At 65.1% G+C, this 57207-nt stretch carries 53 protein-coding genes; 22 read left to right on the forward strand and 31 right to left on the reverse strand.

The features are described 5' to 3' along the window. Positions 1-65 precede the first annotated feature (65 nt). Together VIM61_06825 and VIM61_06830 are read left to right on the forward strand one after the other, a co-directional pair. A complete protein-coding gene (locus tag VIM61_06825; GenBank protein ID HEY8900106.1) occupies positions 66-326 on the forward strand; it encodes an AbrB/MazE/SpoVT family DNA-binding domain-containing protein in 261 nt (86 codons plus the stop codon). Further along, positions 323-739 carry a PIN domain-containing protein gene (locus VIM61_06830; GenBank protein ID HEY8900107.1) on the forward strand — a complete coding sequence of 139 codons (417 nt, stop codon included), beginning with the start codon at positions 323-325 and terminating at the stop codon, positions 737-739. The genes VIM61_06825 and VIM61_06830 overlap by 4 nt, the downstream gene beginning before the upstream one ends. 16 nt (positions 740-755) lie before the next feature. Here the strand turns inward: VIM61_06830 and VIM61_06835 are convergent, their stop codons facing one another. Beyond that, complete coding sequence (locus VIM61_06835; GenBank protein ID HEY8900108.1) at positions 756-2096, reverse strand: Ig-like domain-containing protein; 1341 nt, start codon at positions 2094-2096, stop codon at positions 756-758. Positions 2097-2386: 290 nt separating this feature from the next. On the opposite strand from VIM61_06835, the gene VIM61_06840 reads away from it, so the two are divergent. The 10 genes from VIM61_06840 (at position 2387) to VIM61_06885 (ending at position 11759) form a co-directional block, all read left to right on the forward strand. Continuing rightward, a complete protein-coding gene (locus VIM61_06840) occupies positions 2387-3940 on the forward strand; it encodes a 2-isopropylmalate synthase (protein HEY8900109.1) in 1554 nt (517 codons plus the stop codon). A gap of 73 nt (positions 3941-4013) precedes the next feature. Continuing rightward, positions 4014-4814 carry a universal stress protein gene (locus VIM61_06845; protein ID HEY8900110.1) on the forward strand — a complete coding sequence of 267 codons (801 nt, stop codon included), beginning with the start codon at positions 4014-4016 and terminating at the stop codon, positions 4812-4814. 62 nt (positions 4815-4876) lie between these two features. After that, on the forward strand, positions 4877-6160 hold the full coding sequence (locus tag VIM61_06850) for a chloride channel protein (GenBank protein ID HEY8900111.1): 1284 nt from the start codon (positions 4877-4879) through the stop codon (positions 6158-6160). Between the two features lie 69 nt (positions 6161-6229). Continuing rightward, on the forward strand, positions 6230-6568 hold the full coding sequence (gene yajC, locus VIM61_06855) for a preprotein translocase subunit YajC (protein ID HEY8900112.1): 339 nt from the start codon (positions 6230-6232) through the stop codon (positions 6566-6568). A 141-nt stretch (positions 6569-6709) separates the two neighbouring features. Continuing rightward, complete coding sequence (gene secD, locus VIM61_06860; protein HEY8900113.1) at positions 6710-9049, forward strand: protein translocase subunit SecD; 2340 nt, start codon at positions 6710-6712, stop codon at positions 9047-9049. Between the two features lie 105 nt (positions 9050-9154). Beyond that, on the forward strand, positions 9155-9538 hold the full coding sequence (locus VIM61_06865; protein ID HEY8900114.1) for a hypothetical protein: 384 nt from the start codon (positions 9155-9157) through the stop codon (positions 9536-9538). Between the two features lie 18 nt (positions 9539-9556). Continuing rightward, on the forward strand, positions 9557-10174 hold the full coding sequence (locus VIM61_06870; protein HEY8900115.1) for an NUDIX domain-containing protein: 618 nt from the start codon (positions 9557-9559) through the stop codon (positions 10172-10174). Positions 10175-10254: 80 nt separating this feature from the next. Beyond that, positions 10255-10740, forward strand: a complete 486-nt coding sequence (locus tag VIM61_06875) for an HXXEE domain-containing protein (GenBank protein HEY8900116.1) — start codon at positions 10255-10257, stop codon at positions 10738-10740. Positions 10741-10742: 2 nt separating this feature from the next. Next, complete coding sequence (locus tag VIM61_06880; protein ID HEY8900117.1) at positions 10743-11339, forward strand: class I SAM-dependent methyltransferase; 597 nt, start codon at positions 10743-10745, stop codon at positions 11337-11339. Positions 11340-11369: 30 nt separating this feature from the next. Continuing rightward, positions 11370-11759, forward strand: a complete 390-nt coding sequence (locus tag VIM61_06885; protein HEY8900118.1) for a VOC family protein — start codon at positions 11370-11372, stop codon at positions 11757-11759. A gap of 18 nt (positions 11760-11777) precedes the next feature. Here the strand turns inward: VIM61_06885 and VIM61_06890 are convergent, their stop codons facing one another. Next, positions 11778-13346 carry a serine hydrolase domain-containing protein gene (locus tag VIM61_06890; GenBank protein HEY8900119.1) on the reverse strand — a complete coding sequence of 523 codons (1569 nt, stop codon included), beginning with the start codon at positions 13344-13346 and terminating at the stop codon, positions 11778-11780. 111 nt (positions 13347-13457) lie between these two features. On the opposite strand from VIM61_06890, the gene VIM61_06895 reads away from it, so the two are divergent. Further along, positions 13458-14465, forward strand: coding sequence for an alpha/beta hydrolase (locus VIM61_06895; GenBank protein ID HEY8900120.1), 1008 nt, complete (start codon positions 13458-13460; stop codon positions 14463-14465). Positions 14466-14478: 13 nt separating this feature from the next. Here the strand turns inward: VIM61_06895 and VIM61_06900 are convergent, their stop codons facing one another. From VIM61_06900 to VIM61_06915, 4 genes are all read right to left on the reverse strand, one after another. After that, positions 14479-16794 carry a Tex family protein gene (locus VIM61_06900; GenBank protein HEY8900121.1) on the reverse strand — a complete coding sequence of 772 codons (2316 nt, stop codon included), beginning with the start codon at positions 16792-16794 and terminating at the stop codon, positions 14479-14481. Positions 16795-16909: 115 nt separating this feature from the next. Next, positions 16910-17740, reverse strand: coding sequence for a L,D-transpeptidase family protein (locus VIM61_06905; GenBank protein ID HEY8900122.1), 831 nt, complete (start codon positions 17738-17740; stop codon positions 16910-16912). Positions 17741-17973: 233 nt separating this feature from the next. After that, positions 17974-21675, reverse strand: a complete 3702-nt coding sequence (gene metH, locus VIM61_06910; GenBank protein HEY8900123.1) for a methionine synthase — start codon at positions 21673-21675, stop codon at positions 17974-17976. A gap of 74 nt (positions 21676-21749) precedes the next feature. After that, a complete protein-coding gene (locus VIM61_06915; GenBank protein ID HEY8900124.1) occupies positions 21750-23546 on the reverse strand; it encodes a cation:proton antiporter in 1797 nt (598 codons plus the stop codon). A gap of 71 nt (positions 23547-23617) precedes the next feature. Between VIM61_06915 and VIM61_06920 the strand changes: the two genes are divergently transcribed. Together VIM61_06920 and VIM61_06925 are read left to right on the forward strand one after the other, a co-directional pair. Beyond that, positions 23618-25654, forward strand: a complete 2037-nt coding sequence (locus VIM61_06920) for a cation:proton antiporter (protein ID HEY8900125.1) — start codon at positions 23618-23620, stop codon at positions 25652-25654. Positions 25655-25691: 37 nt separating this feature from the next. Beyond that, positions 25692-26786: an alpha/beta hydrolase-fold protein gene (locus VIM61_06925; protein ID HEY8900126.1), complete on the forward strand. Its 1095-nt coding sequence runs from the start codon at positions 25692-25694 to the stop codon at positions 26784-26786. Here the strand turns inward: VIM61_06925 and VIM61_06930 are convergent. The 5 genes from VIM61_06930 to VIM61_06950 all read right to left on the reverse strand — a co-directional run bounded on the left by VIM61_06930 (position 26783) and on the right by VIM61_06950 (position 31543). Beyond that, positions 26783-27385 carry a DUF6580 family putative transport protein gene (locus VIM61_06930; protein HEY8900127.1) on the reverse strand — a complete coding sequence of 201 codons (603 nt, stop codon included), beginning with the start codon at positions 27383-27385 and terminating at the stop codon, positions 26783-26785. The genes VIM61_06925 and VIM61_06930 overlap by 4 nt on opposite strands. Beyond that, positions 27382-28161, reverse strand: a complete 780-nt coding sequence (locus VIM61_06935; protein HEY8900128.1) for a prepilin-type N-terminal cleavage/methylation domain-containing protein — start codon at positions 28159-28161, stop codon at positions 27382-27384. The genes VIM61_06930 and VIM61_06935 overlap by 4 nt, the downstream gene beginning before the upstream one ends. Further along, the gene (locus VIM61_06940) at positions 28154-28906 is read right to left on the reverse strand and encodes a PEP-CTERM sorting domain-containing protein (GenBank protein HEY8900129.1); all 753 of its coding nucleotides are present in this window, start codon (positions 28904-28906) and stop codon (positions 28154-28156) included. The genes VIM61_06935 and VIM61_06940 overlap by 8 nt, the downstream gene beginning before the upstream one ends. Positions 28907-29274: 368 nt before the next feature. Continuing rightward, positions 29275-30849: a hypothetical protein gene (locus tag VIM61_06945; protein ID HEY8900130.1), complete on the reverse strand. Its 1575-nt coding sequence runs from the start codon at positions 30847-30849 to the stop codon at positions 29275-29277. Between the two features lie 28 nt (positions 30850-30877). Continuing rightward, the gene (locus tag VIM61_06950; protein HEY8900131.1) at positions 30878-31543 is read right to left on the reverse strand and encodes an isochorismatase family cysteine hydrolase; all 666 of its coding nucleotides are present in this window, start codon (positions 31541-31543) and stop codon (positions 30878-30880) included. A 233-nt stretch (positions 31544-31776) separates the two neighbouring features. Between VIM61_06950 and VIM61_06955 the strand changes: the two genes are divergently transcribed. From VIM61_06955 to VIM61_06975, 5 genes are all read left to right on the forward strand, one after another. Beyond that, on the forward strand, positions 31777-34224 hold the full coding sequence (locus tag VIM61_06955; GenBank protein ID HEY8900132.1) for a CHASE domain-containing protein: 2448 nt from the start codon (positions 31777-31779) through the stop codon (positions 34222-34224). Then, positions 34221-35690 (forward strand): sigma-54 dependent transcriptional regulator, encoded by a 1470-nt coding sequence (locus VIM61_06960; GenBank protein ID HEY8900133.1) that lies wholly within the window; start codon positions 34221-34223, stop codon positions 35688-35690. Before VIM61_06955 ends, VIM61_06960 begins: the two co-directional genes overlap by 4 nt. A gap of 153 nt (positions 35691-35843) precedes the next feature. Further along, a complete protein-coding gene (locus tag VIM61_06965) occupies positions 35844-36782 on the forward strand; it encodes a hypothetical protein (protein ID HEY8900134.1) in 939 nt (312 codons plus the stop codon). 15 nt (positions 36783-36797) lie between these two features. Further along, the gene (locus VIM61_06970) at positions 36798-37484 is read left to right on the forward strand and encodes an isochorismatase family cysteine hydrolase (protein ID HEY8900135.1); all 687 of its coding nucleotides are present in this window, start codon (positions 36798-36800) and stop codon (positions 37482-37484) included. 53 nt (positions 37485-37537) lie between these two features. Next, complete coding sequence (locus tag VIM61_06975; GenBank protein ID HEY8900136.1) at positions 37538-37906, forward strand: cupin domain-containing protein; 369 nt, start codon at positions 37538-37540, stop codon at positions 37904-37906. On the opposite strand, the gene VIM61_06980 is transcribed toward VIM61_06975, so the two are convergent. The 17 genes from VIM61_06980 to VIM61_07060 form a co-directional block, all read right to left on the reverse strand. After that, the gene (locus VIM61_06980; GenBank protein ID HEY8900137.1) at positions 37901-38734 is read right to left on the reverse strand and encodes an urease accessory protein UreD; all 834 of its coding nucleotides are present in this window, start codon (positions 38732-38734) and stop codon (positions 37901-37903) included. The two genes, VIM61_06975 and VIM61_06980, sit on opposite strands and share 6 nt — an antisense overlap. Next, on the reverse strand, positions 38731-39333 hold the full coding sequence (gene ureG / locus VIM61_06985; protein ID HEY8900138.1) for an urease accessory protein UreG: 603 nt from the start codon (positions 39331-39333) through the stop codon (positions 38731-38733). Before ureG ends, VIM61_06980 begins: the two co-directional genes overlap by 4 nt. Next, a complete protein-coding gene (locus VIM61_06990) occupies positions 39330-40025 on the reverse strand; it encodes an urease accessory UreF family protein (protein ID HEY8900139.1) in 696 nt (231 codons plus the stop codon). The genes ureG and VIM61_06990 overlap by 4 nt, the downstream gene beginning before the upstream one ends. Continuing rightward, positions 40009-40431, reverse strand: coding sequence for a hypothetical protein (locus tag VIM61_06995; GenBank protein HEY8900140.1), 423 nt, complete (start codon positions 40429-40431; stop codon positions 40009-40011). The genes VIM61_06990 and VIM61_06995 overlap by 17 nt, the downstream gene beginning before the upstream one ends. Positions 40432-40528: 97 nt before the next feature. After that, entirely contained in the window at positions 40529-42256 is a 1728-nt protein-coding gene (ureC, locus tag VIM61_07000) for an urease subunit alpha (GenBank protein HEY8900141.1), read from the reverse strand. A 49-nt stretch (positions 42257-42305) separates the two neighbouring features. Continuing rightward, positions 42306-42671, reverse strand: coding sequence for a GxxExxY protein (locus tag VIM61_07005; protein ID HEY8900142.1), 366 nt, complete (start codon positions 42669-42671; stop codon positions 42306-42308). A gap of 35 nt (positions 42672-42706) precedes the next feature. Next, positions 42707-43015, reverse strand: coding sequence for an urease subunit beta (locus VIM61_07010; protein ID HEY8900143.1), 309 nt, complete (start codon positions 43013-43015; stop codon positions 42707-42709). 97 nt (positions 43016-43112) lie between these two features. Then, positions 43113-43415 (reverse strand): urease subunit gamma, encoded by a 303-nt coding sequence (locus VIM61_07015; protein ID HEY8900144.1) that lies wholly within the window; start codon positions 43413-43415, stop codon positions 43113-43115. Between the two features lie 10 nt (positions 43416-43425). Next, positions 43426-44385: an ATP-binding cassette domain-containing protein gene (locus tag VIM61_07020; GenBank protein ID HEY8900145.1), complete on the reverse strand. Its 960-nt coding sequence runs from the start codon at positions 44383-44385 to the stop codon at positions 43426-43428. Between the two features lie 4 nt (positions 44386-44389). Then, positions 44390-45142, reverse strand: a complete 753-nt coding sequence (gene urtD / locus VIM61_07025; GenBank protein HEY8900146.1) for an urea ABC transporter ATP-binding protein UrtD — start codon at positions 45140-45142, stop codon at positions 44390-44392. Continuing rightward, positions 45139-46284, reverse strand: coding sequence for an urea ABC transporter permease subunit UrtC (gene urtC / locus VIM61_07030; protein ID HEY8900147.1), 1146 nt, complete (start codon positions 46282-46284; stop codon positions 45139-45141). Before urtC ends, urtD begins: the two co-directional genes overlap by 4 nt. Positions 46285-46288: 4 nt before the next feature. Next, a complete protein-coding gene (gene urtB, locus VIM61_07035) occupies positions 46289-48013 on the reverse strand; it encodes an urea ABC transporter permease subunit UrtB (GenBank protein HEY8900148.1) in 1725 nt (574 codons plus the stop codon). 91 nt (positions 48014-48104) lie between these two features. Next, the gene (gene urtA / locus VIM61_07040) at positions 48105-49376 is read right to left on the reverse strand and encodes an urea ABC transporter substrate-binding protein (GenBank protein ID HEY8900149.1); all 1272 of its coding nucleotides are present in this window, start codon (positions 49374-49376) and stop codon (positions 48105-48107) included. 82 nt (positions 49377-49458) lie between these two features. After that, complete coding sequence (locus VIM61_07045) at positions 49459-50289, reverse strand: hypothetical protein (GenBank protein HEY8900150.1); 831 nt, start codon at positions 50287-50289, stop codon at positions 49459-49461. A gap of 178 nt (positions 50290-50467) precedes the next feature. Then, positions 50468-51190, reverse strand: coding sequence for a LytTR family DNA-binding domain-containing protein (locus VIM61_07050; GenBank protein HEY8900151.1), 723 nt, complete (start codon positions 51188-51190; stop codon positions 50468-50470). After that, complete coding sequence (locus VIM61_07055) at positions 51190-52362, reverse strand: histidine kinase (GenBank protein HEY8900152.1); 1173 nt, start codon at positions 52360-52362, stop codon at positions 51190-51192. Before VIM61_07055 ends, VIM61_07050 begins: the two co-directional genes overlap by 1 nt. A 57-nt stretch (positions 52363-52419) precedes the next feature. Next, positions 52420-52719, reverse strand: coding sequence for a 4a-hydroxytetrahydrobiopterin dehydratase (locus VIM61_07060; GenBank protein ID HEY8900153.1), 300 nt, complete (start codon positions 52717-52719; stop codon positions 52420-52422). Between the two features lie 80 nt (positions 52720-52799). Between VIM61_07060 and cysK the strand changes: the two genes are divergently transcribed. Together cysK and VIM61_07070 are read left to right on the forward strand one after the other, a co-directional pair. Next, positions 52800-53765 carry a cysteine synthase A gene (gene cysK / locus VIM61_07065; GenBank protein HEY8900154.1) on the forward strand — a complete coding sequence of 322 codons (966 nt, stop codon included), beginning with the start codon at positions 52800-52802 and terminating at the stop codon, positions 53763-53765. A 14-nt stretch (positions 53766-53779) separates the two neighbouring features. Beyond that, positions 53780-54454 carry a tetratricopeptide repeat protein gene (locus VIM61_07070; GenBank protein HEY8900155.1) on the forward strand — a complete coding sequence of 225 codons (675 nt, stop codon included), beginning with the start codon at positions 53780-53782 and terminating at the stop codon, positions 54452-54454. Positions 54455-54467: 13 nt separating this feature from the next. On the opposite strand, the gene VIM61_07075 is transcribed toward VIM61_07070, so the two are convergent. The 3 genes from VIM61_07075 to VIM61_07085 all read right to left on the reverse strand — a co-directional run bounded on the left by VIM61_07075 (position 54468) and on the right by VIM61_07085 (position 57197). After that, positions 54468-54989, reverse strand: a complete 522-nt coding sequence (locus tag VIM61_07075) for a polymer-forming cytoskeletal protein (GenBank protein ID HEY8900156.1) — start codon at positions 54987-54989, stop codon at positions 54468-54470. A gap of 318 nt (positions 54990-55307) precedes the next feature. After that, a complete protein-coding gene (locus VIM61_07080; GenBank protein ID HEY8900157.1) occupies positions 55308-55721 on the reverse strand; it encodes a polymer-forming cytoskeletal protein in 414 nt (137 codons plus the stop codon). A 69-nt stretch (positions 55722-55790) separates the two neighbouring features. After that, entirely contained in the window at positions 55791-57197 is a 1407-nt protein-coding gene (locus VIM61_07085; protein ID HEY8900158.1) for an FAD-dependent oxidoreductase, read from the reverse strand. Positions 57198-57207: the final 10 nt, after the last annotated feature.

The raw sequence follows: 57207 nt of genomic DNA on the forward strand, positions 1-57207 counted from the left end.
CCGCCGCTCCAGGCCGGGCGGTTCGCAAATAGGAGGGGCCACGATCATTGACTCGCGCAGCGGCTGTGTCTACACGTAGATACATGGACGTGGCGACGGCGAAGTTGTTTCAGCATGGCGGGTCGCAGGCCGTGCGGCTGCCGAAGGAATTTCGGATGCCCGGGCGGACCGTGAAGCTGACCCGGACTGCCAATGGCATCCTGATCCAGCCTGATGAAGATAACCGCCGCCGGGCCCAGCTCTTCGCGGCGATGGAGGGAAGTTGCCCCGATTTTCCGGATATCGCTCCGCTGCCGCCGGATCTTCCGCGGGACCCGCTGATGTGATTTATTTTCCCGACACGAATGCGTTCTCCGCGCACTTGCGCGGGACCAGCCCGGCGCTGTCGACGCGCATGGTGGAGGCTCTGGAGGCGGGGGAGTTGCGGTTCTCGATCGTCGTTTTCCTCGAGCTGGCGTATGGCGCGCGCAAGGCGGAACTCGCGGGCGAGAAACGCCCCGCGGCGAGGGTGGCGAAATTGCGGGACGTGCTGCCCATCGAGCCGCTCACGGAATCCGTTGCTGCGCACTACGCGCGAATCCGGACGGCGCTGGAGCGGGATGGTCGGCTGATTGGCGGAATGGATTTGCTGATCGGGGCGCACGCCCTGGCGCTCGAGGCGACGGTCGTCACGGCGAACGTCGGTGAGTTTTCCCGCGTGGCCGGTTTGAAGGTCGAGAATTGGCAGGCGGCGGCGTGAGCGGCGCGCTCAGCGGCTACTCCCGCGTGACCGTGAGGCTGCGTCTGGCGATCTGACCGACGCGATTGGTGGCGGCGATGCGGATATGGTTGATGCCGGGTTTCAGGCGGGCGGTGAATTGCCAAATCGCGGTGCCCGAGGTGCGGCGCCAGTGCGGACTTTTGTTGATGCGGTAGCGCACGGACTGGATGCCGGTCGGGCTCGAGGCGGCGCCGGCGATGCGGATCCGCGAGGCGGTGGTGGTGGGGTTGGCGGGGTCGTTGATCGTGATGCGCGGGCGGCCGGGGATGCGGTGCAGGCCGAGGATGCCGCGCTGGAGATCATACATGACGTCGTATTCGAAGAAGGCGGAGTTCCCGAGGTTGGTATTCGGCTGGCCCTTCGACTCGATCGCGATGCTGCGGAATGGCGGCGTGAATACGGGATCGAAGGTCCAGTTCCAGTCGCCGTGCCCGGCGGCGAAGGCGGCGAGCTGGGTGTCCGCCTTCAGATGGTCGCCGTCGGCGAATTCCTTCGGTAGCGGGGTCTTGCGAGTCGTGCGGTAATTGGGGGTGGAGGCGCCGCTGTCCAGCAGGCCATACATGGGCGTCGAGAAATCGGCCGAGCCGGGGCGGGAAAGCGTGACGGTCACGTCGAGGAGATACTGCTCGCGCGTCTGGTAGCCGCTGGGGAAGAAAACCGGCGCGCCGTTCGTGGTGGTGAGCCTTCGCATGGGAATCTGAATCTCGAACCGCCGCCGGATTTCGTCCGTGAGGCCGACGAGAATCTGGCCCTGGCGAACGGGCCGATTGACCTGGCCCTGGCGCACGAGGCCGCGGGTCTCGATGATGAAGCCGGTGGAGAGATTGCCCGGCAGCTGCGGGATGATCGCGAACATGCCGTTCTTGTGCTCCAGGCCGGAACCCATGTTCCCGAAAAAGGCGCCGTGGAGGGGCGGGATGTCCTGTTTGACGAGATGGTTCCACTTTTTCGGAGTGAGCCCGGGACCCGAGGCCCGGGTGATGCGTCCGGCGCGCACGCCGTCGGTTTTTGCGCCGTGGCCGAAGTCCACCGTGGTCTCGACGATGTCGTATTCGTAGGAGACGCCGCTGCCGTAGGATTGCGGGTTCGGGCCGGGGCCGATGACCCTGGCGTTGGGCCACCATTCCGCCCGCGCTCCGTAGAATCCCGTCGAGCCGGTGTCGACTTCGTAGAGCTTCGCGACGGGCGAGCCGCCCAGGGCCGCGTAAATGCCGAGCCGATGGCCGCCGCCGTCCTCGAGGACGTGATACAGCGGGATGCTCACGGTCTCCGGCGCCGCGGGAAGAGTCGTTGGCGCGAGCGCGAGGAGCGGAGCGAGCAGGCGAGGAATGTTCATGGCTGCGAGAAGTTTCCGGCGTCGGGTTTTCAGGCTATCAAGGAATGATGCTGCCGGGAAGCCGGTGGCGAGGGAAATACCGGTTGCCACGACCGGGATGCGACGCTACATCTGTTGGCCATGGTCAAGGCCGCGCGCACTTCTCTCCTCGCGCTTCGACTCGGGTTGCTCCCGAGCCGACTTCCTCTCCTTTTGCTTTAATTTCCTGGCTTAACTGCGTGTTTCTGGCGGCGTGGTGAGGGCCACGAGCTTCCTTTTTTCTTCGCCGGAAAACCCAATTCCCCAAAGTTATGTCCGATAAAGTTGTGATTTTCGATACGACGCTGCGCGATGGCGAGCAATGCCCCGGCGCGTCGATGAACCTGCGTGAAAAGATGGAGGTCGCCCGCCAGCTGGGGCGCCTGAACGTCGATGTGATCGAGGCCGGCTTCCCGGTGATCAGCGACGGCGATTTCGAGGCCGTTCGCACGATTGCCGAGGAGGTCCGCGGTCCGATCATTTGCGGTCTCGCGCGTTGCGTGTCCAGGGACATCGACGCCGCGGGCGCGGCGGTGAAGGCCGCCGGCGAGCGCGGGCGCATCCACGTCTTCCTGGCCACGTCGGCGATCCATCGCGAGTTCAAGCTGAAGAAGGCTGAGGACGAAATCATTCGCATGGCCGTCGAGGGCGTGAAGCGTGCGAAGGGCCTGGTGAAGGACGTCGAATTCTCGCCCGAGGACGCCTCGCGCACCGAGCCGGAATTTCTGGCCCGCGTCGTGCAGGCCGCCATCGAGGCTGGCGCCACGACGGTCAACATCCCCGACACGGTCGGCTATGCGGTGCCCGAGCAATATGCCTCGCTGATCACGTATCTGCGCAGCAATGTCCGCAATATCGACGACGCGATCATCAGCGTGCACTGCCACGACGATCTGGGCCTGGCGGTGGCGAACTCGCTGGCCGCGATCAAGGCCGGCGCGCGGCAGGTCGAGGGCACGTTCAACGGCATCGGCGAGCGCGCGGGCAACTGCGCGCTGGAGGAAGTCGTCATGGCGATCAGGACGCGGCCGGATTTCTTCGGCGGCATCCACACCAATGTCGTGACGCGTGAGATCCTGAAGTCGTCGCGCCTGATTGCGCGGATGAGCGGCCTGCAGGTCGCCCGCAGCAAGGCGATCGTCGGCGAGAATGCCTTCGCGCACAGCTCGGGCATTCACCAGGACGGCATCCTGAAGAAGCGCGAGACCTACGAGATCATGGATCCCGAGGAGGTCGGCTGGGGCGGCACGGAATTGCCGCTGACGAAGCACTCCGGCCGCCACGCGATGGCTTCGCGCCTGGAGCATCTGGGCTTCAAGCTGACTGACGCCGAGAGCGACGCCGTGTTCGTGCGCTTCAAGGAAATCGGCGACAAGAAGAAGTTCGTTTACGACGACGACCTGAGCGCGCTGGTGGACGATTCGATCGGCAGCGTCGGCGAGACCTATTCGCTCGATTACATCCACGTCACGAGCGGTTCCACGACCGTGCCGACGGCAACGGTGAAATTGCGGAAGGGCGACGAGAGCTTCCAGGATTCCAGCCCGGGCAATGGTGCGGTGGATGCCGCGATGCAGGCGATCGATCGCATCGTGGACAAGCACGGCACGCTGGCTTCGTATCAGGTGGAGGCCGTCACGCAGGGCCGCGATTCGCTGGGCGAGGTGACCGTGAAAATCGATTTCGGCGACGGCCAGCTCGTGACCGGCAAGGGGGCGAGCACCGACGTCGTCGAGGCGAGCGCCCGCGCTTATCTGAACGCGATCAATCGCTCGTTCGCCTTGGAACAAACCGCCACGCGGCGTTTCGAATCGGCAGGTGTCTAGCGCGGAAAGTTCGGGTGTCAAGGACGGTGGGAAATCGGATGACGCTTCGCGGAATCGGGATTACATCGTCTCCATGCCCGGCGCATATCAGAACATCGGCGTCGCCTCGACCTTCTCGCCGCGCTTCCATGCGGTGCTGTCCGAGGCGGACCGCTATGCGAGCCGGCTCGGCAGTCCGCTCAGTGTGATTCACGCCTCCGCCGAGCACGCCGAGGGCATCGCGAAGTTTTTCGAGGCCCTGGAGAAGCTCGGTCGCGCGGGGAATACCGGCATTATCTGGTCGGAGGCCGCCACGCCCGCCGATGCCATCCTTTCCGCCTGCGCGCGCAATGGAATCGACCTCCTGCTCGCCGGTGCGCTCGAGCGGCAGGGCGACCATCGCAATTTCGTCGGTGGCGTCGCCCGGGAACTCCTCGAGCGCGCGACCTGCGATCTGTTGTTGCTGCCGAGACCCGAGGAGCAGGGCGCATCCTGCCGCCGCGTGGCCGTCGATGTGGATCTCAAAAAGCCGTCCGTCGAGTTTCTCAATCGCGCCTGCGAACTGGCTACCCGTCTCGGCGCGACGGAAATGATCTTCCTTGGTGTCGTCACCCCCTTCGACCAGGCGCGGGTTCCCGCCGGCGAGGGGCCGCTCGACGAGGCGCGACTGGCCGGCATCGTGGACGGCGCTTCCGGCTTCTCTGGTGACGTCGATTACCGCCTGCTGCGCTCGACCACCGGATTTTCGCTCTGCGATTTTCTGCAGGATTTCGGCGCGGATCTGTTCGTCGCCGGCCTGCGCAGCGTGGATGGCGCCCGCCGGATCCCGACGCGGCTGGACTGGCTGCGGCAGGTGATTCCCACAAACGTCCTGCTCGCGGGCATCGAAGGCTGAGTCTTGTCGCCACCGACTTGTCCTTTATAGAGTCGGCGATGGGCAAATCGAAGATTGCCGGCTTGGGGTGGCGTCCGCTGGCTGCAACCGCCTCGATTGGGCTGAGCTCCGGGCTTGTGGCGGTCGCCTTCGCCGCGGCTGCGAGCTGGATCGAGAGCAACTTCCTGTTTGATCACGCGAATGGCTCCTTCGGCAGCTTTGCGCTGACGGCGTTCCTGCTGATGACGGGCGGCGCGCTCGTTGCCGGCTGGCTGATGCATCGCTTTGCGCCCGACGCCGCCGGGAGCGGCATTCCGCAGGTGAAGGTTGCCTACCAGCGAGGAGCGATCAATTTCACCTGGCGGCTCGTGCTCGTGAAATTCGTGGGCGGCGTGCTGTCGATCGGCACCGGCTCCAGCCTCGGCCGCGAAGGCCCGACCGTCCACATGGGCGCCGCACTGGCGAGCAAGATCGGGGCGTGGTTTCGCGAGTCCCGGGAAGGTCGCCTGAACGCCATTTGCGCCGGATCGGCGGCGGGTCTCGCAGCGGCGTTCAACAGTCCGCTGGCCGGCGTGACTCTCGTGCTCGAGGAAATTGCCGGCGGCCAGAATCAGGCGAAGTTCGCCGGCCGCTCGCTGTTTGCCGCCGCGCTGGCCGTGGTCATCGTCTATCTCATGCTCGGGAATCATCCCGCGCTGCCGCTGGGGTGGAACGTTCCGCTCACCTGGCCGGTCATCTGGCTTTCTCCGGTGATGGCGCTCGTCGCGGGCATGGCCGGCATCGTTTTTCAGCGCGGCACGCTCGCCCTGCGCGGGTGGATGAAACACGCGCCGATCCACCCGGTTTTCCGACCCGCGGCGGGCGCGGTGATCGGTTGCGCCGCGGCGGTGGGCGCCTTTGGAATGACCGGGCAGCTCGGCGTTTTCGGCCTTGGAGAGGAAAATCTTCACGACACTCTCCAGAATCACATCGTCTGGGAGGTGGCCGCCATCCTGCTCGTCGCCAAGATCATCGCCACCATCTTCTGCTATGGCACCGGCGGCTGCGGCGGCATCTTCGCCCCGCTGATCTTTTTCGGCGGAATGTGCGGCACGGTGGTCTACGGCCTGACGCCGGGAGCGGTCGGGCTCACGCCGTCGGATCAGACGATGCTTTCACTCGTCGGCATGACCGCCTGCCTGTGCGCCGTCGTCCGCGCGCCGATCACTTCCGTCCTGATCGTGACCGAGATGACCCAGCAGCTCGATGCGCTCCCGGTCCTGATGGTCGCCGCCGTGGTTGGGGCGTTTTTGAATCGCTGGCTCTGCCTCGAGAACCTCTACGATGCGGCGCTGCGGCAGGATGGCATCCACATCGACGCGAAATGAGTGCCGGTCCCGCATGGTCGATTTGCTTGGACTCTCCGCGGCCTCGTTTCTAGATTCCCCGCTCTTGCCATGAATTTCACCGATCTCCTTCTCTTCGCCCAAGCTGCCACGCCTGCGCCCGCCGGTCCCGCGCCGAGCCCCATCATGCAGTTCGTGCCGCTCATTTTCATCTTCGTCATCTTCTACTTCCTGCTCATCCGCCCGCAGCAGAAGAAGCAGAAGGAGCACGCCAAGCTCGTTGCCGGCATTCAGAGCGGCGACGCCGTCGTCACCAGCGCCGGCATTCATGGCGTCGTGACCAACGTGAAGGACAAGACCATCCTCGTGCGCGTCGCCGACAACGTGAAACTCGAGTTCGACCGCGCGGCGATCGTCACCGTCTCGCGCGACTCGGAAAAAAGCGCCTAACCGCCAGATCGAAGGGACGGCCGCAGCCGTCCCGCCCCGTTTGAATTTCTTGGACAGCCGGACGCATCCGCCTATGCTTTCCGGCTCGGCTGGCTGCGTCTCCCCACGGGCAGGTCACCGCGCCTTGCGAAATCCCTATCTATGTCTCCCGCACTCGTCTTTGGCTTCGGCCTTCTGATTCTCGTTCTCTTCGGCTGGTATTTTGCCACCGACCTCGCGAGCCGCAAGCGCTGGCTCGGCCTCGTTCTCACGGTGTTGCTCGTGGCGTTCTGCGTCGAGGAAGTCACCCCGCTCGACAAGAAGATCCGCCTCGGTCTCGACCTGCGTGGCGGCTCCTCGTTCCTCATCAAGCTTGTTCGTGAGCCCGGCGCCGAGCCCATCAACAAGGACCTGCTCGAGCGCGCCGTGGAGGTCATCCGCACCCGCGTCGACAAGCTCGGCGTGAGCGAGCCGGACATCGCTCCGCAGGGTGAGGACCGCATCTCCGTCCAGATTGCCGGCCTCAGCGACGAGGCCATGCAGCAGGCGAAGGCCCAGCTCCAGCGCGTCGCCAAGCTCGAATTTTCGATCGTCTATCCCGGGAGCGCGGGCGTGATCGAGCAGGTGAAGGCCGGCCAGGCCATCCTGCCGCCCGGCTACGTCATCAAGACGACGAAGCACGAAGGCACCAACGGCAAGACAACCACCGAGGAACTGCTCATCGGTCGCAAGGCCGATCTCGGCGGCGACCACGTGAAGAAGGCCTTCGCCTATTTCGACCAGCAGGGCTGGGGCGTCAGCCTCGAATTCGACGCCGAGGGCGCGAAGCTCTTCGACGCCCTCGCGGCGAACAACGTCGGTAACCGGCTCGCCATTGTTCTCGACGGCGACGTCATCTCCGCGCCGACGCTGCAGACGGCAAACTTCCACGGCAAGGCCCAGATCACCGGCAACTTCAGCGAAGAGGAGGCCCGCGATCTCGCGAGCGCCCTGGAGAATCCTCTCCGCGTCCCCGTGCAGATCGAGGAAGTCCGCAGCGTCTCGCCCACGCTCGGCGCCGATTCCATCAACAGTGGCGTGCTTTCCGGCGTCGGCGGCCTCGTGCTCGTCTGCATCGCCGTCCTCGTCTACTACCGCCTGCCCGGCATCGTTGCTCTCGTCGGCCTCGCGGTGAATCTCGTCCTCCTGCTGGGCATGATGGCCATGTTCGGCTTCGTGCTCACCCTGCCTGGTATCGCGGGTATCATCCTCTCCATCGGCATGGCGGTGGATGCGAACGTCCTCATCTACGAGCGTCTCCGCGAGGAGCAGGCCGCGGGCAAATCCCTGGCCGCCGCCCTCAACGGCGCCTACGAGAAGGCCTTCAGCGCCATCTTCGACGCGAACCTCACGACGCTCATTACCTCGGTCATCCTGTTCATTCAGGCCACCGGCTCGGTGAAGGGCTTCGCCGTCACGCTCACGCTCGGCATCATCGCCTCGATGTTTTCGGCGCTGCTCGTCACCCGCACGATCTTTCGCTGGTGGGTGGAAAAGGGCGGCTTGAAGAAGATCACGATGCTCGATCTCATTCCGAAGAAGTCCTTCGACTTTATTGGGAAACGCCGTCTCGCCATCAGCATCTCCGCGATCTTCATCGTCGGCTCATTCGTGGTCTTCGGCATTCGGGGCGCGAACAACTTTGGGATCGACTTCCGCGGAGGCGACCTGCTGTCCGTTACCTCCAAGGCTCCCGTCAGCATTCAGGATGCTCGCGTCGTCACCGATCAGCTCGGCCTCGGCGAGGCTGTCGTCATTCAGATGGAGCGCCAGGGCACCGCGAACCTGCTCACCTTCCGCAGCCCCGAAGGCACCGGCGAAAAAATCCTCGCCAGGCTGAAGGCTGATTACCCGGACCGGGGTATCGCCAGTGCGGGACAGGACACCGTCGGCGCCCGTATCGGCATGGAATTCGCGAAGCGCGCCGGCTGGGCCCTCGCCCTCGGCATGCTCGGCATTCTTGTCTACGTCACGATGCGGTTCGAATTTTCCTTCGCGCTCGGCGCCATCGTCGCCGTTTTGCACGACGTCATCATCACGATCGGTGTCTTTTCGCTCATCGGCGGAGAGCTCTCCCTCGTGATGGTCGGCGCGATCCTCACGATTGCCGGCTACTCGATCAACGACACCATCGTCGTGTTCGATCGCATCCGCGAGCGGCTCGCCGACGGGGCTGGCGGCAGCATTTCGCAACTGATGAACACCGCGATCAACGAGACCCTTGGCCGCACGATCCTCACCGGCGGCACCACGCTGCTCTCCGTGGGCGCGCTGTGGATCTTCGGCGGCGCCGTGCTGCGCGACTTCGCCTTCGCCATCTTCGCGGGCATCGTGATCGGCACGTATTCCTCGGTCTTCGTGGCCGCGCCGATCGTGCTCTGGTGGTCGCGTTTCCGCGGCAAGAGCATCCGCCGCGAAGTCCTCGATTCCGAGGCCGCCCGCCAGGTCCGCAACGCGGCCTGAGATTTTGGAGAAAAAGGGGACGGGTGTCGTCCGTCCCCTTTTTTCGTTCCGACAACCCGGCCAAAAGGCTCGCTGGCTGGAATCCTGCTGCTAGTGTCGGGGCATATGGCGCTTCCCGCTTATCTTCGTCGATCGAAAATTCGTGTCATTCTTGGCTTCCTTGCTGCGGCCACCCTCGGGCTCTCTCACGCGCAGGAGCTCGCGACCCTCTCGCTCACGCCGAAGGACATTCGCTATGTTCAGATTCAGCTGAATCCCGGCGATCATCCGAAGGTCGACATCTATTTCACCAAGAAGAAGCTCGCCGAGACCCACGAACTCATCACCGCGAACCTCGACAAGCCCTTCAACATCGTGATGGACGGCAAGCTCGTCGCCACGCCGCGCATCAAACACCCCCTTTACTACAAGAAGCAGTTCGTCACCCTCGGTTTTCCCGATCTCGCCGCCGCCGTCGCCGCCGCGCGGACCCTCGTGCCGATGCCCTGAGTCGGCGCGCCGTTTGCCATGAAGCGACTGGCGCTTGCCCTGCTGGGAGGAAGTCTTTTGGTCGTCGATTGGGCGTCCGCGCAGGCGGCCTCCCACCCGGCAGGAATCATTCTCTACACGGAAACGCCTGCCGGCGTGGAGTTGCTCCTCGCGGACCACGCTTCGCCCTCGGAGCGGGGATGGGCGACCTTCGGCGGGCAGGCAGAAGCGGGTGAAACCATCGCCGAAACCGCCGCCCGCGAGACCGAGGAGGAAACGCACGGCTACTTCAAGCGCGCCGCCCTGCTTGCACAGATCAAGGATCGCAAGCCGATCTTCGACGGACCGTTTGCCTTCTTCTTCGTAAAGGTCGACCGCGTGCCGGTCGAGAAACTCGCGGCGTCATCGATTCCGGCGAACAATCCCGCCTACGCCGAGCGCGGCCCGTATGCGTGGGTGCCCTATGCCGAAGTTGCCCGCTATCTGAGCGGCGAGTCGGCCTTCCCGTTCCACCTGCCGTCCCGCTATCTGCCCGCCACGCGAAACACCGACTGGCTCTGGCCCGTGGCGCTCCATAACCTCCTCGCGGCCAGCGAGGCGAACGCCCTGCCCTGGAAGGCGGCGAAGCCCGCCGCCGCAGCCTCTCCTCATCCCTGAAAGCGACTTTCGAACGCCTCGCCGCAAACTGGGTCTACGGCGGATTCCTGGCCGGTCTGCTGCTGCTTGGCCTGCTCCCGGTGCTGGCCCGCGAATGGTCTCTCGCCCTCGTGCTCGTCTATCTGCAGCTGCCGATCTACATGCTTCACCAACTCGAGGAGCACGATGGCGACCGCTTCCGGCTCTTTGTCAACGAGGTGCTCGGGAAGGGCCGCGAAGTGCTCTCGAAGACGGCGGTCTTCGTCATCAACATCCCCGGCGTGTGGGGCGTGAATCTTGTCTCCATCCTCCTCGCGGCGTTCGTGAACCTCGGCTACGGCCTCATCGGAATCTATCTGCCGCTGGTCAATGCCGTCGCTCACATCGGTCAGGGACTGGCTCTTCGGCGCTACAATCCCGGCCTCCTGACGTCGGTAGTGCTGTTCCTGCCGGCGGGAATTGCCGGAGTCTGGGCGGTCACCGCCGCCGGGCATGGAGGCTGGCTTTATCAGGTAATCGGTCTCGGGAGCGCGATCGTCATTCACGCGGGGATCATGATCTACGCTGCCCGCCAGTTGCGTCGCTGACGATGGATCCTCGCCAGACCGCGGCTCACTACGACCAGATCGCTGGCTGGATCCAGCAAAGCACCAGTCCGACCTACGGCCTCGCGGCGCTGCGGCGCGCCCTTGCATTCACCGCCGGCTCCGGCGTCGCTCTCGATGTCGGTTGCGGCCCGACCGGCCGCTTCCTCACGGTTCTCGAGGAGGCGGGTTTTGCGGTCGAGGGCCTCGATGCGTCCGCCGAAATGCTCGCTCTCGCGCGCACGCGAAACGCCGGGGCAACTTTCCACCACGCCGACATCTGCGAGTGGGACTTCCCCCGGGCCTTCGATGTCATCACCGCCTGGGACAGCATCTTCCATCTGCCGCTCGACCGGCAGGAACCCGTGCTGCGAAAGCTGTGCGCGGGCCTCGCACCGGGCGGAGTGCTTCTCTTTACCTGCGGCGGCGGGCCGCCCGGCGAAATCTCCGGCGAGATGCAGGGGCTGCGCTTCGATTACAGCACGCTCGGTCCGGAACGGAATGTCGCCATCCTCGCCGAGGAAGGCTGCCTTGTTCGGCATCTCGATTTCGATCAATGGCCGGAGGGCCACGTCGTCATTATCGCCCAGCGGCCGGCTTGAGTCGGGAAGAGCGTTCGATAGTCTCAAAGCATGACTTTCCTCGGCCTGCATCACGTCGCGGTGATCTGCTCGGACTACGCGCGCTCGAAGGATTTTTACACGCGCGTGCTGGGCCTCGCGATCGTAGCCGAAACGTATCGGGCAGGACGCGACTCCTACAAACTCGACCTCGCGCTGCCCGACGGCACCGAGATCGAGCTGTTCTCGTTTCCAAATCCGCCGCCGCGTCCGTCCCGGCCGGAGGCGCAGGGTCTGCGGCACCTGGCGTTTGCCGTGAGCGATCTCGATGCGACGATGGCGGAACTCGTCGCGCACGCCGTGGAGATCGAGCCGGTGCGCGTCGATGAACTCACCGGCCGGCGATACACGTTCTTCGCCGACCCGGATGGGCTGCCGCTCGAGCTGGTCGAGATGACGTAGCTCGCGCTCCTCGGAAGGTCAGCGAACTCTCGCGAGGTTCTGCCAGCCGAGCGGGGCGAGGTTCGGAATCACGAGTTCGTTGAAGCGGGTTCCGTCGAAGTTCTGGAATTCCAGCCCGATCAATCCGCCCTCGGGGGTGCGGGCGGCGAGTTGGCCATTCTCCGCGATGATCTGCACCTTGACGTTGGTGCGCCGGGCGGTGGCTTTGAAGAAGAGGGCGTTGTGGCCGCTTTCCGGATCGAAGCTCTCGGTGACGTCGAAGTCGCCGACGAAGTCGTTGCGGTATTTGCCGGCGTAGGCGTCGAGCGGGCGGCCGTCGATGATCGCAGGGGCGTTCACGAGGCCGAAAAGCCCGCTGATGAGCGTGTCGACGCCGGTTCTCGCGCCGTCCGTCGCGGCGCGCCGGCGAAAAGTCGTCAGCGTGCCGGGGCGCACGTGGCCGGTGTCATACAACTGGAAGAACATGTCGACCACGGCCTCGGGAAGGAGGGTGAGGAAGCCGTTCGTGAGCACGACGATGCCGATGCTGTCGGCGCGCCGGAAGCTGACGATCGTGCGGGCGCCGGCGGAGAACGCGCCGTTATGGTTGATGTATTCGGTGCCGTCGGGCTTCACCGTGATGTCCCAGCCGATGCCGTAGTAGGCGTGGTCGCGCGGATCCGTGCCCACCCGCACGCCCTTGCCGAGGTCGGTGTAGCGGCGGTAGCAGGCATCGAGCGCCGAGGGGAGCACGATTTGGCGGCCATCCGCCACGCCGCGGTTGAGGTGAAGCTGGAGGAAGGCCGCGATGTCGAGAATGCTGCCGCTCACGCCGCCAGCCGGCGCCTGCGCATCCGTGGGGCGAACGAACGCCGGCACGGGCTTTCCATCGACGATGATGTGCAGCGCGGCGCGGTCGCGGGTCCGCCCGAATCGATGGTAAATGGCGGTCGCGGTGTTCATGCCGGCGGGACGCAGGAGGAGCCGCTGGAGTGCCTCGGGGTAGGGCTGGCCGGTCACCGAGGCTGCGGCGACGCCGCCGACGGTGACGCCGAAATTCGAGTATTCCCACCGTTTGCGGAAATTCTCCGCGACGGAGACGAACTGCATCCGGTCGAGGATAGTGCGTTGCGGCAGGCCGAGGCCCTCCAGGAAATCTCCCGCCGGGCCCGGCAGACCGCGCAGGTCGAGCATGTCGCGGATCGTGGCCAGGCGCGTCGGGCGCGTCTCGGCCACCCGGAACCAGGGCAGCAGATCGTGAATCCGGCTATCCCAGCCCAGCCGGCCCTGCGACACCAGCATCGCGGCGAAGGTGGACGTGATCGGCTTCGACATCGAGGCGAACTGGAAGAGCGTCGTCGCGCGGATGGGGCGCGCCCGGCCGGTCTCGCAAACGCCGGTCACGAGCGGATAGACGCGGTCGCGGGTGACGACGGCGAGCGCCATGCCGGGAGTGTCGAAGCCGCGCCGAAAGGCGACCGCGCGTTTCCGGAGTTGCGGGAGCAGCGCCTCCACCCTCGCGTTCTGCTCGGCCAGCGTCTCCGCGCGAAGGGCCGGCTGGCTGGCGACGACGATGCCGGCAAGGAGGAGGGCGAGATTGCGACGCATGGGAGAGAGCTTGTTCGGTTTGGCTGGGATGACAAGCAGTCCCCGGGCCGATGTCGGATCATCCGGCCGCGGTTCTGGTCAACCCGTGAAAAAGAGCCTAGGCCTGTCGATGTGAAGCTTCTTCATTTCCTCGTGATCGGCTTTCTGACTGCCGTCGTCGGCCATCCGGCCGCCCTGGGGGCGACCGCGCAAGCTCGGGAAGCCCGCCGGGCCTGTCTTTGTGACGTCTCCGCCCACAAGGTCCGTTTCATCACGGTAGAGCCAGGCGTGCAGCTGGAAGTGCTCGACTGGGGCGGGCGCGGCGAGCCCCTGGTCCTGCTCGCCGGGCTCGGCGACAACGCGCATGTGTTCGACGAGTTCGCCTACCAGCTCAATGATCGGTTTCACATCATCGGCATCACGCGCCGGGGCTTTGGACGGTCCAGCCAGCCCGCGGATGGTTACGACGTCGGCACCCGGGCCCGCGACGACATCGCCGTGCTCGACGCGCTGGGGATCGATCGGGCCATCTTTGTCGGGCATTCCATCGCCGGCACGGAGATGAACGTGCTGGGCGCCGAGTGGCCGGGCCGCGTGCGGAAACTCGTCTACCTCGACGCGCTGGATCTCGGCTCGGGAGGATGGGCCTCTCTTCCTCAGCCGCCTTCCGCGCCCGATCTGCGGCCCGCGGATCTGCGGTCCGTGCAGACCCTCGCCGCCGCCGATGCCCGCGACGACGGCTACCGCAAACCTCTCGCCGCCCTCTGCAATTTCGTGATCACGTCCCGCTCTGGCCGGGTGGTGGGTGCGGTCACGCCCCCGGAGATTTCCCGAAAGATCATCGACGGACTGCAACCGGCGGACTACGCCCGCATCCAGACGCCCACCCTCGGGATTTTCAATCACATCACTCCGCAGTATCGCCTGCCCTACTACGACGACCTGTCCGCCGCGAAGCGTCGCGAATTCGACAGTAGCATCCGGGCGCTCTCCCGCTGGAACACCGGAGCGATCGCGCGATTTCGCTCCGGTGTGAAGAATGCGCGCGTCGTCGAGCTGCGCGATACGAACCACTATGTGTTCATCGTCGACGAGTCGCTCGTGACCCGCGAAATCCGCCGCTTCCTGCTCGGCAAGTAGCGCGGCCCGTCGATCAGTGCTTCTTCGACTGGGCGGCGGTGAACCAGTCGACGTTGCCGAACGGGTTGCCCATGCCGCCGCCCGCGGCGGCGCGCTGGCCGCCCTCGCGACGGGGACCGCGATCCGCGTTGTCGCGTTGCGGACGTTCGCCGCGGCGCTGCGGGCCGAGCTCGGGCCGGGCCTTCAACGAGAGGGCGATGCGCTTGCGGGCGAGGTCCACTTCGGTGACCGTCGCCATCACCTTCTGGCCGACCTTGAGAATGTCGGCGGGGTTTTTGACGAACTGATCGCTGAGCTGGCTGATGTGGGCAAGGCCGTCCTGATGGACGCCGATGTCGATGAACGCGCCGAAGGCCGTGACGTTCGTGACGATGCCGGGCAGCTTCAGGCCGATCGTGAGGTCTTCCATTTTCTCGACGCCCTCGGCGAAGCTGAAGGCTTCGAACTGCTCGCGCGGGTCGCGCCCGGGCTTCGCGAGCTCGGCGAGGATGTCGGTGATCGTCGGGAGGCCGACCTCGTCGGTGACGTATTTTTTCGGATCGATCTTCGCGCGCTTCGCACCGTCCTTGAGCAAGTCGGTGACGGTGCAGCCGAGGTCGGCGGCCATCCTGTCGACGAGTGGATAACGCTCGGGGTGCACGGCGCTGGCGTCGAGCGGATGCGCGCCGTCGCGGATGCGGAGGAAGCCGGCGGCTTGCTCGAAGGCTTTCGGGCCGAGGCCGGAGACGGTTTTCAACTCGTCGCGGGACTTGAACGGACCGTTCGAGTCGCGGTGCGAGACGATGCCCGCGGCCGTGCGGCTGTTCAGGCCGGAGACGTAGGTGAGAAGGTGCTTGCTGGCGGTGTTGAGTTCCACGCCCACGCCGTTCACGCACGAGACGACGACGTCGTCGAGGCTGCGCTTCAGGGCGGACTGGTCGACATCGTGCTGGTATTGGCCGACGCCGATCGATTTCGGGTCGAGCTTCACCAGCTCGGCGAGGGGATCCATCAGACGGCGACCGATCGAGACCGCGCCGCGCACGGTGACGTCGTGGTCGGGGAATTCCTCGCGGGCGACATCGCTGGCGCTGTAGATCGACGCGCCGGATTCGCTCACCATCACGATGGCGACGCTGGCGGGCAGGCCGAGCTTGCGGACGAAGCCTTCGGTTTCGCGGGAGGCGGTGCCGTTGCCGATGGCGATGGCCTCGACTTTGAATTTCTCGACGCAGGTCTTGATGATGTGCGCGGCCTCCATGCGCTCGCGGTCGCTCTTCTCGGGATAGATGACGTCGTTCGCGAGGAGTTTGCCCTGCTTGTCGAGGAGGACGATCTTGCAGCCGGTGCGGAAGCCGGGGTCGATCCCGAGCACGGCGCGCTGGCCGAGCGGCGAGGCGAGCAGGAGTTCGCGGAGGTTGTCGGCGAAGACGCGGATCGCCTCCTCGTCGGCCTTCTTTTTGTAGAACAGGCGGGCCTCGCCCTCCATCGCGTAGCCAAGCAGGCGCTTGTAGCAATCATGCGCGGCGAGCTTGACCTGCTCGCCGGCGGGGGTGGCGTTCTTGACGAACAGGCGCTCGAGAATGCCGAGCGCGGCGCTTTCCTCGGGCGTGAGACGCGCGTAGAGAAAGCCCTCGGTCTCGCCGCGGCGGATGGCAAGAATGCGGTGCGACGGCGACTTTGCGGCGGGTTCGCTCCAGTCGAAGTAGTCCTTGAACTTCGCGCCCTCGGTTTCCTTGCCGGTGAGCACCTTGGATTTCAGGACGCCCTCGTTGAGGTAGAGGTCGCGAAGCTTTGCGCGGGCGGTGGCGTCGTCGGCCATGCGCTCGGCAAGAATGTCGCGGGCGCCGAGGAGGACGTCGGCGATGGAATTGAGCGTGTTCGTCTTGGCGTCGACGGTGACGCTGGCGCCAACGTGCGGCGCGGCTTCCTTCTCGGGATCGGTCGCCGGGTCCTGTGCCCAGAGGAGTTCGGAAAGGGGTTCGAGGCCGAGTTCCTTCGCGATGGTGGCCCGGGTGCGCTTCTTCGGGCGGAACGGGAGGTAGAGATCCTCGAGTGTCGTGAGCGTCTCGGCGGCGTCGATTTTCGCCTTCAGTTCGAGGGTGAGCAGCTTGCGCTCCTCAAGCGAGCTGACGATGGCCTCGCGGCGCTTGTCGAGTTCGCCGAGCTGGTCGAGACGGTCGCGGATCGCGGTGATGGCGACTTCGTCGAGTTCGCCGGTGCGCTCCTTGCGGTAGCGGGCGATGAAGGGAACGGTGGCGCCTTCCTCGAGAAGGACGGCCGTCGCGGCGACCTGGCGGGGCTGGAGGCTGAGTTCCTGGGAGACTTTGAGGAGATGTTGCTCGATCACGGGACGAAAATTGGAAATTGGGAAAGGGCGGCAATGATCGAAAGTCCGCCCGCGGAAGGGAAGCCGGAAGACGCTTTGCCGGCGGGCAACGCCGGGGCCAAGAATGCCGGCCTGGCTAGCGAATTTCGACGAGCGTGCCGACCGGGAGGAGGGCGAAGAGTTCCTTCGCGGTCTTTTCCGGCAGGCGGACGCAGCCGTGCGAGGCCGGGTAGCCCATTTGCGGACCGGCATGCAAACCGAAATCACGGCAGGAAAGGCGCAGGAAGAAGGGCATGCGGGCCGGATAAATCGTGGATTTCCATTGCCGGTATTTGTTCGTGATGAGGTAGCGGCCGGGCGGGGTGGGGGTGGACTCCTTGCCGGAGCAGACCGGGGAGGTGAGAAGGACGGTTTCGTCCTTCCAGACGGTGGCTCGCTGGCTTGCGAGGTCGACGCGCACGCGGTAGCGCGTGGGTTCCGACCCGGGCTGGATGCCCATCAGAATGCACATGATGCGGAGGTGCCCGGCCCGGGCGGCCTGCCAGAGCGCGAACGTCTGGTTTTTCCGGGATTCGCGATGGGGGTCGGCTCCCGCCGCGAGGAGCAGGCGCACTGCGGGCTCATTGCCAATGGCCGCGGCAAACATCAGGGGCGTGTAGCCGGTCTCGAGGCGCAGGTAGTAGGCGAGTTCCTCGTCGTGGTAGCGCGCGCGGAGGGCGTCCGCCGCGGCGGTGTGCGGGAGCTCGGCCTCGGGATTTCCGCCGTCGTTGAGGGCGAGGCGCAGCCGTTCGACATCCCCATCCGCGATGGCCTCGAAAACCGCGACGGCAAAGGTTTCCTCCGGGCCGGGAGTCGGCGAGGGGACCGGGCTCGCCGCGGGCTCAGCGGCGGCGGCCGATCCGAGGATCGCGAATCCAAACCACAGGGCAATGACGGGCCGCAGCATGGGAAACAGGGGGTGTGCCATCGAAACCTAAGGCGGGCCGGGCACGGGCCGCAAGGCTGCGGAAATACAGGGGGCTGGCGGCGGATTTTTTTTTGACGAACGGGACGCAATTCGGCATCCCGAAAAGAAATTGGTCAGTTCTCGAAAACTCCCTGATGATGGGCGCTACTCGCACGCGCAAGTGGCGGATCTACGAGAAGGCGCTCTGAGGGCCGGCGGTGCATGCGCCCCGCCGCACGGGATCGACCACGTCCTCAGCCTTCGGGCTCGTAGTTGAGCCAGGGGCCGAGCCATTTTTCGACCTCGGCGACAGGCATCGATTTGCGCGCGGCGTAGCTCGCGATCTGGTCGGGCTCAAGTTTGCCGACGGCGAAATATTTCGCCAGTTCGCTCGCGAAGTAGAGGCCGCTCACGCTGCTGCCGGGGTGCATGGCCAGCGATTCGGTGAGGGTGATGCCGGTGTTTGTGGTGGCGTCGAGCAGGCGGAAGAGATCCCGCTTCTCGGTGTGGTCGGGTTGCGACGGGTAGCCGGGCGCGGGGCGGATGCCGCGGTATTTTTCGCGGATGAACTCCTCGTTCGTGAGGTTTTCGGTGCGGCCAAAGCCCCACAAATCGCGCGCCCTCTTGTGCAGGCACTCGGCGAAGGCCTCGGCAAAGCGGTCGCCCAGCGCGCTGACCATGAGCGAATTGTAGTCGTCGTGCTCGGCCTTGAATTTTTCGCTGAGATCGTGGACCTCGGGGCCGGCGGTGACGGCGAAGCCGCCGACGGAATCGAGTCGGCCGGAGGATTTCGGCGCGACGAAATCCGCCAACGACCAGTTCGGCTGGCCGGCGGGCTTTTTCATTTGCTGGCGCAGGCCGTGGAAGTGGCCAACGATCCGGCGCGCCCCGGGATCGGCGGGATCGTAGATTTCGATGTCCTCGCCGTTGCTGTTTGCAGGCCAGAGGGCGAGCACGCCGCGGGCGCGGAAGAGTTTTTTGCCGACGATTTTGTCGAGCAGGCGACGGGCGTCGTCGTAAAGCGTCTTCGCCTCGGCGCCGACGAATTCGTCCTCGAAGATCGCGGGATAGCGGCCGCGGAGTTCCCACGCGTGGAAGAACGGCGACCAGTCGAAATATTCCACCAGCTCTTCGAGCGGGAAGTCGTCGAACACCTGCACGCCGTATTTCCCGGGCACGGCGAGGCCGGCGGCGGCCCAGTCGATCTGGAAGGCGTTCGCCTTTGCCTCTTCGAAGGTGAGCATGGCCTTCTCCTTCGTGCGGCCGGCGTGTTCCTCGCGGAGCTTCTCGTATTCGGCGTCGAGCTGGGCGAGGTAGGCGGGCTTTTGCTCGGGGCTGAGGAGGGCGCTGACGACGTTGACGGCGCGAGAGGCGTCGAGCACATGGACGACGCCGTGGTCGTAGTGCTGGCGAATCTTGACGGCGGTGTGGGCCTTGCTCGTGGTCGCGCCGCCGAGGATGAGCGGCAGGGTGAAGCCTTCGCGGGTCATTTCCTTCGCGACGTGGATCATCTCGTCGAGGGACGGAGTGATGAGGCCGGAGAGGCCGATGACGTCGCAATTTTTCTCCTTCGCGGTGGCGAGGATTTTCTCGCAGGGGACCATCACGCCCATGTCGACGACCTCGTAGTTGTTACAGGCGAGGACGACGCCGACGATGTTCTTGCCGATGTCGTGGACGTCGCCCTTCACGGTGGCCATGAGGACGCGGCCCTGCGTGCGGGCGTCGGGATTCGCGGCGCGCTCGGCTTCCATCAGCGGAGTGAGCCAGGCGACGGATTTCTTCATCACGCGGGCGCTCTTCACGACCTGCGGGAGGAACATCTTTCCGGCGCCGAAGAGGTCGCCGACGACGCTCATGCCGGCCATGAGCGGGCCCTCGATGACGAGCAGCGGCTTGCCGTAGACGGCGAGGGCTTCCTCGGTATCGGCGTCGACGAAGTCGGTGATGCCCTTGATGAGCGCGTGCTTGAGGCGCTCCTCGACTGGGCCTTCGCGCCAGGAAAGGTCGGCCGTGGCGGCCTTCGTGCCGCTGGCCTTGTCCTTGAGTTCGTCGGCGAAGGTGACGAGGCGTTCGGTGGCGTCCTCGCGGCGATTGAGGAGGACGTCCTCGATGCGTTCGCGGAGGTCGGCAGGGACGTCCTCGTAAACGGCGAGCTGGCCGGCATTCACGATGCCCATGTCGAGGCCGGCCTGGATGGCGTGGTAGAGGAAGCACGAGTGCATGGCCTCGCGCACGGCGTTGTTGCCGCGGAACGAGAACGAGACGTTGCTGATGCCGCCGCTCACGCGGGCGAAGGGCAGGTTCGCCTTGATCCAGCGCGTAGCCTCGATGAAGTCGAGGGCGTAGTCCGCGTGCTCCTCGATGCCGGTGGCGACGGTGAGGACGTTCGGATCGAAGATGATGTCCTCGGGCGGGAAGCCGACTTCCTCGACGAGGATGCGGTAGGCGCGGCCGCAGATTTCCACGCGGCGCTCGTAGTTGTCGGCCTGGCCCTGCTCGTCGAAGGCCATGACGACCGCGGCGGCGCCGTAGCGGCGAACGACGGCGGCCTGGCGCTTGAATTCCTCCTCGCCGACCTTCAGCGAAATGGAGTTCACGACGGCCTTGCCCTGGATGCAGCGCAGGCCGGCCTCGATGACCTCGAACTTCGACGAGTCCACCATGATCGGGACGCGCGAGATGTCGGGTTCGCTCGCGATGAGGTTGCAGAACTTCGTCATGGCCGCGGCGCCGTCGAGCATGCCTTCGTCCATGTTGATATCGATGATCTGCGCGCCGGCCTCGACCTGCTGGCGGGCGACGGAGAGGGCGGTGTCGTAGTCGCCGGCGAGGATGAGCTTCGCGAAGCGCGGGGAGCCGGTGACATTCGTGCGCTCGCCGATGTTGATGAACGGGATTTCCGGGCGCGCGGTGAAGGGCTCGAGACCGCTGAGGCGGAGCGTGGTCTCGCGGGCTGGGATGGCGCGGGGTTTGTGGCCGCGGACGGCCTTCGCGATGGCGGCGATGTGGTCCGGAGTGGTGCCACAGCAGCCGCCGATGATGTTCAGCCAGCCCTGCTCGGCCCAATCCTCGAGCTGGGGCGCGAGGGTATCCGGCGTCTCGGGGAAGCCGGTGGGCGAGAGCGGGTCGGGCAGGCCGGCGTTCGGGTAGGTGCTGACGAAGAACGGCGCCTTGGTCGAGAGTTCCTCGATGTAGGGGCGCATTTCCTTCGGACCGAGGGCGCAGTTCAGGCCGACGGAGAGGAGCGGGAAGTGGCTGACGGAATTCAGGAACGCCTCGACGGTCTGGCCGGTGAGGGTGCGCCCGGAGAGGTCGGTGATGGTGCCCGAGATCATGACGGGCAGCCGCGTGCCGGTCTCGGCGAAGAATTCGCTGATCGCGAAGAGGGCGGCCTTCGAGTTGAGCGTGTCGAAGATCGTCTCGACGAGAAGGATGTCCACACCGCCGGCAACGAGGGCCTCGATCTGCTCGCGGTAGGCGGTGACGACCTCCTCGAAGGTCACGTCGCGCGCGCCGGGGTCGTTCACATCGCGGGAAATGCTGAGCGTGCGGTTGAGCGGTCCGATGGCGCCGGCGACGAAGACGCGGCGGTCGGTGCAGGCGTCGGCGGCTTCGCGGGCGACCTTGGCGGCGGCGAGGTTGAGCTGCGGCACGAGCGCCTGCATGCCGTAGTCGGCCATGGCGATGGTGGTCGCGCTGAAGGTGTTCGTCTCGATGATGTCCGCGCCGGCCGCGATGTATTGGCTGTGGATCTCGCGGATGACCTCCGGCTTCGTGATGCAGAGCAGGTCGTTGTTGCCCTTCACGTCGCTCGACCAGTCCTTGAACTCCTCGCCGCGGTAGTCCGCCTCTTCCAGCTTGTAGCGCTGCACCATCGTGCCCATCGCGCCGTCGAGGATGAGGATGCGTTCGGCGAGCAGGTCGCGCAGGGCTTGGGTGGTCGGATCGGTCATCGGTAAAACGAAAAAATTAACGCATCAAAATATATTGATGCGTTTGTGGGGTTCAAGGGGCGAATTGGGGAAGGTCAGGCGTCGCCGAACAGGTCCCGGCGCACGCGTTCGCGCTCGCGGTCGATGTGATCGAACGTGGCGCCGAGCGAACGGAGGACGAACTCGGTCATGGTGAGGGCGACTTCGCCCTCGGCGGTGACGACCTGATCCGCGCCGGCGCGATCGAGAGCGAGCGATTCGTTGAGGTAGTTCGCGCGGGCGAGGACGCGGATTTCGGGATTCAATTCCCGGGCGATGCGGATGGCCTCGGCGACGTGGGCGACGTTCGAAGCGGTGAAGATGAGGGCCTCGGCGCTGCGGATGCCGGCGGCTTCGAGGGTCTGGCGGCTGCCGGCCTCGCCGTAGACTGCGGGCAGGCCGCTGGAGCGCAGGGAGCGCACGGTGTCGACGTTCATTTCGACGATGGTGGGGCGAATGCCGTTGCGCTCGAGGATGCGTTTCACGGTGCGGCCGACTGGGCCGTAGCCGACGACGATGGCAGAATGCTCGTCGTCGCTGGTGGGGACGGCCGGGCCGTCGGGAAGCCGCTCCGGCGGGTTTAGCCAGCGGGAAAGCCGGCCGTGGCGGGCGAGCCAGGCGTTGATCTTCGGAGTGGCCTTGTAGAGGAGCGGGTTGAGGGTGATCGAAATGATCGCGGCGCTCACGAGGACGTTGAGTGCGCTCTCGGGCAGAACATTCAGATCCCGCCCCATCGCGGCGAGGATGAACGAGAATTCGCCGATCTGCGCGAGGGCTACGGCGACGCCGAGAGAAACCTGGAATGGGTAACGGAGCAGGCGAACGACGAGGAATGCGGCGAGCGACTTGCCCAGGATGACGACGATGGTCGCCAGCGCGATGAGTTGCCAGTCCTGCGAGAGGCGGGTGACATCGAAGAGCATGCCGACCGAAACGAAGAACAGCACGGCGAAGGCGTCGCGGAACGGCAGGGCCTCGGTCGCGGCGCGGTTGCTGAACTCCGACTGGCCGACGACCATGCCCGCAAGGAAGGCGCCGAGGGCCATCGACGCGCCGAAGAGCTTCGCGGAGACGACGGCCACGCCGAGGGCGAGCACGAGGATCGTCAGCATGAACAGCTCCCGCGAGCCGGTGCGGGCGACGTATTCGAGAATCTTCGGAATCACGAACCGACCGAGCGCAAACGTGAGGAGGATGAGGGCGGCGAGCTTCAGCAACGCGATGCCGACGGCGCCGGCGATGGCTTTGGCCGAGTCCGCGCCCCATCCGGCGTCGCCCGCCGTGGCGCCGACGAGCGCGGGCAGCAACACGAGCGCGATCACGGTAAAAATGTCCTCCACGACAAGCCAGCCGACGGCGATGTGGCCGGTGCGGGTATGCAGTGCGCCGTGGTCCGAGAGAACACGGACGAGCACGACCGTGCTCGCGACCGAGATCGAGAGGCCGAAGACGAGGCCGGCGGTCCAGTCCCAGCCGCAGAAATGCGTGGCAAGGGCGCCGAGCAGCGTGGCGGCGGCAATCTGCGCGAGCGCGCCGGGGATGGCGATTCGCCGCACGGCGAGCAGCTCCTTGATGTGAAACTGCAGGCCGACGCCGAACATCAGGAGGATCACCCCGATCTCCGCCATCTGGCTGGCAAGGTCCTCGTCCGCGTCGAAGCCGGGGGAGTGCGGGCTGACGGCAATGCCCGCGAGCAGGTAGCCAACGATCGGCGACAGGCCGAGGCGTGTGGTGATGAACCCGAAAATCAGCGCGGCGGTCAGACCGCCCGTGAACGTGAGAATGAGGTTGAGGCTGTCGTGCACGGCGCGGGAAGTCTCCGCGCGACCCGCTGGCGTGGCCAGTCGAAACAAGCTTTTACGGATTTTTACCCGTTATCGCGGGTGACGATTGACTCTCCGCGGCACGCCTCGGAAGATGGCGCGTGCACGACCTCGCATTTCTCCAGGATCTCTCGCTGGTGATGATCGTCGCCGCCTTGGCGACGATCCTTTTTCGGCAATTCAAGCAGCCGGTGGTGCTCGGCTACATCCTGGCCGGATTCGTCATCGGCCCGCACACGCCGGCGATGTTCGGCTTCATTTCCGACGAGGAAAACATCCAGACGCTGGCCGAGCTGGGCGTGATTTTCCTGATGTTCGCACTCGGGCTTGAATTCAGTCTGCGGAAGTTGAAAGCCGTGGGCGCGACCGCCTTCATTGCGGCGGCCCTCGAGATTTTGCTGATGATCTGGGCGGGCTACCAGCTTGGGCTGGCCTTTGGGTGGAGCCAGATGGATGCCATCTTTCTCGGCGCGATCCTTTCGATCTCGTCGACGACGATCATCATCAAGGCGCTGGAGGGCCTGGGAAAGACCAAGGAGCGTTTCGCGAGTCTCATTTTCGGCATTCTCATCGTGGAGGACATCCTCGCGATCGTGATGATTGCGCTCCTGTCCGGGTTTGCGACCACGGGGGAATTCGTCGCCCGCGAGATCGGGATGACGATCGTCGGTCTCTGCAGCTTCCTGGGAGGGTTGCTCGTGGTCGGTCTGATCGCCGTGCCGCGGCTGTTGAACTACGTGGCGAAGTTTCGCAGTAACGAGATGCTGCTCGTGACGGTGGTGGGACTGTGCTTCGGGGTATCGCTGCTTACCGTCAAGCTCGGCTACAGTGTGGCGTTGGGGGCGTTCCTCATCGGGGCTATCATCGCCGAGGCGCGACAGATCGCGAAAGTCGAGGCGCTCATGCATCCCGTGCGCGACCTTTTCAGCGCGGTGTTCTTCGTTTCGATCGGCCTGCTCATCGATCCGGCGCTGATTGCGAAATACGCCGTGCCGATCGTGCTCATCACGGCGGTGGTCGTGGCCGGAAAAGTGATCACTTGCTCGCTGGGCTGCCTGGCCGCCGGCAACGACATGCGCACGTCCATGCGTGTCGGCATGGGCCTCGCGCAGATCGGCGAATTCTCGTTCATCATCGCGTCGCTGGGACTTACGCTGAAGGTGACGAGCGATTTCATCTATCCGATCGCAGTGGCGGTCTCGGCGGTGACGACGCTGCTCACGCCTTATCTCATCAAAAGCTCCGACGGGCTTGTCGCGTGGTTCGACCGGGTCGCGCCGCGTCCCGTGGTGGATGTGGTGGACGCCTACAGCAAATGGGTGGGGGCGATCGGTGAAAAGCGCAGCAGCAGCATGGCGACGAAGATCCTCGGCAAGCTCGCGTGGCAGATCGCCCTGAACTTCCTGCTTGCGACGGGCGTCTTCATCGCGGCGGTGGTGATCCATGCGCGCTACGGAGCGCAGTGGGACGATGGATTCCCCGGCGGCCGCGACAGCCTGAAGGCGACGATCTGGCTCGCCGCGTTGCTGGTGAGCTTTCCGTGCCTGATCGCGATCTGGCGGAAGATCCAAGCCGGCGGGATGATGATTGCGGAGCTGAGCGTGAGCCCGAAGACGGCGGGATCGAACACCTCGGCGCTGCGGGCGATGATCTCGGGAATGGTGCTGCTCGTGGGCTCGGGCGTGATGCTCGTGTGGCTACTGGTGCTGAGCGCGACGCTGATGCCGTCGTGGAAGACGCTGCTCGCGGCCTCCGGGATCGCCCTTGTCGTCGGCATCCTGCTCTACCGCGCGGCGGTGAAGCTCTACGCGCGGGCGCAGTTCGCGCTGCACGACACCTTCGCGCAGGAGCCGGACCCCGATGACCATCCGCTCGCGGTGAAGATTCCCTCGCTGTTGCGCGAGGCGAAGCTCGATGCCGTGAAGATTCCGGCCGATGCCGTGGCGGTGGGCTCGATGATCTCGGAGCTGAAGCTGCGCAGCGAGACCGGCGCGAGCATCGTGGGCATCGAGCGTGGCGGGACGAGCGTGATCAATCCGCCGCCCGAGGAGGAGATCCTGGTCGATGACGAGGTGATGCTGCTCGGCAGTCCGCAGCAGCTCGCCTCCGCCCGCGCGTTGCTGCTGCGCAGCGCCTAGCCAGCCGGCATTTTCGGGGTAGGTTGGCTTACCCCCAATGAGCCGCATTCGTTTCGAGATTCTGCCCCCTGTCGATCGTCCCGAGGAGCCGCTCGTGCTCTGCGGCAACGTGCCGGCGCTGGGAGAATGGGATGCCGCGCGCGGGTTGCGACTGCGCTGGGAGGGGGAGCGGCATGTCGGCTTGATCGAGGCGGAGACCGGAACGGCCCTCGAATACAAGGTGCTGCGCGGGAGCTGGGAAGCGGAGGCGGTGGACGCGTGGGGCAGCGTGCCGCCGAATGCGCGGCACGAAGTGTGGCTGGATGCGACGGTCTACCGCACGGTGGCGGATTGGAAGGATCGCTACGCCGGCCGGCTGACCCGGGACCGCGTGTATTCGCGCGGGCTGGCGGCGTGGCGGGAGCTGCTCATCTGGCTGCCGCCGGGTTACGCCACGCATCCCGACCAGCGGTTTCCCGTGCTGTATTTCAACGATGGCGCGAACGTGTTCGATCCCGAGACGAGCCCGATCACGAAGGTGGACCTTGCGGTCGACGAGTGGGTGCGGCGCCTCGTGGCGGAGCGGTCGATGCGAGAGTGTCTCGTGGTCGGGATCTGCCATCCCGACGGATTTGCGGATGGGATGCGAAGCGAGCGGGAGGTCGACCTGTCGGTGGAACTCGGCGGCGCGGCCTACGCGCAATTTCTGGCCACGGACCTCGTGCCGGCGATCGACCAGCGCTATCGGACGGTCCCGAAAGCCGAGGCGCGGCTCATTGGCGGGACGGCCCTGGGCGGACTGAACGCGTTTTACACCGCGCTCCACCATCCGGATGTCTTTGGCCGGATGCTTGGCCTGTCGACGATCTTTGGGGATCTGTCGGGAGACGAGGGCGGTGGCAAATGCGGCGCATTGCGGATGCTGGCCGGTCGCGCGGACCTGCCGGCCGGGTCACGCTTCTATTTCGATCACGGCACCGAGGGGCCGGATGCCGGACTCGGTGATTGTCACCGCGAGCTTGCGGAGCTTCTGCGCGCCCGGGGATGGGAGGATGGCCGGGAATTTCGCATCCTGCGCGTGATCGGCGGCCGGCACGACGAGGCGTCGTGGCGCACGCGGCTGGGGGACGCGCTGCGCTTCCTTGCGGGCTAGGCGCGGGCGGCGGCGAGCTCGGTGCCCCGGGGACGGACCGTGAAATGCATGATGCCGAGGAAGATGCCGGTGAAAAGGAGGTCGCTCGCGAGGGAGTAGGTAAAGAAAATCCAGGTCGGCGGGAAACCGGGGACGCCGACGGTGAGCGCCTGGATCCAGCCGGCCGGGGACTGGGCGTAGGCGGGGTTGCCGAACCAGGCGAGGGAATTCGTGACGACGTAGAAGAGGGTGGAGTTGGCAATCACCGCGCCAAAGGTGAGCGGCGCCCCGGCGCCGAGGCGGCGCAGGCTGATGCCGGTGGCGACGCCAAGGCCGTAACAGGCGTAGCTCACGAGTTCCACCGGACTGAAGAGCGCGACGCCGTAGTGGAGATTGAGGAGCAGATCCGTGATGGCGAGCGCGACGAGTGGAACGAGCAGGGCGAGCGCGCCGGGCAGCACGAGAGCGCCGCAGACAGCGAGGGCGAGCACCGGCGAGAAATTCGGAAGCTCGGGCAACATCGTCGCGCGGAGAAGACGGAAGCCGGCGGCGAGGGTGATGAGGGAGATCGTCAAGGCCACGGCTGACCTGCGATTCAGGGAATTGAGCGTCGAGTTCATTTGAGGTATTCGTAGCTGCCGACCGGCGCGAACCTCCCGATGTTTACACCTTTCAGACGCGAATCGCGAGTGGATTCGTCGAGGGGGAGAAATCCGCTCGAGCCGTCCGCGTAGCCGACCATGGCGAGCTTCCCGTGGCGAAAGTGAATGGTCCGCTCCCGCTGGTCGAAGCCGTAGAACTCCTCGAGCATCGGGCGCGACGACGAGGCCGGCGATTGGAAGTCGTTGACCTGTGCGGAGGTGGCGAAGACGACCACGCGCGCGGGGTTGCTGAGTTGCCAGTAGGTCATGGTTTGCGTCTTTGCTGACGCGGACCAGCCGCCGCCGATGACGACGTTGTAGCCGATGCCGAGGTAGCCGGACTTGAACTTGGGTTTGAACGCGGAGGCGTGGGCGGCAAAGCTCGGGTCGGGGGTGATGCCCTTTGGCACATAGCCGGCGAGAGGGCTTTGCGAGGGGTCGAACGCGCGGTTGCCTTCGCCGGAGCTCGCGCTGCCGGTCGACTCGAAGCCGAACCAGTAGCGTGTGCCCCGGATGATGCTCCCGTCGTCGCCGGTGAACGACGCGGCGTTCTCACGGTATTTCCAGAAATGGTGGTCGTTGTCAGCGAGGTATTGCGCGCCGCCGACGGAAAGTGAGCGGATGTTCTCCGTGGAAATGGCGAGCGAGGAGGCCTCCCAGACCTTCCAGATGGCCGGGGCGATGAAGACGAACACGATGGCCATCACGACGACGCAGGCGAGCATCTCCATGACGGTGAAGCCGGCTCTACGCATGGCGGGCTCTTCGGTGCCAGAGCAGCGCGAGGCCGCCCAGGACGAGGAGGGCAACCGTGGCCGGCTCGGGCACCGCGGCAACGGCGGCGCCGGGGACGTGCGAGGTGTAGGCCGGATCCGTGATGCTAAACGCATACCAGCCGTTGTTCACGAGAGTGGTGCCGCCGGCCCCGTCGAAACTGCTCGTCCAGGTCGTGGGATAGGAAGAGTTCGCGCTCCCGGTGTAGAATTCCCAGAAGCCGTTATCGAGCCAGCCCTCGGCGTAGTGGTCGGCAGCTTCCGTGGGAAGGGCGTTCGCGGAAGAGAAAGGTGCCTCGGAGCCATTCGCGTTCGTGTTCATGTTCGAGATTCCCGAGATGAAGATGGGCGTGGTGGCGTTGCCGTTCACGTCGACCGCGCCGGAGACGGAAAAGATGCCGTTGCCATTGTTATCATAGCCGACACCGTAGAGCGCCGGGCCGAACGAGGAAGCGCTGTCGATGCGGATAAAGAGGCGCGGATCGGCGGTGGCGATCGTCTGCAGCATATCCCAGGCGGTCATCGTGCCCGTCCATGAGAAGCCCCAGGCGATGGTCGAGGTCGTCTTGCCATCGTTCCAGGAAATGACGAGTCCGGCGCGGTTCGTGCCGGCGCCCCAATAGTTCAGATCGCTGAATCCGGTGACGGCTTGCGAGCGGCCGCTGGTGCAAATGGCGAGGGTGGCGAAAACGGCGATGGCGGCCGCTTTGAGGCGATGGGTTTTCATTGGTCCTTTCGAGATCACGGGAATTTGGAAGGACAGCCTTCCCCCGGTGAAAGGACTACCCCCAACACGGACGCTTGACGCGGCGCCGGTGCCCATTTCAGGGCGGTGTGGTTTTCTCCGCCGGTTCGAGATCGGACTCTGACCGTTGCGCGACAGTGAGGGGATTGCACCCTGCTTTCCTAGGCCGGCGGATTGGTTCGAATGAAAAAGAGCGCTGGCGAGACAGGCCCCGCTGAACAGGCTGGAAGTTGAAACCGGCGGGGATTTTCGGGTCAAGCGTAAAGCCTCCGGCGGCCTCTCCAAAACAAAGACCGCGCCGACACCCACCCGGGCGCCGACGCGGCCTTTCACCCTATGCTAACCAATTGCTATTCCGCCGCGGCGAGGTCCGGGGGCAGGGACTCTTCCTTGGCGGGCGCGAGCGCCATCTTGCCGCAGGCGAACAGCACGCCGCCCACGACCACGTAGGCGAGAGCCACGCCGGGCGTCTGGTTGATGCCGATCGCCTCACCGTGCATGAGGCCGAAGAAGGTGAGCAGGCCGCCGGCGAGGGCAAATCCGGCAGCCTTCAGGAACTCGCGTTCCACGATGTAGACGGTGATCGCGGCCAGCACGACGCCAGCGAGGATCGAGCCGCCGCCGAGGATCGAGAGGCCGTGGTAGAAGATGCCGGTCTGCGCCATCGAGGCGATCATCTCCGGCGTGATCTGGTGGATGCCGGCGACGGAGCCGAGCGAGTTGTCGATCTGGAGTTTGCCCCACGCGGCGAGCGACGGGATGATCGCCATGACGACGGCCGGAGCGTGCTTGTGCGGGCTCTCCTGGAAGGCCTGCGAGCCGATGAGCATGCCGATATAAAGGAGGATGGGCGAGATCGCGACGACCGGGATGAGGGCGGTCATGAGCGAGACGACGCCGAACCACGAGAGCAGGATGACCATCACGCCGGTGGCGGCGGAGTAACCGATGCGGCCGCCCATGGCCTTCCAGCCGGGATGGCCGATGTAGACGGCGTTGATGTAGGGATTGCCCATGAGGCAGCCGATGAGGCTGATCACGCCGTCGGCGGTGAGCACGCGTGTCGTGGGATAGTCGTCTCCGGCGGCGGAGGCGCTCACGACGTTATCCATGGCCTCGACGAGGTCGTAGATGCCGAAGGGAATCGCGGTGACGAGGATGATGCTGAGCAGGCCCCAGTTCAGGCCGCTGAAGATGAGGCCGAGGACTGGCACGGGGGCGGAGAAACCGAAACCGGCGAAGGAGGTCTTCAGCGTTTCGAGGTTCATTCCGCCGAAGTTGAAGCCGAAGAGATTCGACCCCCAGGCGATGAGCGTGCCGGCGGCGATGGCGACGAGGCCGGCGGGAATGCCGCCAAACTTCACTCCGCCGAACCAGCTCACGAGGATGATCGCGAAGCAGACGACGCCGACGAGCGGAGTCATGAACATTTCCAGGGCGGGCTTCATCGAGATGAAGGTGATCGAGACGCCGGCGAGTGCGCCGAGCAGCGCGGCCTTCGGCGTGATCTTTCGAACGATCGGGGCGAGGAAGCCGCCGCCCATCAGGATGAAGCTCTGGATGAACACCCAGACGAGACCGGCCTGCCAGGCCTTCACGGGATCGCCCGTGGCGAGCTTGATCGGGAGCATGATGACCAGCGTGACGATGAACATGTGCGGCACGCTGATCCCCGAGGGCAGCGCGCAGACATCCGTCCGTCCGGTCTGCTTTGCCAGCCGGTAGGCCAGCCACGCGTAGTAGAAGGTGCTCAGGCACATCATCATGCCGGCGGCCGGGAGGATGTGCTTGAAGACCATGTCCGGGGGCATTTTCAGCACGTAGAGCAGCAGGCCGCTGAGGGTGAGCAGGTTGACCAGGATGTTGGTGCCGAAGCCGAAAAAGGCATTCCAGTCTCCGGGCACCCAGATTTTGGGTTTGTTCATGATGATGTGTCTTGGTGTGGTGGCGTGGTTAGCTGAGGGCGGCGAGGATGTCGTCGGAGTGGGTGACCCAGCCGAAGATACCGCACTGGGCGATGATCATTTTGAGGCCCATTTCCTGAAACTCGGGGAAGTAGGAGCCGACGCAGTCCGACGGCACGAGGCAGTCGTAGCCGCGGTCGTTGGCCTCGCGGACGGTCGTGTTCACGCACACCTCGGTGGTGACGCCGGTGACGATGAGCTGGGTGATGCCGCGGTGCTGAAGAATGGTGTGGAGGTCGGTCGCGTAGAATGCCCCCTTGCCGGGTTTGTCGATGATCGGCTCGTGCGGCAGGGGATAGAGCTCGGGAATGATGTCGTGGCCGCTCTCGCCGCGCACGAGGATGCGCCCCATCGGGCCGGCGTCGCCGATCGTTTTCTCGCCGCGGGCCCGGATTTTCTTGGTTTCCGGCAGATCGGTGAGGTCGGGACGGTGACCTTCACGCGTGTGGATGACCTGCGCCCCGATGGCGCGCCAGGCCTCGAGGAGGCGGCGGTTGGGCTCGATCGTCGGCCGGAGCTTGGCGACGTCGTTGCCGAGCATGCTGGCGAAGCCGTTCGGTTCGAGGAAATCGCGCTGCATGTCGATGATGAGCAGGGCGCACTTTTCCGGGTGCAGTTCGAAAGAGTAGGGTTCGGCTTTGACGGAAACAGGCATGGCGGGTCGTGATGTCCGCGAATCCCTTGAGCTTCCGCGATGCCAAGTCGCCCCCGGAAACGCCGAATCCCTCACGTGGAGCGATTTACGTCCAAACGCGCCGTTCCGACCGGGGCGTCAGCGCGTGGCGGGTGTTGCGCGATGCGACGCCTGCAACACTCCGGGGCGGGGTCCATCGGGGCACCCACTGATTGGCACCCCGCATGGCACCTGAAGTGCTGACTTTCCGAGGCGTGACTTCCACTTTGAGAAAATCCCTTGGGGCGCAGATTCCGGCGCTCCTCGCCCTGGGGTTGGGCATCACTCTTTCGCTCGCGGCAGCGTGGTGGGTGCACGATTGGGAACAGGCGGAGGTCCGGCGATCGGTCATTCAGGAGGGGCAGGATCGCGTCGAGGCACTGCAGGGCCAGTTGCTTCGGTCCACCGAGGTGCTTCGCGCGATCGAATCGCTCTACGCCGCCCGCGGCGAGGTCAGCCGGAAGGAATTCAGCGAATTCGTCTCCGGAGCGCTCGCCCGGCAGCCGGAGCTGCAGGGGCTGGCCTGGGATCCGCGCGTGACCGAGGCCGAGCGCCGGGAGGTGGAGGCGCGGGCGGACGCGGACGGGTTGAAGGCCTTTCGGTTCATCGAGCAGAGCCCTCGCGGCGGGATGGCGCCCGCCGGCAGGCGCGGGGAATATTTCCCGGTCTATTTCATGGAGGCGCAGGCGACGAATGCGCCGGCGATGGGCTTCGATGTCGGGTCCGAGAAACGGCGGCGCGAGGCGCTGGAGCGGGCGAGGGACACCGGTCTCCCGGCGGCGACCGCGCCGATTCGCCTCGCCCAGGAGCGGGGTTCGCAGAAGGGCGTGCTGGTGTTCCTGCCGATCTACCGGGGCGAGCCACAGACGCTCGAGGCCCGGAGGGCGGACCTGCGCGGGTTTGCGGTGGCGGTCTTTCGCATCGGCGATCTCGTGAAGGGTTCGCTGAACGCCGCCGCCAGTAATGGCCTCGCGGTGCGCCTCTTCGACGGAGACGAGGAAATCTATCGCAATGGCGACGGTCGGTCGGAAGGCGGCTGGGAGACGACGTTTGACGTCGCGGGCCGCACGTGGCGGATCGTGTTCACGCCCACGGCGGCCTTCACCGGCGGGCGGCCGGTTTTCTGGCAGGGCTGGGCGGCGCTCGCCGCGGGGTTCGTCATCAGCGGATTGCTGGCGGTTTCGCTGTGGGGCTACGGGCGCCGGTTGAGGGCCGGAGACGAGGCAAATCGCGCGCTTCGGGCCGAGGTGGCGATCCGTCAGCGGGCCGAAAGCGAGGCCGAGGCCGCGAACCGCGCGAAGTCGGAGTTCCTCGCGAACATGAGCCACGAGATTCGCACGCCGCTCAACGCCATCGCCGGCTACTGCCAGATCCTGCTGCGTAACGGCGCGCTCGGTGCGTTCCAGCGCGACGCCGTCACGACGATCGCGAGCAGCTCCGACCATTTGCTGCATCTCATCAACGAGATTCTCGACCTGTCGAAGATCGACGCGGGTCGCATGGAGGTGAGCGAGGGCGACTTCGATCTCGCGGGAATGGTGACGGAGCTGAAGGGAATGTTTCAGCCGCCGTGCGAGGACAAGCTGCTCGGGCTGCGCATGGAGGGACTCGAGGGGCGCAGCCGGGTGGCGCTGCATGGCGACAGCGGCAAGCTGCGCCAGGTGCTCATCAACCTGCTCGGGAACGCCGTGAAATTCACCGAGCGCGGATGCATCACCCTGCGCGTGAGCGAGGGGCCGGAGGACCGATGGAGCTTCGAGGTCGAGGACACCGGGCCCGGCATTCCCGAGGACATCCAGGGGCGAATTTTTCAGCCGTTTCAGCAGGGCGAGAATGCCGGAGGGCGCGGCGGGACGGGCCTCGGGCTGGCAATCGCGCGCCGGCAGGTCGAGCTGCTGGGCGGCGCGCTTGCGGTGAGTTCCGCGGCCGACCGCGGGTCGCGATTCTCTTTCACGCTGCGGCTTCCCGCGGCCGTCGGCGAGGAGGCGGCGACCGAGAATGCGGTGGAGCATCTCGCGCCCGGTTACGAGGTGCGTGCCGCGGTGGTCGACGACATTCGCGAGAACCGGGAAGTGCTTTCGACAATGCTGGCGATGGTCGGTTGCGAGATCGTGCTCGCGGAAAACGGACGGCAGGCCGTGGAGGTCGTGCGCGCCTCCCGACCGGACATCGTCTTCATGGACATGCGACTCCCGGAGATGGACGGACTCGAGGCGACGCGGCAGATCGTCGCGGAATTCGGAGGCTCGGGGATCAAGATCGTGGCGACATCGGCCTCGGCCCTCGACCACGAGCGCAACCGCTACCTCGAAGCGGGCTGCGACGATTTCGTGGCGAAGCCGTTTCGCGCCGAACGCATTTTTGGGAGCCTCAAGGCCCTGCTCGGCGTCGAGTTCGTGCGCTCCGAGGCTTCGCGCAAGGAGGCCGATGCCCCGCCGCTCGACCTCGCGCAGATCGTCCTGCCGGAAGACCTCTCCGCCCGGCTCGTCATGGCCGCCGAACTGCACAGCGCCACCGTGGTGAAGAATTGTTTGAAGGAACTCGAGGAACTGGGGCCGAATGGCAGCCGGCTCGCCGGGCATTTGCGCGGCTTCCTCGCGAGTTACGACATGGAAACCATCCAGCGCGTGGTCGCGCAGGTCCCGATCGAAGAATCCGCATGAATCCGTCCGATAAAATTCTCATCGTCGACGACACCCCGACGAATATTCGCATTCTCACCGAGGCGCTCGAGCCGCTCGGTTACGAGATCCTCGCGGCATCGAATGGCGAGCAGGGCCTGAAGATCGCGGCCCGATCGCGGCCATCGCTCATCCTGCTCGACGTCGTGATGCCCGATCGCGATGGCTACTCGGTCTGCCGCGCCCTCAAGGCGGACGAGGCGACGCGCGAGATTCCCGTTCTTTTCGTGACGGCGAAGGAGGAGACGCGGCATGTGCTGAAGGGGTTCGAGGCCGGCGCGGTCGACTACATCCCGAAGCCGTTCCAGGTCGAGGAGGTCGCCATTCGCGTCGAGAATCATCTCAAGATCAGCCGGCTCACCCGGCAATTGCAGGAGCGCAACGCCCAGCTCGAGGCGGAGAGCGCCCGTCGCCGGGCCGTGGAGGCCGACAAGCACAGGGTCGACGAACGGCTCGAGCTTCTCGGCGAGCAGGAGGCGAAGCGCTGGGGGCTGGGGGGATTCGTCGGTCGGAGCCGGCTCGTGCGCGAGGTGCTGGCGAATATCGAGCGCCTGCAGGCTTTTCCGGGCACCAATGTCCTCATCACCGGAGAGAGCGGCACGGGCAAGGAGTTGATCGCCCGAGCGGTGCATCACAGCAGCTCGCGGGCGCGGGGCCCATTCGTGCCGGTGAACTGCGTGGCGATTCCAGCGGAGCTCGCGGAGTCCATGCTTTTCGGTCACATGAAGGGCTCCTTCACCGGAGCGGTGTCGGATCGCAAGGGCTGCTTCGAGCTGGCGGACGGCGGCACGCTCTTCCTCGACGAGATCGGTGACATGCCGTCGGGTCTGCAGGCGAAGCTGCTGCGCGTGCTCGAGGATGGCGAGATCACCCCGGTGGGCGCCGCTCGTTCGCGGAAGGTCGACGTGCGCGTGGTGGCGGCCACGAATGCGGAGCTCGACGAGAAGATTGCCGCCGGCGAGTTCCGGCAGGACCTCTATTTCCGGCTCGCGCGTTACACCGTCGAGATGCCGCCGCTGCGCGAGCGCATCGAGGACGTGCCCTTGCTGGCCGCGCATTTCCTGGGAGTCTTCGCCGACGAGATGGGCATGCCGCGACCCGAGCTTACGCCTGCCGCGCTCGCCCAACTCTCGGCCCACGCCTTTCCCGGCAATGTGAGGGAGCTCAAGAACATCATCGAGCGCGCGCTTATCGAGAGCCGCGGGCGGGCGATCGAGCCGGCGCATCTGCGGCTGGTGTCGACGCCGCCGCGGCGCGCTCCGATCATCGGGGACGTGGCGGCGGCGCCTTTGCCGGCCACGCCGCTGCCGCTCAATCTCGAGGCCGCGGAGCAGGCGCTCATCCAGCGCGCGCTTGCGGAAACCGAGGGCAACGTCGCCGAGGCCGCGCGGCTGCTCGGCGTGAACCGCAGTCGCATCTACCGGCGGTTTCAGCAGCCGGCCGGCTGAGCGCGCCATTGTTGCGGGTGTTGCGTGCGGCAACACGGGAAACAGGCGTGCATCGAAGAGAATGCGGACGTCGAATTTGCAGCATCTTGATAAGCAGGAGGTTGCGGCTTTTGCGGAAGCGTTGGCACAGGGCGTTCTCATTGGGGCGCTGCCATGAAAACCACGCTGCCACACCGAAGCCGTTTCACCGCGCTCGCTGCGCTCGCTGCCACCACCCTGCTCGCTTTGCCCACTCCTTCGTGGGCCGGCGTGCAGGATAAGACGCCGATCCCCGTGACCGAGCCCGAAAAGCCGAGCATCTTCCACGTGCTCTTCCAGAACCAGATCTCGAACTACTACATCACGCCTCGCGGCCTGATCGTGGAGGACGAGGGCCTCGTCTGGCAGCCGCTGCTGCTGCTCTTCGCGGACCTCTACAAGGGCGACGGCTGGCTGAACAACGTGAAGCTCACGCTCGGCACCTGGAACAGCATCCACACGAAGAAGTCCTCGAATCCGAACACGACCACGCCGTATTGGAACGAATTCGACTTCATCGCCGGCCTCAGCACGACCGTGTTCAAGGACTGGACGCTCAGCGCGACCTACCTGCTCTTCGTGAGTCCCGTCGATGACTACGAGCCGCCGAGCAACCTCGAGCTTCAGATCAGCTACACCGACCACTTCCTCGAGGGATTGACTCCCGGCATCGGCAAGGGATCGATCAATCCCTACGCGAAGCTCTTCCTCGAACTCGAGGACAAGGCGACTGTGTCGTCCACCGATTCGAGCTTCAACTTCGAGGTCGGCTTCGTTCCGAAGTTCACCTTCGATTTCTATCCCGTCAGCCTGGAGATTCCGACGTTCATTACCTTTCCGGGCAACGGATTCTATAGCGAGAATGGCGTTCCCGGCCTGATTTCGACTGGCTTGAAGGCGACCGTTCCGCTCAAATTCATCCCCAAGGAATATGGGTCGTGGAGTGTCTACGGGGGCTTGCAATACTATCACATCTACAACGACGGCATCGCGACGGGTAACACCTTCCTGCCTTCGCAATCCACGAACCGCGACCCCGTGCAGTTCTACGGCGGTATCACCCTTTTCTTCTAAGAAAGGAGATTCGAAATGAATGGGCGCTTCGTGGAATCCGATCCCTATCGCTGGCCTTATGATGGGGATCTGCGGCCGGAGAATACCGTGCTGCTCATCATCGACATGCAGACCGACTTTTGTGGAAAGGGCGGTTATGTCGACACGATGGGCTACGACATCCGGCTGACCCGGGCGCCCATTTACCCGATCCAGCGCGCGCTCGAAGCGGCGCGCGCGGGCGGGTATCACGTGATGCACACCCGCGAGGGGCATCGGCCCGATCTCGCGGACCTGCCCGCGAACAAGCAATGGCGCAGCCGACAGATCGGCGCGGGCATTGGCGATCCGGGCCCCTGTGGTCGCATCCTCACGCGCGGCGAGCCCGGCTGGGAAATCATTCCCGAGCTGGCGCCCGCTCCGGGCGAGGCGGTGATCGACAAGCCCGGCAAGGGCAGCTTTTACGCAACGGATATCGACATGCTCCTTCGCCAGAAGGGGATCCGAAACATCGCGCTGGCGGGCATCACGACGGATGTTTGCGTTCACACGACGATGCGCGAAGCGAACGACCGAGGCTACGAATGTCTGCTGCTCTCGGACTGCACGGCGGCGACGGACTACAACAACCACCTCGCCGCGTTGCAGATGGTGAAGATGCAGGGCGGAGTCTTCGGCGCGGTCGCGGATTCCAGGGCCTTCGTCGACGCCATCACCGGCTGAGACCGGAAGAATTTGCGGCGTTCCGAGCGCCGAGGTATCACGGAACGCCAATTGTGAACCCTGAATCCATCGACCTGAAATCCCGCATCGAACTTCCCGAGCTGATGCGGCTCGCGCAGAAACCGGAGACGATCTCGTGGGAGCCGTTTCGTGACGGCGTGCGAATTCATCGTCTTTACGGGGACGGCGTGATCGGCCCGTGGGCCGCGCTTCTTTTCTACGAACCGGGCGGGCGCATCCCCCGGCACGAGCACATCGGCTACGAGCACATCTTCATTCTGTCCGGATCCCAGCGGGACGAGGCGGGCGAGTTGCGCGCGGGCACGCTGGTGATTCATCCGCCGGGCACGCGCCACCAGGTGGTCAGCGACGCCGGCTGTGTCGCGTTGGCGATCTATGAGAAGCCGGTGCAGTTCCTATAGTTTCCGCCAGAGCGGCAGATCGCGACCGGCCTGGGCGTAGACGAGTTCTCGGACGCCGGTGATCGCCTTGCGCATGGACGGGCTGTCCGCGGCGAGGATCTTTCCCACGAAGGCTCGCGGATTTAGCGCGCTTGCTCCGGACGCCACGCGGTCGCCGCTGAGCGCGCTGACGGATCTCACGAAGGGGCCGGGCGCGACCGGGTCGGGAAGGACGGCGAACCACGTCGCGTGGTAGGAGTGCTCGTGGTGCACGCGCAACGGGTGCAGGCTGTGATCTCCGGGCGAGAGGCGGCAGTTCTCCACGGCGACCAGCTCGCCGTCGACGGTGAGTCGCGTGCGGCAGCGCACTTTCTCGAAGGCGAAGACTTCCCCGCTGGCGACGCGGCCAGGGGCGAGGCAGTCCACGAAGAGCAGGCCACCATTGCCGGTGACCTCCAGCGTGCTCTCCTGCTCGTAGCGGGAACCGGCCTGGGCGATGAGCATCTCCGGACAGACCTCGAGCCAGCCCCCGGCATCGACGGTGAACCGCTGGCGGACGTGCGCGGCGGGCTCATCCGCGCGCGCCCGATGGACGCGGCTCGCGCTGGGACTGGTGAAGAGCGCGCTCGCGGCAGGGCGGGCGGCGACGGAAATCTCGACGGTGTCGCCGGAAAAGAGACCGGCGGTGGGGTTCACCGCATTGATGATGAGCGTGCGGCCGTCCCAATGCGGCTTGCTGAGGTGCATGGGCGCGGCAAAGGATTGCGCGCCGACAAAGGTGCGGCCGGTGGCGGCATCGCGCTCGCAGACGAGGTGCAGGTGCCCATGCAAGGCCGCGCCGGCGGTCATGCGAAGAGGTATTCGCGCCGCAGCCAGTCGAGCACGGCCTCCCGGCCCTGGCCGGACTTGAGATCCGCGAAGAGGAAGGGCTTCTCTCCACGCATGAGCTTCGCGTCACGGGCCATCACGTCGAGGTCGGCGCCGACGTGCGGGGCGAGCGTGATCTTGTTGATGAGCAGAAGATCGCTGTGGCGGATGGCGGGGCCGCCCTTGCGCGGGATCTTGTCGCCCTGCGCGACGTCGATCACGTAGATGAAGGCGTCGGCGAGTTCGGGCGAAAAGGTCGCGGAAAGGTTGTCGCCGCCGCTCTCGATGAGGACGACCTGCAGGTCGGGAATGCTACGGGTGAACGCGGCGACAGCCGCCTCGTTCATGCTCGTGTCGTCGCGGATGGCGGTGTGCGGGCAGCCGCCGGTTTCGACGCCGGCCACGCGGTCGGGGGAGAGGGCTTCGTTGCGCACGAGGAACTCCGCGTCTTCCCGGGTGTAGATGTCGTTGGTGACAACGGCGAGGCTGAACTCGTCGCGCAGCCATTGGCAGAGCCGAAGGACGAGCATGGTCTTGCCGGAGCCGACGGGACCGCCGATGCCGATACGAATGGGTTTCATGAGATGAAGAGGCGTTCGTTGGAGAGTTCGTGGCGCATGCTCGCAAGGTCGAGGGCGGGGTCGAACCAGCCGATCTCGTCGAGCGGAATGCGCATCGCGCGCTCGACGGCCAGCGGAAGATGCTCGAGGGCGGCGGCGAGGCAGCGCTGGGCCGCCTCCTGGCCGATGCGGAGAAGCTTCGGTGCGGCCATGCACTGGCAGGCGACGGTCTGGTAGAAGCAGGCGCCGAGGGCGACGGGGGCGGGTAGATCGGCGCAGGCGGCGCCCCAGACGACGGCGTGGTGGCCGCGGCTGGGCGTCGCATCGATCGCGGCGTGAAACGCCTCGAGTGCCGGGGTGGAGCGGACGCGGAGGAGCGTGGCGAGGCGGCGTCGACCGGTCTGGAGGCTGGCTTCGCGGAGCTCGCGCGGAAGCTTGAGCGCGCCAGCGAGGCGATCGATCTCGAGAAGCCGGTCGAGATTGCCGGCGGCGATGTGCGCCTCGCGGACGAGGGGAAGCTCGAGGTGCTCGAGGGCGGGGACGACGTGACGGCGGAGGAAGTCGATGAGCGTGGCCTCGTTGTGGACGCGGCCGGACTGCGTCATCTCCTCGAGGCCAAGCGAATGGGCGTAGCCGCCGCTGGGAAAGGTAGCGTCGCTCGTCTGGAGGAGGAACGGCAGCCAGGCGGGCAGGGCCTCAGTGGTGGTGGCCATTCGCGATGGGGTGGAAGACGGCGTCGCGACTGGTGAAGGCAATGTGCTCGCGCTGGAAGTATTGCCGAACGGCGGGATCGTCGACCGTGCGGACGACCTCCGAGGTGGTCTCGACGAGAAAGTGGAGGTTGCCGATCTGCCAGCCGAGGCGAGCGGCGGCGCCGGAGCTGGCGGGAAGAGCGACCTCGAGGACGGGTTCGGGTTTCTGGACCAGAATGTAGGCGATGGATTCCTCGCGATGGACGACGTCGCCATCGTGGAGATGGTGTTCGAGGTCGAAGCCAAACTCGCGGCCGTCCGCAGCCGTGGCCCGCCAGCGGCGCTTGGAGAGGTCGGGGCGATCGACCGGAATGGCAATTGTCAGATCGATGGGAGACTCCGCAGCGGCGTGGTGGACGAGGATCATGATTTTTTAACCACCAAGGCACCAAGGCACGGAGGAAGGCGAAGGGAGGAAATGTTTTCATCCCTTGGTGTCTTGGTGCCTTGGTGGTGATTCTTCATCAGAACAAAAAGTAGCGCTGGGCCAGCGGCAGGCTGGCGACGGGATCGCAGCGAAGTTCGCGACCGTCGGCCTTCACGGTGTAGGTCTCGGGATCGACCTCGATCTTCGGCAGGGCATCGTTCCAGAGAAGATCGCGCTTGGTGACGGTGCGGGTGCCGCGGACGGCGACGAGCCGCTTCGAGAGGCCGAGGTCGGTGAGGGTGCCGCCAGCAAGGGCAGCCTCGCTCACGAACGTGACGGAAGTGGCGCTACGGGCGCGGCCGTGGGCGGCGAACTGGGGCCGGTAAATCGTGGGCTGCGGCGTGGGGATGGACGCATTCGGGTCGCCCATGTTCGCGCAGGAAATGAGGCCGCCCTTGAGAATGATCTCGGGCTTCACGCCGAAGAACGCGGGCTTCCAGAGGACGAGGTCGGCGAGCTTGCCGACTTCGATGGAGCCGATCTCGTGGGCGACTCCGTGGGTGCGGGCGGGATTGATCGTGTATTTGGCGAGGTAGCGAAGAGCGCGGAAGTTGTCGGCGGCGGAGTGCGCGGACGGGCCGCCCTCGAGCTTGCCGAACTGCGTCTTCATCTTGTGCGCGGTCTGCCACGTGCGCGTGATGACTTCGCCGATGCGCCCCATGGCCTGGCTGTCGCTGGACATCATGGAAATCGCGCCGAGGTCGTGAAGGAGGTCCTCGGCCGCGATGGTCTCGCCACGGATGCGGGATTCCGCGAACGCGACGTCCTCGGGGATGTTCGAGTCGAGATGGTGGCACACCATGAGCATGTCGAGATGCTCGTCGATGGTGTTGACCGTGTAGGGGCGGGTGGGATTCGTCGAGGAGGGCAGGACGTTCGCCTCGCCGCAAACGCGGATGATGTCGGGGGCGTGACCGCCGCCCGCGCCCTCGGAATGGTAGGTGTGGATCGCGCGGCCCTTGAACGCGGCGAGCGTGGCCTCGACGAAGCCGGCCTCGTTGAGCGTGTCGGTATGGATCGCGACCTGGACGTCGAACTCGTCGGCGACGCCGAGGCAGGTGTCGATCGCCGCGGGCGTGGTGCCCCAGTCTTCGTGCAGCTTCAGGCCCATCGCGCCGGCGCGCACCTGTTCGCGGAGCGGCTCCGGCGTGGAGCAGTTCCCCTTGCCGAGGAAGCCGAGGTTGACGGGATAGTGCTCCGCGGCCTCGAGCATGCGGCGGATGTTCCAGGCGCCGGGCGTGCAGGTGGTCGCGTAGGTGCCGGTGGCGGGACCCGTGCCGCCGCCGATGAGCGTGGTCGTGCCGCTGGCGACGGCGTGCTCGATCTGCTGCGGGCAGATGAAATGGATGTGCGTGTCGATGCCGCCGGCCGTGACGATACAGCCCTCGGCGGCGATCACCTCGGTCGCGGCGCCGATCGTCATCGTGACGTCGCTCTGGATGCCGGGATTCCCCGCGTGGCCGATGCCGACGATGCGGCCATGCTTGATGCCGATGTCGGCCTTGATGACGCCCTGGACCGCGTCGAGGATGAGGGCATTCGTGATGACGAGGTCGGGGCACTCGGCGTCGAGCGCGAGCGAGGACTGGCCCATGCCGTCACGGATGACCTTGCCGCCGCCGAACTTCACCTCGTTGCCGTAGCCGCCGTTCTCGAGGATGAGATCGCGCTCGACCTCGATGAAGAGTTCGGTGTCGGCGAGGCGGACCTGGTCGCCAACGGTGGGGCCGAACATCTCGGCGTAGAGCTCGCGGGTGAGTTTCATGAGGATTTTTTCACCACCAAGGCACCAAGACACCAAGGAATATGAAGATTCATAGGGCGATGCGTTTGAGGCCCTGCTTGATCAGCGGGACGTTGAAGTTGATCAGGAAGGCGAGGTGGAGACCGGAGAGTTTGAGGTAGGTGAGGGCTTGGGCGTGGTGGACGGGGAGAAGAGATTCCACCGTCTTGATCTCGATGATGATTTGGCGTTCGACGACGAGGTCGAGACGGAGGCCCGCTTCGAGTTCCAAACCTTCATAGACGATTGGCAGTGCGACTTGTCGCTCGAAGGTCAGACCACGGCGGTGGAGTTCGTGGGCGAGGCAGACCTCGTAAACCGATTCCAAAAGACCGGGGCCAAGCGATTGATGCACCTTGAACGCGGCATCGACGATCTGAGAGGCGATTTCATCCACCTCCGAAACTCTTGGTGCCTTGGTGTCTTGGTGGTTCAAAGCTTCCCGTTGATGAGGCCGTTGAGGCCGTAGACTTCGCGGGTGCCGGCAAGGGCGACGAGGTCGACCTCGCGGGTGTCGCCGGGTTCGAAACGCACCGCGGTGCCGGCGGGGATGCGCAGGCGGAAGCCGCGGGCGGCGGCGCGGTCGAAATCGAGCGAGGGATTGACCTCGAAGAAATGGAAATGGCTGCCGATCTGCACCGGGCGATCGCCGCGGTTCGAGACGGTGATCGTCTTCACCTCGAGGCCGATGTTCGCCTCGTGCGGTTCGGTCTTCGCGAGGATGTATTCGCCCGGGATCATGAGTTTTGAACCATCAAGGCACCAAGACACCAGGAAAGGCGGAGGAAGGAATATTTTATCTCATCCCTTGGTGCCTTGGTGTCTTGGTGGTGAATCTTCATCGGATCGGATTGTGAACGGTAACGAGTTTCGTGCCGTCGGGGAAGGTGGCCTCGGCCTGCACCTCGTGGATCATTTCCGGCACGCCCTCCATGACGTCCTCGCGCTTGAGGATCGTGGTGCCGTAGCTCATGAGGTCGGCCACGCTGCGGCCGTCGCGCGCGCCCTCGAAAATCTCGTAGGTGATGATGGCGACGGACTCGGGGTAGTTGAGTTTGAGGCCGCGTTGCTGGCGGCGGCGGGCGAGGTCGGCGGCGACTACGACGAGGAGTTTTTCCTGTTCGCGCGGGCTCAGATGCATGCGATGTAGATCACACGGTGAGGTGGGTTTTGACAACTTCGTCCGTCAGGTCCGCGACGGTGCCATTCGCGACCACGGCGCCGCGGTCGAGGATGGCGAAGTTGTCGGCGAGTTCCTTGCAGAAATCGAGATACTGCTCGACGAGCAGGATGGTCATCGATTTCTCGCTGTGGAGCTGGGCGAGAGCGGTGGCGATCTCGTCGCCGAGCACGGTGCCCTCGTGTGGCCCCTGTTTGCGGACGTCGTCGAAGGTGGTGGAGAGTTTTTCGAACGCGGCGGAGTCCTTGTGCGAACCGACGCGGCGGAGGGCGTTGATCTCGTCGGCGAGCTGATCGAGGAGCTCGGGCTTCGGATAATCGATCTCGGCGCGGAGCTTCTTGAGCGTCTGCGCGGCCTCGGCGAGGAGGCCGGGCTCGTTGTGGTGGCCGCCACGGCGGAGGAGTTTGATGGCGTCGCCGATCTGGTCGATGATGTTCGGCTGGATTCCCTCGGTGGGCTCGTCGAGGAGGAGGAGCGACGGCTCCGTGAGCAGGGCACGCCCGATGGAGAGCTGCTGCTGCTGGCCGCCGGAGAGCATGCCCCCCTTGCGGGCGAGGAAGTCCTTGAGGATCGGGAAAAGCGCGTAAACGCGCTCGACGGCACGTTTCGGGTTCTTGCCCTGCGCGGTCGCGCCGATGAAGAGGTTCTCCTCGACGGTGAGGTGGGGGAAGATGCCGCGGCCCTGCGGAACGTAGCCGATGCCGGCCCGGGCGCGCATTTCTGCGGGGAGCCGGGAGATGTCCTCGCCGTTGAAGACGATGCGGCCGGCGTTGGGCCGGTGAATGCCGATGATGGATTTCAGCGTGGTCGTCTTGCCGACGCCGTTGCGACCCATGAGACAGAAGACCTGATTCGTGGGGATGTCGAGGTCGACCCCGCGAAGGATCCGCGAGCCATCAAGGGAAACCTGGAGATTTTCAATCTTGAGCATGGAATCAGTGTTTCTTTTTGCGGCCGAGGTAGACTTCGATCACGCGTTCGTCGGCCTGGACTTCGTCGAGGGTGCCGTCGCAGAGGACGTGTCCCTGGTGGAGGACGGTGACCTTGCTGCCGAGCTGGCGGACGAAAACCATGTCGTGTTCGATGACGATGATGGTGTGCTTGCCGACGAGGCTGAGGAGGAGCTCGCCGGTCTTGGCGGTTTCCTCATCGGTCATGCCCGCGGCGGGCTCGTCGACGAGGAGGAGCTGGGCGTTTTGCGCGAGGAGCATGCCGATCTCGAGCCACTGCTTCTGGCCATGGGCGAGCGTGCCGGCCTTCACCTCGGCGCGGTCCTTGAGGCCGATGGTCTCGAGGACTTCGTAGATGCGCTCCTTCTGCGCGGGCTTCACCCGGCCGAAGATCGAGGGCCAGACGCCGCGGCTGCCTTCGAGGCCCATGAGGACGTTCTCGAAGACGGTGTGGTCGCTGTAGACGCTGGGTGTCTGGAATTTGCGGCCGATGCCGAGGCGGTAGATCTCGTATTCACGCAGCTTCGTGAGCGGAGTGCCCTGGTATTCGATCTTGCCGACATCCGGCCGGGTGCGGCCGGTGATGAGGTCGAGAAAGGTGCTCTTGCCAGCGCCGTTTGGGCCGATGATCGTGCGCATCTCCCCCTTATCGAGGTAGAAGTTGAGATCGTTGATCGCCTTGAAACCGTCGAAACTCTTGGTGACGCCTTCGGCGGTGAGCAGGAAGTCCTGGTTCATTTCGTTTCCTCCACGGGAGTGTTGGTGGGTGCGGGTGCGTCGGGTTCCCGGGAGTTCTTGTAGCGGCGCCAGATGTCCATCACCTGGCCGGGGATCCCAACGATGCCCTTCGGCATGAAGAGCACGACGATGACGAACATGCCGCCGAGGAAGATCGGCCAGTAGGCGGGGTAGGCCTGGCTGGCCCAGCTCTTGAGGGCGTTCACGACGATGGCGCCAACGACCGGGCCGAGCAGCGTGGCGCGGCCGCCGACGGCGACCCAGACGACGGCTTCGAGGGATTTGGCGGGCTCCATCTGGCTGGGGTTGATGATGCCGACCTGCGGGACGTAAAGGGCACCCGCGACGCCGGCGATCATTCCCGCGACGACGAACACGAAAAGTTTGAAATTCGCGGCCGCGTAGCCGGAGAAGAGCACGCGGTTTTCGCTGTCGCGAATGGCGCGCTGGACTTTTCCGAATTTCGTGAGCGTGAGCCAGCGGCAGAAGGCATAGACAACGACCAGGGCGACCGCCGAGGCGATGTAGAGCGCACGCTGGGTTTCCACGCTGCCGAGCTGCGCTCCGAAGAGCGTCTTGAAATCGGTGAAGCCGTTGTTGCCGCCGAGGGTGAGCTCGTTGCGGAAGAAGAGCAGGCAGGCTGCGTAGGTGAGCGCCTGGGTGAGGATCGAGAAATAGACGCCCTTGATGCGGGAGCGGAAGGCGAGGTAGCCGAAGATCAGCGCCACGAGGCCGGGCACCCAGAAGACGGCGCCGATCGCGAACCAGACATTGTAGAATGGCTCCCAGTGGATCGGCAGCTTGTTGTAGCCGAGGAACACCATGAAGTCGGGCAGGTCGCTCTTGTATTGGCCCAGCTTGCCGATCATCAGCATGAGGTGCATGCCGAGGGCGTAGCCGCCGAGCGCAAAGAAGAGCATCTGGCCGAGGCTCAGCAGGCCGGTGTAGCCCCAGAGCAGGTCGATGCTCATCGCGACGATCGCGAGGCAGAGATACTGGCCCCAGAGGTTGATGTTGAAGTTGCTGACGTGCAGCGCGCTTCCGTCCGGCGTGAAGGCGTTGAGCGCCGGCACGATGAAGATGAGCACCGCGGCAAAGAGGGCCGCGATGAGGATTTCGATTTTGGAGACCTCGGATTTCATCGGTTCAATTTTCAAGGCCGCGTCCCTTCGTGGCGAAGAGGCCGGATGGCTTCCACTGGAGGAAGAGGATGATGGCCACGAGCACGAGCACCTTGCCGATCACCGGGTTGCGGAGCAGCGTCTGAAGAATCTGGTCGGTGGTGCCGATGCCCAGCGCGGAGATGACCGTGCCGATGAGGTTGCCGACGCCGCCCACGACGACGACCATGAAGGAGTCGACGATGTAGGTCTGACCGGTGCTCGGGCCGATGTTGCCGATCTGCGAGAGGAACGCGCCAGCGAGGCCGGCGAGGCCGCAACCGAAGGCGAACGTGAGCATGTTGATCTTCTCGGTGCGGACGCCCATGCAGGAGGCCATGTTGCGATCCTGCATGACGGCGCGAATGAGCAGGCCGAGCGGCGTTTTTGCCAGCAGGAGCGAGGTTCCGATGACGATGACGATGGCGAAGCCGATCACGAACACGCGGTTGTAGTTCATGATGACGTCGCCGACCGAGAAGCTGCCGAGCAGCCAGGCGGGCGAGTAGACCGGCGCGTTCGCGGGGCCGAAGACGAGACGGAAGATCTGCTGGAGCACCAGGGAGACGCCCCAGGTCGCGAGGAGCGACTCGAGCGGGCGGCGGTAGAGGAACTGGATGACGCTGCGTTCGAGGAGCAGGCCGACCGCGGCGGCGCTGAAGAAGGCGACCGGCAGCGCGAAGAGGAAGTAGCTTTGATACATGCCCGAGGCCGGGTCGAAGCCGAAGCCGGGGATTCGCAGCGTGAGGCCGAAGGGCGCGAGGGAAACGCCGTTGCTGAAGACGCATTGCGTGAGGTAGGTCGCGTAGCCGCCGACGACCATGATCTCGCCGTGGGCCATGTTGATGACGCCCATGAGGCCGAAGGTGATCGCGAGGCCGAGGGCGACGACGAGGAGCACGGACCCGAGGCTGACGCCGCGGAAGATCGTGCCGAAGAAGTCGACCCAGAAGAGGTGATTATCGATGGCGACGAGCGTGGACGTGGCCGCGGCCTTCACGTCGGCGGGGGTGCCGGGGTTGTTCGCGATTGCGGTGACCATCGCCTTGCTGGGCACGGAAGTGGTCTTCTTGAGCTGCTTGAGCGCGGCGATTTTCGTCGCGGAATCGGGCGACGCCAGCTGCGTCATTGCAATGGCCTGGGTGATGGCGTCCTTCACGGAAGGATCGGTCTCGACGGCCATGCGAGCCTCGAGGATCGGCAGGGAAGTGAGAGATTGCTTCATGCCGAGCTTGAGAATGGCGCCCTTGCGGGTGTCGGGACTTGGATCGGCGAGGGCGAAGAGATCGGTGGTCGCGCGGATGGCGCGGCGGAGTTTCGAACTGGTGTCGACGGGAGTGAGGGCGCTCTCCTGGAAGGTGAGGGCGGCGCCGGAGGCGTCCGTGAGCGGTTCGCCGGTGTCGATGCGGATGGCCTTGCCCTCCTTGAGCGTGAAGGCCGTTTTGGCGCCGTCGGGCGCGGTGAAAATGTATATGCCGCCACGTTGCCAGGCTTCGAGAAGATCCTTCAGAACGGGATCGGGCGTGGAGGCGAGTCTGGCGACGAGGTCGGGCTGGGCGCTCTCTTCCGCGACGATGGCGGCGGCGAGGCCCTGCCGGGCGGCCAACTCCGGCGCATCCGCTGCGCGGGTGGCGCTGAGCGAAGAAAGGCCAAGGAACAGGACGAGGACCGCCCGGGCTTGAATGTGGAATCGTTGGAATCTCGCTTTCATGATTTTGACTTTCGAGGAGGTGAGAGGAGCGAGAGAACCAGTCCCGCTCCTCCACCATGCCTAACCAGGAACCACCCTGGAAATTTGACGGTTAGTTCTTGCCGAAGGTTCCCTTGAGGAAGGGCTCGGGGTAGACCTGCTTGAATTCCTCCACGATCTTGAACTGCCCGTCGGCCTTGGTTTCGCCGATGTAGACGTTCTTCTTCGTGTGGTGATTTTTTTCGACGGTGTTCAGGCCGTTCGGTCCTTCGAAGGTGATCTTGCCGGACTCGAGGACCTCGCGGACCTTGTCGACATCGAAGCTGCCGGCTTTTTCGACCGCGGCCTTCCAGAGGTAGACGCCGTCATAGGAGAGGACCATCGGGCTGCAGGTGACGCGGTTTTCCTTCTCGATGCCGGGGACGGTCGAGGTCTTCAGCCAGGCGAAGAAGTCGCTCTTGAATTTCGCGTTGGCGGGCGAGTCGATGCTCATGAAATAAGCCCAGCAGCCGAGCTGGCCGACGAGATCCTTGGCCGGGAGCGAGCGGAACTCGTCCTCGGAGAGGCTGAGGGAAGCAACGGGGCAGTCAGCCGCGGTGAGGCCGGCGCCGGCGAGTTCCTTGAAGAACGGGACGTTCGAGTCGCCGTTGATCGTGTTGATCACGCAGGCGTCGCCCGTGGCGGCGAACTGTTTGATCTCGGCGACGATCTGCTGGTAGTCGGTGTGGCCGAAGGGCGTGTATTTGCCGGCGGAGATGACCTTGCCTGCCTCGTCCTTGCGGAGACCGCCGCCGATGTTCTCGATCGGGACGCCCTTGCTGAGGAGATACTCGAGGAGCACGAGGTTCGTGGTCTGCGGGTAAACGTAGTCGGTGCCGATGAGGTAGAACTTCTTGCGGCCGTCCTCGAGGAGGTAATCCACGGCGGGAATGGCCTGCTGGTTCACGGCTTCGGCGGTGTAGAAAATGTTCTTCGACATTTCCTCGCCCTCGTATTGCACTGGGTAGAAGAGGAGGCCGTTGTCTTTCTCGAAGACGGGCAGCACGGACTTGCGGCTGACCGAGGTCCAGCAGCCGAAGACGACGGCGACCTTGTCGACTTCGAGGAGCTGCTTGGCCTTTTCGGCGAAGAGCGGCCAGTTCGATGCGCCGTCGACGACGACGGGCTCGATCTTCTTGCCGAGCACGCCGCCCTTGGCGTTGATCTCGTCAAAGGCGAAAAGCAGGACGTCGCGCAGCGAGGTTTCGCTGATGGCCATGGTGCCGCTGAGCGAGTGGAGGACGCCGACTTTGACAGTGTCGTCGGCGGCGTGGAGCGGAGAGAGCGCTCCGACCGACAGGCCGACGCCGGCCGCGAGCGCACTGATGGATTTGAGGAGTTTCATGAGTTTGTTGGGACGGGGTCTTTGGTTGGTGGTTTGTCAGGGAGCGCCCGCCCGAAGACGGGCGCTCCCCGATGTGGTGAGGTTAGAAGGACAGTTTGATGCCGATGTTGCCGGTCACGAAGTTGTTGGCCGGGTTGCTCGGAAGGACGTAGTTGTTGGTGTTGTAGTAGGTGATGCCGCCGTGGAGCTCCCAGCTGCCCGGGAGGTAGGGGATCGGCACGCTGCCGTTCAGGCCGAGGGCCGTGTAGGCATAGCCACCGCCGGCGCCGTGGTAATACTTGGTGCAGAAGCCCATCGCCGCGGAGGGGGTGATGGTGAGCGGCCCGATCTTGATGTTGTAGCTGAGGTTCGGGACGAAGAACGTGCCGTTCTGGCCGCCGCCGCCTTCGGCCGCGCCGGGATCGAGACGGTTGTGGAAGGTGATCGCCGGATTCAGGAACATGTTGTTCGAGTATTTCAGGATCACGTCGAGGATCTGCTCGGTCTGGCCGCCGTAGTTCCATGCCTGGTAGAGCACGGTGGCGGACAGGTCCTTGTAAGCATAGGATGCGCCAGTCCAGACATCGACTTCCTGGATCATGCCGCCGATGGACGAACGGGTGTTGTTATTGACGTCCCACCACGTGCCGACGACGAACGTCAGGCCGGGCACGGGAGTCGCCCAGGCCAGTTCCATGGACGGGTTGAAGACGCCTTTGTTCCAGTTCGTCCCTCCGCCCCAGACGTCAGCGCCGTAGGAGATGAAGTGACTGTTCAGGTCGAAGGACATCCAGCCGCTGAAGGCAGGCTTTTCCTCGACTTCCACGACGACTTCCTTCTTCGCGGCCATCTCGGTCCCGGCCTGGCAGGGCGCGTGAACGAGAAGGGCGACGGCGGCAGTCGCGACGATGCTCGATGGCAATTTTCGTAACATGGGTGTTGTTCCTTTGTTTGTTTGTTTTTTAAGGCATCCGCCCGTCGAAGGACCGGCGAATGACAAGGCGCGAACCCAGCACGAAATGCACCGCGACAGCGCTGCGAAGCAGTCTTGTCCGCGAACCGGGCAGACTATTCCGCGAATCGGGCAGACGCTCCGACTCGCCGTGCCAACTTCATCCGCGCCGGAGGAGCGACTGCAGCCGGGAGCGAGCCGCGCGACGAATTTTGACCAGCTCCGGTCGCCCGTGGATCGTCAGGTGCGCGGAATCGCGCGAGCTGACTTTCATTTCCTCGAGGTGCTCGAGATTGAGGATGAAGGAACGATCGAGGCGCACAAACTTCGTGTGGGCGAGCATGCCCTCCCACACGCCCATGGTGCGGTCGATGAGCAGAGCCTCGCCATCGAGCAGCCAGACGGTGCTGTAATTGCCATCGGCAACGATGTGCGTGATCTGCCGCACGAGCACGACGCGCAGGCCCTTGCTGGTGCGGAGGAAGACGCGGTCCTCCTCGCGCACGGCCTCCGGGGGGTGCTCGGCGTCGCTCACCCGCCGGCCGAGGCGACTGAGCGCGAGGGCGAGGCGATCCTCGAATACGGGTTTCAACAGATAGTCGATCGCGTTCACCTCGAAGGCTCGCACGGCATATTGCTCATAGGCGGTGACGAAGATGATCTCCGGCACGTGGCTGATCCGCGAAAGCAGCTCGAAGCCCGACCCTTTCGGCATCTGGAGATCGAGGAAGAGCAGCGTGGGATGGAGCGCATGGCAGGCCTCGGCGGCCTGGGCGACATTCGCGGCCTCGCCGACAATCTCCACTTCGGGGTGCGCCTGGAGTAATTCCCGCAGGTGGCTCCGGGCGGGAGCCTCGTCATCGATCAGAATGGCGCGCCACATCACGAGGGGTCCATGCGCTGGCGCAGTTCGTAATTCTGCAGCCGCACGTCGTAGTCGTGGTCCATCTGGATTTCCACGAGTGCGATGACCTCGCCGTTGCGTTCACCGATCTCGAAGCGGTGCCGGTCCGGGTAGATGGATTCCAGCCGCCGGCGGAGGTTGTCGATGCCGCAGCCGGAGGCCTGGTTCTTCTGCCAGGGCTGCGGCTCGAGCCAGTGCCCGGAGTTGCAGACCTCGATGCGCAGCGCGTGGGGGCTCGTCTCCGCAGCGATACGCAGTCGCAGCGGCATCTCGCTGGTCTCGCGACCATACTTGATCGCGTTTTCGACGAGAGGCTGGACGATCACGCCGGGCACGCCGGCCGAGCGGGCCATCGGGCTGACGGCGAGTTCGAGCACGAGATCGCCTTCGAAGCGCGATTTTTCGACCTCGAGGTAGCTCGAGATGGCGTCGATCTCCGCGCCGAGCGAGACGAAACCCTCGTGGCGGCACGCCAGCGAGTAGCGCAGGTAGTCGGAGAGGCCCTTCACCAGCGCGGTGACCTTGGGATTCCCGCGGCCTTCGCTGAGGATGGTGTTGAAGGCATTGAAGAGGAAGTGGGGGTTCGTCTGCGAGCGGAGCATCTGCAGCTCTGCGTCGTGGCGCAGGCGCTCCGCGTCGACGAGCTGCCGCGTCTTTTCCCGGGTTTCGAGCAGGGCCTGGATCGAGAAATACAATCCGCTCCACGCCACGAAGAGCAACGTGCGGAGGCAGAAGATGTAACCGGTGTAGTTTGCCTCGGACACGTGGAGAGCGTTCGCGCCGACGAATTTCTCGACTTCGAGGAAAATCAGGGAGTCCAGCCCGGCGGCGAGGACGGAGATCGCGACCATCAGCGGTGCGAGCACCCATGCATCGAACCGCCGGATGTTCGTCCGCCGATAGATCTCGCGCAGGCCGATCGTGAGCAGAAAGCCGATGAACTCCTGCGTGAGGCCCATCCAAAGGCCTGTCGAGATCGAGGTGTAGTGATAGAAATGGAGCGGGAGCGCCCAGATCGTCCATCCCGCGAATCCGAGAATCTGGAAGCGCCAGAATGGGGGCGTCCGGTCCAGAATGGCTCTCCGCAGGCTGCCTTTTCGCGGCTGCCAGTATTGAACGAGATCGCCGAAATAGGTGATGGGGAGGTTCAAGATCGAAAATGCGTCCGGCGGAGGGGCCGCATGTTTCGTGCCTGATGAAATAAATTTTCAGCGCCCTCTGCCGCCCGCTTCGCCTTCGTCGATCCGGGCGGCGAGATCGAAGTCGAGATGCGTGACGCCGCCGCGACTGTGGGTGGCGAGCCGGAGCGTGACCTTGTTCCAGCGAATGTCCACGTCGGGATGATGATTCGCGGCCTCGGCCAGCGGGGTCACCCGATTCACGAACGCCACCGCGGCGACGAAGTTCTCGAACGCGAACGTCCGCACGATTTCGGAGCCCTCGCGGCGCCAGTCCGGAACGCCGGGCAGGCGTCTGGCGATTTCATCCTCGGAAAGAAGGGCGGGCACGATCTCAGGGTAAAAGAAACCCTTTGCCCGGGCAAGGGGCCTTGTGTAGCCTGCCGAGTTCCCAACCCCGCACTTTTCTCATGGGCAAAATTTACAACAACATCGTCGAAACCGTCGGGCGCACGCCGCTCGTGAAACTCAACCGCGTGACCGCCGGCCTGCCTGCGACGATTGCGCTCAAGTGCGAGTTCTTCAATCCGCTCGGCAGCGTCAAGGACCGCATCGGTTCCGCGATGATCGAGGATGCGGAGTCGAAGGGGCTGATCAACGAGCACACGCTTATCGTCGAGCCGACCAGCGGAAACACGGGCATCGCGCTCGCGTTCGTCGCCGCGGCGAAGGGCTACAAGCTCGTGCTCACCATGCCCGAGACGATGAGCCTCGAGCGCCGCACGCTGCTCGCGATGCTGGGTGCGAAACTCATTCTCACGCCGGGTGCCGAAGGCATGAAGGGCGCCATCGCGAAGGCCGAGCAGATCGTTGCCGAGAATCCGAATGCCTGGATGCCGCAGCAGTTCAACAACCCCGCGAATCCTGCGATCCACCAGAAGACGACCGCCGAGGAAATCTGGGAGGACACCGCCGGCGCCATCGACATTCTTGTCGCGGCCGTCGGCACCGGTGGCACGGTCACGGGCGTGAGCGAAGTTCTCAAGACCCGCAAGGCCGATTTCAAGGCCGTCGCGGTCGAGCCGAAGGATTCTCCGGTCATCACGCAGACCCGCAACGGCGAGACGGTGAAACCCGGTCCGCACAAGATCCAGGGCACCGGCGCGGGCTTCGTTCCGAACAACCTGCATCTCGCCGCGATCGACGAGGTCGTTACGGTCAGCAACGACGACGCCTTTGCCATGGCGCGCCGCCTCGCGAAGGAGGAAGGCCTGCTCGTCGGCATCAGCACCGGCGCGAATGTCCACGCCGCGATCGAGATTGCGAAGCGTCCGGAGAACGCCGGCAAGCTCATCGTCACCGTCGCCTGCTCGACCGGCGAGCGTTACCTCAGCACCGCTCTTGCCGAGGAAGCTCGCGCGCAGGTCGGCGCCTAGAATTTTTCCCGCACATGGCCACGCCGAAAAGTCTGCCGGTCGCCCCGGCTTCCGACGAACCCGAATACGAAATCGATTCCTTCGAACTGCTCTGGGAGAAGCACAAGACCCGGATCATTGCCGGCGCGGTGGCGCTGGTGGTGGTGATCGTCGCGGTCTTCGCGTGGTTCATCATTGGAAACGCCCGCGCGAGCGCGGCCGAGGCCGCCTTTGCGGCCGCGCAGACGCCGGCCGACTACCGCGCGGTCGTGGAAAAATACGGGTATTCGCCCGTGGCTGGTGACGCGTCGCTCCTGCTCGCCGCGTCCCTGCGCACCGAGAAGAAATACGACGAGGCGAATTCCATCCTCGATGCCTTCATCAAGGCGCAGCCGAAACATCCCTTCGTGCCGCTCGCCCGCATTGCCGTCGCCGAGAATCTCGCGCTGAGCGGCAAGGTTGCCGATGCGGCGACCGCTCTCGAGACGCTCGCGCAGACCGACAGCGCCTCGTTCGCCGCGCCCTACGCGCTGTGGACGGCGGCCGAGCTGAAGGCCGCGCAGGGCCAGCGCGAAGCCGCGGTGCGGGCCTATCGCGAATTGCAGAAGACGTTCCCGACGAGCGTTTCCGCGCAGGTGGCTGCGCCGATGGCCGAGGCGCTTGCCGCGGTGGTCGAGCAGCCGGCGGTGTCGCCGACGCCGAAGCCCTGACCGGCTGCGAGGTTCAGGCGCCCCAGCCGAAGGACAGGCGGGGCTGCCAGCCGGGAACCACGCGCACGGCGGGTTTCGGAGACGAGACCAGGGCCGGCTCCGTCAGGGCGGTGGAAATTTCCACCGAGCCCGCGTAGTGGCCGCCCTTGTCCACGATCAGCGATCGGGAATGGATGTCGCCATCGAGTCCGCCGTGGCGACCGATGTGGATGCGGCCGGCGCATTGAACGTCGGCCTCGATCTCTCCGCGAAGGAGGACTTCATCCGCGTAGATCGTGTAGAGGAAGCGAAGATTGGTGCCGCGGTCGATCAGGAGACGGCGGGTGCGGATCTGCGCACGGCAGATGCCCTCGCCGCGCAGGCGCAGGGTGCCGTCGCAGGTGACCTTGCCGGCAATGCGGCCTTCCACAAACGCGTGACCGCAGGTGACGCGGGTGGCGTTGAGAAAGCCTTCGCGGCCGATGTGCACCGTGCCGCGGGTTTGCACGATGCGGGTGCTGTGCCCGGTGATTTCGATGTTGTGAAGATCGATCATCGCCCCGCAGGCGGGACAATGCGCAGAGGGCGAGTGCGCCGGCACATGGTGCCGGTGATCGCATTCGGGGCAGGAAACCGTGCGACGGCGCTGGACGACTCGAAGTTGCCGGACAAGTCGTTCGGCGAGCGCCGGACGAGGGGAGGTGGCCATTGCCGGCTGCGGCGCGACCGAGAAATGGTCGCCGCAGCTTCGACAATAGGTAGAAATCAACTCCCGCGGCTCGAGCTGGGTCGAGCCGCAGTGAGGGCAGCTGATGGGAACCTTTTTGGCGCTCCCGAACATCGCTGAATGTGCCTGCCGGAGCAGGCGGGCGGACTAGGCCGCGACGGGCTGCTTGCGCGCCTCGGGAGAGGGAGCAACGGGACCGCTGGGCTGCTTGATGTTGGCTTTGTTCGGGGTGACTTCGGATTTACCGATGAAGGTTGCGCCTTCCTCGATGATGATGCGGGTGGCCTTGAGGTCGCCGGTGAGCTGGGAGCTGGCCTTGAGTTCGGCCTTCTCGGTGACGGTGATGTTGCCAAAAACGGTGCCGTGGACGGTGACCGACTTGGTCTTCACCTCGCCGCGGACTTCTGCGTTCTTGCCGATCACGAGGGTGCCTTCGGAGAGGATCTCGCCTTCAACCTTGCCGTCGAAAATGAGTTCGTTCTCGAATTTGATCGTGCCTTTGATTTCGACGTCGTTCGCGAGGACGTTCTTCGCTGCGCCGCCGGGGATGGGTTCTGCCATGGGTCTTTGGGCCAAATTGTTGAGGTTCATGAGAGTGTTTAGCGCACGCTAGCCTTCGAGTTTCCGCTGTCAATCGTTTCCATCGGGGGAGGCCAATTCCTCCGCCGGATAGGTCCAGATCTCACTGAGCGTCGGGTGATAGTGGGGAATCGCGGCGAGCTGGGCGGCCGTGGCGCGGAAGTGCATGGCGACCACGATTTCGTGAATGAGATCGCTCGCGTGGGGGCCCACGACGGCGCCGCCGAGGATTTCGCCGGTCGCGGCATCGGTGATCAATTTCACGAAGCCCTCGGTCTCGCCCATGATGAGGGATTTTCCGTGGTCGTCGAACGGATAGGTCGCGACGCGGATTGGGCCGCGCGCGCGGGCGGCAGCCTCGTTCAATCCGACGGTGGCGACCTGCGGCTCGGTGAAGACCGCGTAGAGGTTGAGGCGGTCGTCGATCGCTTCCAGCGGTTCGCCTTTTTCCGCGAGAAGCCGGGCGGCGTTGCGTGCGGCGATCTCGCCCTGCTGCACCGCGATGTGGACGACCTCGTGCGGGCCGCAGCAATCGCCGCCGGCGAAGATGTGCGGCTGGCTTGTCTGTTGATGCGCGTTGGTTTCGAGCCGATGCTCTGGCCCGGCGATGCCGGCCGCGGCAAGCCCGAGTTTGTCGAGGTTGGGCCGGCGGCCGAGGGCGTTGAGAATCTCCGCGCATGCGATGGTGTGCATCTCACCGGCCTTCTCGAAGACGATGCGCCGGCCTTCCGCGGTGCGTTCGATCCCGTGAATGTGGGTGCCGGTGAAGATCGTGATGCCGCGTTTGCGCAGCGCATCCTCGAGCGCGTGGGCAATGTCGGGATCGGACCCCGTGAGGAGCTGCGGGCCGCGTTGAATGATCGTGACGGCAACGCCAAGCGCCGAGAAATAATGCGCCATCTCGAGCGCGACGGGGCCGGCGCCGAGCACGGCGAGCGAGCTGGGCAGCGTGGTGAGTTCCAGCGCATCGTCGCTCGTGAGAGCGGCGGCTTCCGCGAGGCCGGGAACGGGCGGAGTCTGGATCACGGAGCCCGTGGCCACGAGAAAACTGCGCGCGGTGATCGGGCGATCCGGCTCGCCGGGCCAGCGGACAACCACCGAATGCGGGCCGACGAATTCCGCGAGGCCGCGCACGAAATCGAAGGCGCCGGACTCGATCTGCCCGCGGCGGTAGTCCGCGAAATCCCTGATGAAATGGTGCTGCCGGGCGACGATCTCCTCCGCGTGCGCCTCGAGGCCAGTGGCGCGCAGTCCGAATTCCTTCGCGCGGCGGAGCGTGAGCATGCGGTTGGCGGACTCGATGAGCGCCTTGCTCGGCATGCAGCCGCGGAGAATGCACAGACCGCCGATTTTCTCTCCGCCCTCGATGAGCAGGGTCTTCAGGCCGAGCCCAATGGCGGTGCGGGCCGCGGCGTAACCGGCGCTCCCGCCGCCGATGATTGCAAAGTCATAGTCCATCGCGCTTCAC

The organism is Chthoniobacterales bacterium, assembly GCA_036569045.1.
Classification (GTDB): domain Bacteria; phylum Verrucomicrobiota; class Verrucomicrobiia; order Chthoniobacterales; family JAATET01; genus JAATET01.

Excerpts from the sequence above, each read along its gene's own strand:
- VIM61_06905 (HEY8900122.1), bottom strand. The coding sequence starts at position 17,740 with ATGGCACACCCCCTGTTTCCCATGCTGCGGCCCGTCATTGCCCTGTGG.
- VIM61_06925 (HEY8900126.1), top strand. The coding sequence starts at position 25,692 with ATGAGCCGCATTCGTTTCGAGATTCTGCCCCCTGTCGATCGTCCCGAG.
- VIM61_06870 (HEY8900115.1), top strand. The coding sequence starts at position 9,557 with ATGAAGCGACTGGCGCTTGCCCTGCTGGGAGGAAGTCTTTTGGTCGTC.
- VIM61_06950 (HEY8900131.1), bottom strand. The coding sequence starts at position 31,543 with ATGCCTGTTTCCGTCAAAGCCGAACCCTACTCTTTCGAACTGCACCCG.
- VIM61_07080 (HEY8900157.1), bottom strand. The coding sequence starts at position 55,721 with ATGGCAGAACCCATCCCCGGCGGCGCAGCGAAGAACGTCCTCGCGAAC.
- ureC (HEY8900141.1), bottom strand. The coding sequence starts at position 42,256 with ATGAAACTCACCCGCGAGCTCTACGCCGAGATGTTCGGCCCCACCGTT.
- urtD (HEY8900146.1), bottom strand. The coding sequence starts at position 45,142 with ATGAACCAGGACTTCCTGCTCACCGCCGAAGGCGTCACCAAGAGTTTC.
- VIM61_06970 (HEY8900135.1), top strand. The coding sequence starts at position 36,798 with ATGAATGGGCGCTTCGTGGAATCCGATCCCTATCGCTGGCCTTATGAT.
- VIM61_07050 (HEY8900151.1), bottom strand. The coding sequence starts at position 51,190 with ATGTGGCGCGCCATTCTGATCGATGACGAGGCTCCCGCCCGGAGCCAC.
- ureG (HEY8900138.1), bottom strand. The coding sequence starts at position 39,333 with ATGAAACCCATTCGTATCGGCATCGGCGGTCCCGTCGGCTCCGGCAAG.
- VIM61_06880 (HEY8900117.1), top strand. The coding sequence starts at position 10,743 with ATGGATCCTCGCCAGACCGCGGCTCACTACGACCAGATCGCTGGCTGG.
- VIM61_06995 (HEY8900140.1), bottom strand. The coding sequence starts at position 40,431 with ATGATCCTCGTCCACCACGCCGCTGCGGAGTCTCCCATCGATCTGACA.
- VIM61_07010 (HEY8900143.1), bottom strand. The coding sequence starts at position 43,015 with ATGATCCCGGGCGAATACATCCTCGCGAAGACCGAACCGCACGAGGCG.
- VIM61_07085 (HEY8900158.1), bottom strand. The coding sequence starts at position 57,197 with ATGGACTATGACTTTGCAATCATCGGCGGCGGGAGCGCCGGTTACGCC.
- VIM61_06945 (HEY8900130.1), bottom strand. The coding sequence starts at position 30,849 with ATGAACAAACCCAAAATCTGGGTGCCCGGAGACTGGAATGCCTTTTTC.
- VIM61_06840 (HEY8900109.1), top strand. The coding sequence starts at position 2,387 with ATGTCCGATAAAGTTGTGATTTTCGATACGACGCTGCGCGATGGCGAG.
- VIM61_06960 (HEY8900133.1), top strand. The coding sequence starts at position 34,221 with ATGAATCCGTCCGATAAAATTCTCATCGTCGACGACACCCCGACGAAT.
- cysK (HEY8900154.1), top strand. The coding sequence starts at position 52,800 with ATGGGCAAAATTTACAACAACATCGTCGAAACCGTCGGGCGCACGCCG.
- VIM61_06885 (HEY8900118.1), top strand. The coding sequence starts at position 11,370 with ATGACTTTCCTCGGCCTGCATCACGTCGCGGTGATCTGCTCGGACTAC.
- urtA (HEY8900149.1), bottom strand. The coding sequence starts at position 49,376 with ATGAAACTCCTCAAATCCATCAGTGCGCTCGCGGCCGGCGTCGGCCTG.
- VIM61_07075 (HEY8900156.1), bottom strand. The coding sequence starts at position 54,989 with ATGATCGATCTTCACAACATCGAAATCACCGGGCACAGCACCCGCATC.
- VIM61_07015 (HEY8900144.1), bottom strand. The coding sequence starts at position 43,415 with ATGCATCTGAGCCCGCGCGAACAGGAAAAACTCCTCGTCGTAGTCGCC.
- urtC (HEY8900147.1), bottom strand. The coding sequence starts at position 46,284 with ATGAAATCCGAGGTCTCCAAAATCGAAATCCTCATCGCGGCCCTCTTT.
- VIM61_06965 (HEY8900134.1), top strand. The coding sequence starts at position 35,844 with ATGAAAACCACGCTGCCACACCGAAGCCGTTTCACCGCGCTCGCTGCG.
- urtB (HEY8900148.1), bottom strand. The coding sequence starts at position 48,013 with ATGAAAGCGAGATTCCAACGATTCCACATTCAAGCCCGGGCGGTCCTC.
- VIM61_06935 (HEY8900128.1), bottom strand. The coding sequence starts at position 28,161 with ATGCGTAGAGCCGGCTTCACCGTCATGGAGATGCTCGCCTGCGTCGTC.
- VIM61_06865 (HEY8900114.1), top strand. The coding sequence starts at position 9,155 with ATGGCGCTTCCCGCTTATCTTCGTCGATCGAAAATTCGTGTCATTCTT.
- VIM61_06990 (HEY8900139.1), bottom strand. The coding sequence starts at position 40,025 with ATGGCCACCACCACTGAGGCCCTGCCCGCCTGGCTGCCGTTCCTCCTC.
- VIM61_07020 (HEY8900145.1), bottom strand. The coding sequence starts at position 44,385 with ATGCTCAAGATTGAAAATCTCCAGGTTTCCCTTGATGGCTCGCGGATC.
- VIM61_07045 (HEY8900150.1), bottom strand. The coding sequence starts at position 50,289 with ATGTTACGAAAATTGCCATCGAGCATCGTCGCGACTGCCGCCGTCGCC.
- secD (HEY8900113.1), top strand. The coding sequence starts at position 6,710 with ATGTCTCCCGCACTCGTCTTTGGCTTCGGCCTTCTGATTCTCGTTCTC.
- metH (HEY8900123.1), bottom strand. The coding sequence starts at position 21,675 with ATGACCGATCCGACCACCCAAGCCCTGCGCGACCTGCTCGCCGAACGC.
- VIM61_06980 (HEY8900137.1), bottom strand. The coding sequence starts at position 38,734 with ATGACCGCCGGCGCGGCCTTGCATGGGCACCTGCACCTCGTCTGCGAG.
- VIM61_06835 (HEY8900108.1), bottom strand. The coding sequence starts at position 2,096 with ATGAACATTCCTCGCCTGCTCGCTCCGCTCCTCGCGCTCGCGCCAACG.
- VIM61_06890 (HEY8900119.1), bottom strand. The coding sequence starts at position 13,346 with ATGCGTCGCAATCTCGCCCTCCTCCTTGCCGGCATCGTCGTCGCCAGC.
- VIM61_06845 (HEY8900110.1), top strand. The coding sequence starts at position 4,014 with ATGCCCGGCGCATATCAGAACATCGGCGTCGCCTCGACCTTCTCGCCG.
- VIM61_06940 (HEY8900129.1), bottom strand. The coding sequence starts at position 28,906 with ATGAAAACCCATCGCCTCAAAGCGGCCGCCATCGCCGTTTTCGCCACC.
- VIM61_07070 (HEY8900155.1), top strand. The coding sequence starts at position 53,780 with ATGGCCACGCCGAAAAGTCTGCCGGTCGCCCCGGCTTCCGACGAACCC.
- VIM61_06930 (HEY8900127.1), bottom strand. The coding sequence starts at position 27,385 with ATGAACTCGACGCTCAATTCCCTGAATCGCAGGTCAGCCGTGGCCTTG.
- yajC (HEY8900112.1), top strand. The coding sequence starts at position 6,230 with ATGAATTTCACCGATCTCCTTCTCTTCGCCCAAGCTGCCACGCCTGCG.